At 35.0% G+C, this 46,235-nt stretch carries 31 protein-coding genes and 1 riboswitch; of the genes, 14 read left to right on the top strand and 17 right to left on the bottom strand.

The window, feature by feature from the left end; genetic code table 11:
- Positions 1–2,741: TonB-dependent receptor (locus FPG59_RS01555; protein ID WP_086452858.1), on the bottom strand; the 2,741-nt coding region annotated here is incomplete at its 3' end.
- Between the two features lie 176 nt (positions 2,742–2,917).
- Between FPG59_RS01555 and FPG59_RS01560 the strand changes: the two genes are divergently transcribed.
- Together FPG59_RS01560 and FPG59_RS01565 are read left to right on the top strand one after the other, a co-directional pair.
- Entirely contained in the window at positions 2,918–3,601 is a 684-nt protein-coding gene (locus FPG59_RS01560; protein ID WP_086452859.1) for a response regulator transcription factor, read from the top strand.
- Positions 3,602–4,651 (top strand): cell wall metabolism sensor histidine kinase WalK, encoded by a 1,050-nt coding sequence (locus tag FPG59_RS01565; protein WP_086452860.1) that lies wholly within the window; start codon positions 3,602–3,604, stop codon positions 4,649–4,651. It abuts the gene before it with no gap.
- A 65-nt stretch (positions 4,652–4,716) separates the two neighbouring features.
- Here FPG59_RS01565 and FPG59_RS01570 read toward each other — a convergent pair whose 3' ends face one another.
- The 5 genes from FPG59_RS01570 to FPG59_RS01590 all read right to left on the bottom strand — a co-directional run bounded on the left by FPG59_RS01570 (position 4,717) and on the right by FPG59_RS01590 (position 12,218).
- On the bottom strand, positions 4,717–5,784 hold the full coding sequence (locus tag FPG59_RS01570; protein WP_086452861.1) for a glycosyltransferase: 1,068 nt from the start codon (positions 5,782–5,784) through the stop codon (positions 4,717–4,719).
- Between the two features lie 226 nt (positions 5,785–6,010).
- A complete protein-coding gene (locus FPG59_RS01575) occupies positions 6,011–6,694 on the bottom strand; it encodes a hypothetical protein (RefSeq protein ID WP_086452862.1) in 684 nt (227 codons plus the stop codon).
- A gap of 85 nt (positions 6,695–6,779) precedes the next feature.
- A complete protein-coding gene (locus FPG59_RS01580; protein ID WP_086452863.1) occupies positions 6,780–10,211 on the bottom strand; it encodes a hypothetical protein in 3,432 nt (1,143 codons plus the stop codon).
- A 144-nt stretch (positions 10,212–10,355) separates the two neighbouring features.
- Complete coding sequence (locus tag FPG59_RS01585) at positions 10,356–11,612, bottom strand: aspartate kinase (RefSeq protein ID WP_086452864.1); 1,257 nt, start codon at positions 11,610–11,612, stop codon at positions 10,356–10,358.
- A 99-nt stretch (positions 11,613–11,711) separates the two neighbouring features.
- Entirely contained in the window at positions 11,712–12,218 is a 507-nt protein-coding gene (locus FPG59_RS01590) for a GNAT family N-acetyltransferase (RefSeq protein WP_086452865.1), read from the bottom strand.
- Positions 12,219–12,474: 256 nt separating this feature from the next.
- Between FPG59_RS01590 and fbp the strand changes: the two genes are divergently transcribed.
- Positions 12,475–13,494, top strand: a complete 1,020-nt coding sequence (fbp, locus tag FPG59_RS01595) for a class 1 fructose-bisphosphatase (protein WP_086452866.1) — start codon at positions 12,475–12,477, stop codon at positions 13,492–13,494.
- A 56-nt stretch (positions 13,495–13,550) separates the two neighbouring features.
- On the opposite strand, the gene FPG59_RS01600 is transcribed toward fbp, so the two are convergent.
- From FPG59_RS01600 to FPG59_RS01610, 3 genes are all read right to left on the bottom strand, one after another.
- The gene (locus FPG59_RS01600; protein WP_086452867.1) at positions 13,551–13,982 is read right to left on the bottom strand and encodes a TerB family tellurite resistance protein; all 432 of its coding nucleotides are present in this window, start codon (positions 13,980–13,982) and stop codon (positions 13,551–13,553) included.
- Between the two features lie 139 nt (positions 13,983–14,121).
- The gene (locus FPG59_RS01605) at positions 14,122–15,894 is read right to left on the bottom strand and encodes a cytochrome-c peroxidase (protein ID WP_086452868.1); all 1,773 of its coding nucleotides are present in this window, start codon (positions 15,892–15,894) and stop codon (positions 14,122–14,124) included.
- Positions 15,895–15,964: 70 nt separating this feature from the next.
- Positions 15,965–17,443 carry a hypothetical protein gene (locus tag FPG59_RS01610; RefSeq protein WP_086452869.1) on the bottom strand — a complete coding sequence of 493 codons (1,479 nt, stop codon included), beginning with the start codon at positions 17,441–17,443 and terminating at the stop codon, positions 15,965–15,967.
- 456 nt (positions 17,444–17,899) lie between these two features.
- Between FPG59_RS01610 and FPG59_RS01615 the strand changes: the two genes are divergently transcribed.
- The 3 genes from FPG59_RS01615 to FPG59_RS01625 are packed head-to-tail and all read left to right on the top strand — an operon-like array spanning position 17,900 to position 20,501.
- Positions 17,900–18,493, top strand: coding sequence for a HupE/UreJ family protein (locus tag FPG59_RS01615; RefSeq protein ID WP_086452870.1), 594 nt, complete (start codon positions 17,900–17,902; stop codon positions 18,491–18,493).
- Position 18,494: 1 nt separating this feature from the next.
- Positions 18,495–18,926, top strand: a complete 432-nt coding sequence (locus tag FPG59_RS01620; RefSeq protein ID WP_086452871.1) for a dCMP deaminase family protein — start codon at positions 18,495–18,497, stop codon at positions 18,924–18,926.
- Positions 18,927–20,501 carry a S41 family peptidase gene (locus tag FPG59_RS01625; RefSeq protein WP_086452872.1) on the top strand — a complete coding sequence of 525 codons (1,575 nt, stop codon included), beginning with the start codon at positions 18,927–18,929 and terminating at the stop codon, positions 20,499–20,501.
- 174 nt (positions 20,502–20,675) lie between these two features.
- Here FPG59_RS01625 and FPG59_RS01630 read toward each other — a convergent pair whose 3' ends face one another.
- Both FPG59_RS01630 and FPG59_RS01635 read right to left on the bottom strand, forming a co-directional pair.
- Positions 20,676–20,879: a hypothetical protein gene (locus FPG59_RS01630; RefSeq protein ID WP_086452873.1), complete on the bottom strand. Its 204-nt coding sequence runs from the start codon at positions 20,877–20,879 to the stop codon at positions 20,676–20,678.
- Between the two features lie 98 nt (positions 20,880–20,977).
- Entirely contained in the window at positions 20,978–21,556 is a 579-nt protein-coding gene (locus FPG59_RS01635) for a MarC family protein (protein WP_086452874.1), read from the bottom strand.
- Positions 21,557–21,739: 183 nt separating this feature from the next.
- On the opposite strand from FPG59_RS01635, the gene FPG59_RS01640 reads away from it, so the two are divergent.
- The 4 genes from FPG59_RS01640 (at position 21,740) to FPG59_RS01655 (ending at position 27,105) form a co-directional block, all read left to right on the top strand.
- Positions 21,740–22,315 (top strand): DUF3109 family protein, encoded by a 576-nt coding sequence (locus tag FPG59_RS01640; RefSeq protein ID WP_086452875.1) that lies wholly within the window; start codon positions 21,740–21,742, stop codon positions 22,313–22,315.
- Positions 22,316–22,569: 254 nt separating this feature from the next.
- On the top strand, positions 22,570–23,547 hold the full coding sequence (locus tag FPG59_RS01645; protein WP_086452876.1) for a ribonucleotide-diphosphate reductase subunit beta: 978 nt from the start codon (positions 22,570–22,572) through the stop codon (positions 23,545–23,547).
- Positions 23,548–23,806: 259 nt separating this feature from the next.
- Positions 23,807–26,221: a ribonucleoside-diphosphate reductase subunit alpha gene (locus tag FPG59_RS01650; RefSeq protein WP_086452877.1), complete on the top strand. Its 2,415-nt coding sequence runs from the start codon at positions 23,807–23,809 to the stop codon at positions 26,219–26,221.
- A gap of 389 nt (positions 26,222–26,610) precedes the next feature.
- A complete protein-coding gene (locus tag FPG59_RS01655; protein ID WP_086452878.1) occupies positions 26,611–27,105 on the top strand; it encodes an RDD family protein in 495 nt (164 codons plus the stop codon).
- 63 nt (positions 27,106–27,168) lie between these two features.
- On the opposite strand, the gene metE is transcribed toward FPG59_RS01655, so the two are convergent.
- The gene (metE, locus tag FPG59_RS01660; RefSeq protein WP_086452879.1) at positions 27,169–29,493 is read right to left on the bottom strand and encodes a 5-methyltetrahydropteroyltriglutamate--homocysteine S-methyltransferase; all 2,325 of its coding nucleotides are present in this window, start codon (positions 29,491–29,493) and stop codon (positions 27,169–27,171) included.
- Positions 29,494–29,678: 185 nt separating this feature from the next.
- Positions 29,679–29,873, bottom strand: a riboswitch (cobalamin riboswitch).
- Between the two features lie 210 nt (positions 29,874–30,083).
- Here metE and FPG59_RS01665 point away from each other — a divergent pair.
- Positions 30,084–31,430, top strand: coding sequence for a deoxyguanosinetriphosphate triphosphohydrolase (locus FPG59_RS01665; RefSeq protein WP_086452880.1), 1,347 nt, complete (start codon positions 30,084–30,086; stop codon positions 31,428–31,430).
- A gap of 3 nt (positions 31,431–31,433) precedes the next feature.
- Here the strand turns inward: FPG59_RS01665 and FPG59_RS01670 are convergent, their stop codons facing one another.
- The 3 genes from FPG59_RS01670 to FPG59_RS01680 are packed head-to-tail and all read right to left on the bottom strand — an operon-like array spanning position 31,434 to position 35,277.
- A complete protein-coding gene (locus FPG59_RS01670; protein WP_086452888.1) occupies positions 31,434–32,465 on the bottom strand; it encodes a DUF3078 domain-containing protein in 1,032 nt (343 codons plus the stop codon).
- Positions 32,466–32,487: 22 nt separating this feature from the next.
- Entirely contained in the window at positions 32,488–34,269 is a 1,782-nt protein-coding gene (locus FPG59_RS01675) for a 1-deoxy-D-xylulose-5-phosphate synthase (RefSeq protein WP_086452881.1), read from the bottom strand.
- A gap of 33 nt (positions 34,270–34,302) precedes the next feature.
- Positions 34,303–35,277 carry an energy transducer TonB gene (locus tag FPG59_RS01680; protein WP_086452882.1) on the bottom strand — a complete coding sequence of 325 codons (975 nt, stop codon included), beginning with the start codon at positions 35,275–35,277 and terminating at the stop codon, positions 34,303–34,305.
- 59 nt (positions 35,278–35,336) lie between these two features.
- Between FPG59_RS01680 and FPG59_RS01685 the strand changes: the two genes are divergently transcribed.
- The 3 genes from FPG59_RS01685 (at position 35,337) to pbpC (ending at position 44,497) form a co-directional block, all read left to right on the top strand.
- Entirely contained in the window at positions 35,337–35,780 is a 444-nt protein-coding gene (locus FPG59_RS01685; RefSeq protein ID WP_086452883.1) for a nucleoside deaminase, read from the top strand.
- A 273-nt stretch (positions 35,781–36,053) separates the two neighbouring features.
- Positions 36,054–41,714, top strand: a complete 5,661-nt coding sequence (locus tag FPG59_RS01690) for an alpha-2-macroglobulin (protein ID WP_086452884.1) — start codon at positions 36,054–36,056, stop codon at positions 41,712–41,714.
- A gap of 407 nt (positions 41,715–42,121) precedes the next feature.
- The gene (gene pbpC / locus FPG59_RS01700; RefSeq protein WP_086452886.1) at positions 42,122–44,497 is read left to right on the top strand and encodes a penicillin-binding protein 1C; all 2,376 of its coding nucleotides are present in this window, start codon (positions 42,122–42,124) and stop codon (positions 44,495–44,497) included.
- Positions 44,498–44,506: 9 nt separating this feature from the next.
- Here the strand turns inward: pbpC and FPG59_RS01705 are convergent, their stop codons facing one another.
- Complete coding sequence (locus FPG59_RS01705; RefSeq protein WP_086452887.1) at positions 44,507–46,042, bottom strand: glycosyltransferase family 39 protein; 1,536 nt, start codon at positions 46,040–46,042, stop codon at positions 44,507–44,509.
- Positions 46,039–46,235: GtrA family protein (locus tag FPG59_RS17025; protein WP_176330673.1), on the bottom strand; the 197-nt coding region annotated here is incomplete at its 5' end. The genes FPG59_RS17025 and FPG59_RS01705, both read right to left, overlap by 4 nt.

Genomic DNA, 46,235 nt, shown 5'->3' on the forward strand with positions numbered 1-46,235 from the left:
CTTTTAAAGCTCTCTAACAACAATGAATTTTCGTTGATAGTAAATCGGTTTTCTTTACCCAATTCCATTTTATACAATGGATTTAGTAAATTATCTACAGCAAATTTAGCATCAATATTTTTAGTTATTTTACTAGTCCAAACAAAATCTAATTTATGAAATGGCTTTTCGTAAATGTTATCCATTCCTGCAGAACCTACTGCAAAAATTCGTGGGCCATACACTCCATAAACTAAAGACATTGAGTTTTTCATAATTTCATTGAATTCAAAGTCATATTTTAAATCCGAATTGATAATCCACTCAGAAGCTCCTTGCAATTTACGGCTTGGATTGTTCTCTAATGATGTGTTACCAAAGTTAACTTTTACATCGGTCTTCATTAATGATGTATTCAATCCAAATGAAAAATTAGCTAGTGTTGGAGACAATCTGTTTAATTGTAATAGCATTTCAATTTCTGCTCCATATAATAAAGCTTCTTTAGAGTTTTGGTAAGTCATTAATTGACCACTACCTCCTGCTCCAGCAATGAATATTCTTTCTATTGGGTTTTGAATTTGTTTCGCAAATAAACCAACAGCAAACAATTCAGTACTTTTTGGGAACAATTCATATTTTGCATCAAAATTGTAATTGTCGCTATTTTTTAAATTTGGATTACCTAAAAGAGATTTTCCATCTGGACTTATATATTGAAGTGGCAATAACTCCATTGTAACTGGTCTAGTGATGGTTTTAGAACCATTAAAACGCAAATTACTATTTTCAGTAAGCTCATATTTAGCATTAACAACAGGTAAGAAATCCAATTTTTGATCATTAATGTTTTTGTATGGACCATTTATTATTTGACCTATAGATCTGAATTTGATTGTTCTATCTGAATTTTCTAAACGAACACCTGCATTAATTTCTAATTTTTCACCAAAATTATGTAAGTAATTAATATACCCAGCATTTACAATTTGGTTTAATTTTACTTTGTAATCTGCATTTGATTCCTCACGAACTGAAATAATACCGTTATTAATATCATCAACTATGAAAGAGTTAATGCTATTAACAGGAGCGGTGTAGTTTTTGTTTACAGAGCGTAATCCTGAGAAAATACGATATGTTGATCTCAAGTCATTTTCGAAAACATTATACCCTACTGTTAAACGATTTGATTTCCCGTTTTCTTTCTCATCAAATTTAAGATTGTATTCTGCCAAACCAGAGAAATAGTAATTTCCTTTGATGTCTAAGTATTGTCTGTTCAAATGATTTCCACCATAAGAGGTGTTTATTTCAGTTGGAGATACTTTCTCACCAATGATAAATTTACGATCAGGTTGTTCATAACCAGTTCTAACAAATGACCCGCCTAATTTCAAAGTGTGTTTTTCGTCAGAAGTAAGTTTTACATTTCCTAATAATTGAGTGTTAATGTAATCAGATTGGTCAAATTGGTTTGTACGAATCAAAATGTTTGGGTTGCTCGCTTGATTGTTAGTGTATCCTAATTGATCGATTATTCTGCTATCTGTTGAACGCAAGTAGAAAGAGTTTAAACCAATGTCAAAACGTTTTGCTTTATAGTTGATCGCTGCCAAAGCAGATGCGTTAGTTTGATAACTATAACTTTCTTTTTGTAAATTATTGTCATAATCACCTGCACCAAGAATAAAAGTACGGTCAACCCCTTTACGTATTACATATTTATTATCTCCATTGATAGAGAAGGTGTAATTAATTTTGTTGCCATTATCTAAATTGAATTTTTCAGAATGGATAAACCCGAAACTTGTATTCAGAGGACTAGAAGTTTCATCAACGTTCCAAGTATTTTTTTTGTAAGTTGCATTATACTCATCTGGAGTAAGTTTTTTACCTGATGGTACACTTCCAAATGCTGAACTCAATTGACGATCTTTTCCATTTAATCCAAAATAACCTTGAGAGTTGTTTGCTTCACTGTGAATCAAAAAGTCAGAACCGTTGTTTTCAGTAGTAAATCCAGCGCCTATAGAAACTTTAGTAATACTTTTAGCCTGAACGGTTTCTATATTTACAGTTGCGCCAGCAAAATCTCCAGAAATGTTTGGATTAAATGTTTTGTAAACATTCAAAACCCCTACGATATCTGTTGGGAATAAATCTAATGGGATGATTTTAGTAAAAGGGCTGTTAGACGGAGCTTGTAATTCGTTAATCAATAAATTATTGTAACGATCTTCCAAACCTCTTACGAATAAACCTCTAGATTCTACTTTTGTAATTCCGGTGATTTTAGTTAAACCTTCTTCTACGTCACTTACTCCCTTACGGGCCATTTCCTGCGCTCCTATACTTTGTTTGAATACAATAGCTTTTTTTTGATCTAAAAGTATTGCTGTTTCTTTTTCTCTGTTTACGGTAGATTTTACAATAACATCTTCAAGTTTATAACTTCCAGAACCTAGGGCTTTATTGATTGTTACTGTTTGATCTGCAACTACTGTTACAGGAACTTCTATGGTTTCATAACCCACAAAACTTAGTTGTAAGGTGTAGCTTCCAGGTTGGATTTTTATGGTATATTTACCATCTACGTCGGTATTGGTTCCTATTGCTGTTCCTTTGATGAGAACATTAGCAAATGGTAACGATTGATTATTAGCATCTTTGTCTGTTAACGTTCCAGTAATGGTACCTTTACTTTGTGAGTAAGAGATTGCTGTAAGTAATAACGTGAGAAATAATAACTTGAATTTCATTTTGTTTAAATTTTTTGCAAAGTAACGGTCATAACATAAAACTTGAGTTACTCATTTGTTAACCTTATGTTGTGTTTATGTTTGTAAAATTCATCTAATATTAAATTATAGTTAACAGCTTTCGTATGCTGGTTTTATGTTTACATTTACATCTCAAAAATAATTTTTGAACCCTTATGAAGAAAAAAAACACCAAGATTCTACTGGTTGATGACGAACCAGATATTATCGAGATTGTAGGATACAACCTCTCACAAGAGGGGTATCAAATTGTTACAGCTACAAATGGTAAAGAAGCAATTGCTGTGGCCAAAAAAGAAATTCCAGATTTAATTATCATGGATGTGATGATGCCAGAAATGGATGGAATGGAAGCTTGCGAAAACATTAGAAAAATACCTGAATTAAATAATGTATTAATTACTTTCTTGACTGCGCGTAGCGAAGATTACTCTCAAGTTGCTGGTTTTGATGCAGGAGCTGATGACTATATTAACAAACCGATTAAGCCAAAGTTGCTTGTAAGTAAGGTAAAGGCATTGTTAAGAAGGTTAAAAGAACAAGAAGTTAATAGCGAAACGCTAAACGTGGGCGGTATTGAAATTAACAGAGAGGAATACAAAATTGTAAAGGATAATATTGAAATTGCTTTGCCAAGAAAAGAATTTGAATTGTTTTACCTTCTTGCCTCAAAACCGGGCAAGGTTTTTAAAAGAGATGAAATTCTTGATAAAGTATGGGGTAACGAGGTAGTAGTAGGGGGAAGAACTATAGATGTTCATATTAGAAAACTACGCGAAAAAATAGGTGAAGATTTGTTTAAAACCATTAAAGGTGTTGGATATAAGTTTGAGGTGTAAATGACAATCAATTTTAAAAAAACATACCGTTTTGCTGTAAAATCAGCGCTGTACATTACTTTATTTTCTACTATTTTAGTTAGTTTTTTGACTTATCTTTTCTTTAGATTTTCGGTACAATTCATATTGCTTTTTGCTTTTTCAATTGCTACTTTTTCTTTTTTGGTTATACAATATAGAGTAGAACGTTTTATTTACAAGAAAGTAAAGAAAATATATGATGATGTTTCTTTATTAGAGTCTAGTACTTTTAGAAACCAGCCTATAACTACAGACATGGCTACGCTCACGCGTGAGGTTAAAAAGTTTGCAACAGATAAAAAATTAGAAATAGAAACTTTGAAAGTTCGTGAAGAGTATCGAAGAGAATTTTTAGGGAACGTTTCTCATGAGTTAAAAACTCCTTTATTTACTGTACAAGGGTACTTATCTACCTTGTTAGATGGTGCCATGAATGATAAAACAATTAGAAAGAAATATCTAGAGCGTGCCGAGAAAGGGGTAGAAAGATTAATCTATATCGTACAGGATCTTGACATGATTTCAAAACTAGAAATAGGAGATTTGAATCTTGAAATGGGAGAATTTGACATTGTAAAACTGGTTCAAAATGTTTTTGATTTGCTGGAAATGAAAGCATCCAAAAAAGATATTTTACTTATGTTTGATATGCGCTATAATAGACCCATAATGGTTTATGGTGATCAAGACAAAATTCAGCAAGTTGTCATGAATCTTGTGGTGAATTCTATAAAATACGGTAAAATAAAGGGTTCAACTGAAGTAAGTATTGAAGATTTAACGGATGAAAAAGTGATTGTAAGGGTCACAGATAACGGTGAAGGAATCGAGAAGAAAAATATCCCGAGACTTTTTGAACGTTTTTATAGAGTGGATAAAAGTGGTGCAAGAACCGAAGGTGGATCTGGCCTAGGTTTATCTATAGTGAAACACATTATAGAGGCACATGAAGAGAAAATTTATGTTGATAGTACCTATGGTGTGGGATCTGAATTTTCATTTACAATTGAAAAGGCTAAAGCTAAATAGATAAATGATGTTCAATAGATAAGGAAAACCGACACTTGTGTCGGTTTTTTTGGTTAACGTATAAATTACGGGTTAAAAATTTCAAATAAAGTTGCCCATTCTATTCTAGATTCAGACCTAGGTAATCCTTTGTAATCATGAACCATTTCTAAATCACTAATTTTAAAATTATCCTGAGTTGCATAAGGGACAAGTCCTTCTTTCATTAATTTTTTTGCTAAATATTCTTGCTCATATTGACCGGGTGTAGGAATAAAAAAAGCTTTTTTACGAAGCACCGCTAAGTCCATTATGGTAGTGTAACCAGATCTGCAAAGTACTATTTCACTTTCGTTAAAAACGTTTTCAAGTTCTACAGAATTCATGAAATTAAAGTAGGTAACATTATCTTTTATAACTTTAGTTTGTTGTGGGGCAATATTTCCTTCAATAAAAATGGCTTTACCTTGATAATTTAAAATTTCTTTTTTCAAATAGTTTTCTAATAATCCTCGTTGCGGTTCTGGACCTGAGAGAATAATTAATAAATCATATTTTTTGGGAACCAGTTTTTTTTGTAAGCGGCTTATGGGGCCTATGTATTTTATTTTTGGATTAAGAACCTCAAGATGACCTAAATTTCCCGTAAGGTTTATTGTTCCTTCATAATCTGGTACCCAGCATTGCTTATATTTATTAAAGATGTATTGGTGAATTTTACTGGTTATCCAAGTCGTATTTCCAGTTAAAACATTTAATTGATGTGTGATATAAACAGATGGTACTTTTTTATCAAAAACTCCCAGACGATTATCGGATATTATACCATCAATTTGATATTGTTCAATCCAGCCCCGAACAATTTTTCTTTCGGTACGGATTGCTTTTAATGTCTTGAAACTATTTTGAATTAACTTCCACTTGAAATTCTTCCCTTTTTTTGCATATTCAATTTCGTACGATGGCAGCTCTAACGTTTTCAAATCCGGAAATTCTTTTCTAAGTAATGCTAGAGCAACTCCATCGGATGCTATTATGGGAGTAAAATTGTTTTCTAGTAATGCCTTTATGATCGGAATACATCTAGTGGCGTGTCCTAAACCCCAATTAAGCGGTGCAATTAAGATAGTTTTAGTGCTGTTATTGTTATTCATTTCAAAATTGTATCAAATGTTTTTGTAAGTGTAAGATACATTGAAACACTTCTTTTTTGTATTTGTAAAACATTACCAAACTATTAAATTAAGGTATTACGCCATATTTAGCTTTAAAACGCATCATAAAAAACCTTTTCAAAATGTAGATTAGCAAATTTAAAAAGTTTACTAAAAGCAAAAGCTATCCCAAGAGATAGCTTTTTTTATATAGTTTTACTATTACTTATTCTTGTATATAAGTTTTATTTCCGTTAGAATTGATGTAGTATTTACCACCTCTAGGACCAGTATATACTTTTTTACCATTGTATTCGCCAGTTACTTTGTCAGCTACTTTTGGTGCTTTTTCAGTGGTTTCTTTTACTTTTTTAGCAGTAGCAACTTTTTCTTTAGTAGCATCAGCTTTGGCTTTAGCCTTTGTAACTTTTTCTTTTACTGCTTCTGTTTTTTCTTTGGTAACGTCAGCTTTGGCTTTAGTCTTTGTAACTTTCTCTTTTACCGCTTCTGTTTTTTCTTTAGTGGCATCAGCTTTGGTTTTAGCCTTTGTAGCTTTCTCTTTTACTGCTTCCGTTTTTTCTTTAGCAGCATCAGCTTTGGCTTTAGCCTTTGTAGCTTTCTCTTTTACCGCTTCTGTTTTTTCTTTGCTTGCAGCGGCTTTTTCTTTAGCCTTTGCAGTTTTCTCTTTTACTGCTTCTGTTTTTTCTTTGCTTGCAGCGGCTTTTTCTTTAGCTTTAGTAGCTTTTTCCTTAGCAGCTTCCTTTTTTTCTTTGGCTGCTTCTGCTTTAGCTTTCGCTTTACTTGCTTTTTCTGTAGCTGCTTTTGTTGCTTTTTTCTCAGTTGCTGTTTCTTGTGCGTAAGTACTTAAAGAGAAAATAAAAGCCATACACAACATTAATAACTTTTTCATAGGGGTTTTGTTTTTTGTTTAATAATATAAAAATAGCGAAAAAAATGTTTTAAAATCAATTCGTAATTCAATATCGTATAATTGCTTAAAAATAGGCTCTTAGTTGAACGTTTCCAGTGTGTATGGCATTGCTTTTTTCACTTTTTCGGCCTTGATAATTGATGTTTATATCTAAAAACTGAGTGATATTTTTTTGCAAAAGTAATCTCCATGTTAAGTTTTGTCCCGTTTGTAGTCCTTCAAGCATTTGAAATCCTACTGCAGAAAGTTCGTTTCCTATAAATTTATTTTGATATAAAGATAATTCGCCATTCATTGTTATTTTTTTTGCTCCAGCAAATGAAAAGGATGTCCCAAATCTACTTTGAGTGAGCGTTTCCTGCTCGCCGATGGTATTTTCTTTTTTTTGCAATTCATAAAATAAGTCCCAACTGGTATTTTTTGAAAACAGATAACTAATTTTTGGTGTCCATTGGTAACCCGAAAGGTTAAAGTTTTTTTCTGGGAAATTTTCAGATTTTAAAGCAGATTGTATTGTTTTTGTAAAAACACCAAAAAGCCAATTTTTTTGGTACAAATGATTGTATTGCAACTGATGTGAATAATTTGAAACTTCCTGTGAGCCAATGGATGATAGGTTTGTAGTTTTACTTTCTAGATAGGAATAGGTAACGGAATGTTTTTGTTTACCTCTGTTGTAAAACAAACTATTTCTAAAATTATAGTTTAAACCTAAAACATTTTTGGTAGCATTAGAAAACGGATTTAACTCAAAATTTGCACCATCGTTTTTCACTTTTCGATCTAATAAAAAGGTAGTTTGGTTGTAAAAATTAGAGAGAAACTTTCTAAATCCTTTATTGTTTTGCCAAATTGTAGGGTTCAACGTCAGAGATTGAGAAAATTTATTTTGATGGGTTTTTATAAAAATACGGTTAGGTAAAAACACTCTTATAAACTTTGCTTGGTCAACAAAAGGCGCCACTTCAAATTCCTGTAGCTCTTGAATACCATTGTTATTGTAATCGTTCCAGGTGTAAACTCCTTGTCCTGCCGCAACCTCTAAGTAGGTGAATTCTTGTTGCGGAATCGTACCAGAATTAGTCTCAAATACAGTGTTGCTCACCAGTAATTGTTTCAAAAATCGATCGGTGTAAATAATCCTTGAGTTGAGGGTAGATTCTTTTTTTTGTGTATTTGCTTCAAAGTCTAACACTCTATATTGGGATACAATTGACAAGTCACTTTTTGTGTTTTGAATTAGTTTTGTTTTAAGTGCAAAGGTTTGAGAGGTATTTACTCTTTGAATCAAGTTATTTTGTAAACTGTCATTGCTACGCTTCAAATAGCCTAGCTCTACAAATACTTTGGTACTATCACCGCGACCGGCAAAAAATCCGTATTCTTTAAATTTTTGGCTCAAGGCCGAAAATTGAAGCGTATTAATGTCTTTTTCCTTATTGTCTTCTGTACGAAGGGTTGTTCCTATCCAGTTTTTTTTGTGATCATAACGCATTTGGAATTGATTTCTAAAAAATTCAGATTGCGATTTGTTCGACTGACTGCTTAAATAGCTTCCCCTATTTTTAAAACTCCATTTTTTTAGTTGGAACGCACCATTTACAACATGTTTTCCTCCTGAAAAACTGTCTGAAAAATCTAGTTTCTCGTATTGGTATACAAAAAAACCTTTTTTTGAAGTCTCTTTTTTGGTGTTGAGATTCAGTTTAAAACCGCTTATAAGTAAACTTTGATTTCCAGTTCCATTAGTTCCAATATTCCAGTCTCTATCAAATTCAATATTGTAAATACGTTCCACAGATTTAAAATTGCGCTGTATAAATTGATAGTTTGCAAAAACATCCATTTGCCATTTTTTTGAAAAAAGCCGTTGTTGTCCATTTAATTTTCCTGCAATTCCTTTGTTGTCATTGTCTTGTAGAGAAGAGAATAAATTTTTATCGGTATTACTTACCCCCATTTCTACTGTGATCATTGTTTTATCACTAGGGTTGTATTCACTTATAAATGTGGCTACTTGCGTTTTTGTGGGAGCAACAAGTTGAATAGTAGCTTCGTAATTACCTTGTGGGATTCCGTTTATTGGGGCTACATATTCAAACACACGGGTGATGGTGGCGGTATTTGCAACTATATAATTTCCGTTGTTTGGGCCAACTTGTGTAAAACGGACATTAAATAATTCTTGCTGATCCTCATTTGAATATTCAAAGAAAGTGACTCCATTTGCTAGTACTTTTTTATAGAGTACTTTATTTTCATCAAAGGTATCAACATACTCAGATGGTGCTATCATCAATTGAGGATTGTCACCCGCCTGAGTCAAAATTTGTGCTTGTTCTCGGGTAAGGTTTTGTTGTAAGGGTTGGTTTTTTAAATCATTCTCAGAGTACAAATAGCCTTTTAAACGCCATTTTTTATTCTCGTGTGTTGCCCCTGCATAGGTTACGAATCGGGTGTAGTTTTGATCAGAGTATTGATATTCAACTGCAATTCTCATTTCAGAGGTTATGGTAAACAAGGGTGTAAATACAATCTCTCCCGCATTATAATCAATGGTGTACTCATTATTCTCACCTCGTTTTAATAAAGTACCATTTACATATACGCGCTCCGATCCAGAAACTACTAGTACATATAACTCTCCGTTTTGTCCTTTTAATTTATAAGGACCTTGGTTGCCTTCTTGTCCTACGATGTCACTTTTTGCATATTGTCCTCTTACTAATGCTGCTGATGCAAAGAGATCGGTTTTGTGATTTTTATTTCCAAACTGGATTTTTGTAGAAAGTCCTTGCACTTTTTTATTAAAGTTTAGGAATTGGGTGTTTTTGTTTTCTAAGAAAATATCACCTGCTCTAATGTTCCAATCTTTGCTATACAGTTCCATGAAAACATTATCAAACTGATCTAATTTTTGAGAATACCCACCGTCTTGAAGCGGAATATTACTATCTTGAATGGAGGCTCTCAAGCTCACTTTATCGGATATTTTGCCTGTTATTTGTAAGTCAAGGTTTGATCCAAATACTGCATTTTGATTGTTTCCGATGGTAATTCCTCGGGTGATACTTCCAGAGGTATTTAGTCCATCAAAAGGAACTGTCTTGTTATTGTTTTTTTTATCTATGGTGTATAAGGTTCCCTGTAACGCCGTATTGCTCACAATTTTATTCGAATCAAATACTTGGTATACCTTAGTGAGTATCTCGGGAAATTTTAAATACTGCACGGTCAAGGAATCCCGCTCTATTAGCAAAGGGGATTTCAATAGTAAAATTCCTTTTGTGAAATTAATTTCAAAAAAAGTGCTGTCTATTTTTTTACCATTGGCGTCAAGCAGTTTAAAAAAGTGCGGATTAAGACTTTCTTTTTCAATATAAAGAGTATCCTGAGTTCTAGCTATTTTTTTTGTTTTGTACAAGGAGTTGATTTCCTGCGCCTGTAGACCAGAAAAGAAAATCAAAAGAAAAAAAAACAAGATTTTTTTTAGCATAAATACTATAACTCAAAGGAATCAAAAGTAGTATTTATAATTTGATAATAAGTATTCAAAAAACGGGTAGTATGGCATGGTATTATCCTGCTACTCCTAAATAAAAAGGGAAGTAACTGCATGTTATTTCCCTTTTTTCTATTCTTAAACTTCTTTTGTAACCACTTGCATGGTCTCGCGGCTTACTTGTTTGAGTAAAACAATTTTGTTTTCTTCAACTGTTTTTGCAGCATTGTCATTAAAATGTCTGATGGTGTACAAGGTTACATTTTGCTCGTAATCTACTTTGAATTTTTTTGATAAAATGGCATTGAGCGCATTAAAATTATCAAATTTATCTTCAACACATACAGAGAAACTGATGGCCGAGTTTTGGATTAAATTTACTTTTATTTTGAATTGATGGAACAACGCAAAAATCTCACTGATGTTTTCTTCCATTATAAAAGAGAAATCTATAGACGAAAGCGAAATTAATAATTGGTTTCTTTTTACAATAAAACAAGGTAAATAGGGCTCCAGATCCACTCCTTTTGAAACACTAGTCCCTTGTAGTAATGGGTTTATAAATGATTTTACAAATAAAGGAATTTCCTTTTTCTGTAAAGGTTGTAACGTTTTTGGGTGAATGACAGTAGCGCCATAAAACGCAAGTTCAATAGCTTCTCGATATGAAATTTGGTTTAATAAACTAGCATTCTCAAAATATCTTGGATCAGCATTCATAACCCCAGGTACGTCTTTCCAGATGGTTACGCTTTCAGCATTTAGGCAATAGGCAAAAATGGCAGCAGTATAATCAGATCCTTCACGACCTAATGTTGTTGTAAAATTATTTGGGTCAGACCCCAAGAAACCTTGTGTAATATTCAGGATTTGTCGTTTTACATTTTTGGCAATATTAGCTTGTGTCAAGTCCCAATCTACCTCGGCATCGCGATACGTAGCATCAGTTTTTACAAAATTACGAACATCTAGCCATTGTGTTTGAATGCCCATAAAATTCATGAAATGACTCAGAATAGTGGTCGATATCAATTCGCCAAAGCTTACAATTTGGTCGTAAACAAAATTGTAATTAGGGGATTTATTGTGTGCCAAAAAGTATTCTAAATCACTAAATTGTGCATTAACGGCTGCAAATACTTCGTTTTTTTCATCTTCAAACAAATCGATTAAGATTTGATTGTGGTATTTTTTTACTTCTTGAACAGATGAATTTAATTCAGTTGATTTGTCAAAATAATTTTTTATAACAAGTTCTAATGCATTAGTAGTTTTGCCCATTGCAGACACGACTAATAATACATCCTCATAACCCACTGTTTGTAAAACGCTATACACGTTTTTGATTCCTGCCGCATCTTTTACTGATGCACCTCCAAATTTGAATACTCTCATATTTTCTTAAATCACAATTTTTAAATTCTAAATTTAAATCAGAATTCTATTTATCTTTAATTTTTTAATTTCCTATTTATGTCTCTGAATTTGGATATTTTATTTCAATTTGTCAGATACAAATTGATGTATTCCTAATTCATCCATTTGTACTACATGCCAATCGCGCAATACTTTGGCTCCTGATTTTTCGTAGAAATCAATTGCTGGCGTATTCCAGTCCAGAACATTCCATTCTACTCTTCGTACCTGGTCTTTCTTACCTTGCTTTAAAATTTCAGAATATAAGGCATAACCTAATCCTGTTCCTCGCATGCTTTCTTTTACTACTAAATCCTCTAAGTGAATGGTTTTGCCTTTCCAAGTTGAATACCGGTAGTACCAAAGGGCGATACCTACAATTTCCTTTTCTGAAGTACTTTCTGGTGAGTCTGAATCAATCTCTGCAACAAAAACATGAAACAGCGGCACAGCTCCAAAACCATCTCGTATTAAATCTTCAACGGTAATAAGAACTGCATCTGGTTCTTTTTCAAACAATGCTAGTTCTTTGATTAAACCTAAAACCGAAGGCATATCTGCCGGAGTACCTTTTCTTATTATCATGGCGTAGTTGTATCTATTAATGATTGGATTATCTAACGGATATGTATCTATTTCTTGTTTTTAAAATCTTACAAAGATTCTATTGTGTTATTTTAATTAAATTGCTTGAAATCACAATTAAATTAGCTTTAAAACTAAAAAAATTATAGTTTATTTAGCAAATATACAATAGTGGTAAACTAAGTTCATATTATTGAAATCATTTTCACAAAAAAAACGATATTTGTGACTTCAAAATAACTACAACGATTTCGAAATGGAAGAACGCAACAAGACTTTAGGAGAATTTATTATAGAGAATCAAAATGCTTTTCAATATTCGTCTGGTGAATTATCCCGAATTATTAACTCGATTAGGCTTGCCGCCAAAGTAGTAAACTATAAGGTAAACAAAGCCGGATTAGTTGATATTGTGGGTGCTGCAGGGGAGCAAAATATACAAGGAGAAGACCAGCAAAAACTGGATGTTTATGCCAATGAAGTTTTTATTCAAACCTTAATTAACCGTGAAATTGTATGCGGTATTGCCTCTGAAGAGAACGATGAATTCATCACTGTTGAAGGTAGTGATAACAGCCACAACAATAAATATGTGGTATTGATGGATCCTCTTGATGGATCTTCTAATATTGATGTAAACGTATCTGTGGGTACTATATTCTCAGTGTACAGAAGAATTACACCGATAGGAACTCCAGTTACAATGGAGGATTTCTTGCAGCCAGGAATCAATCAAGTAGCTGCAGGGTATGTTATTTATGGAACATCAACCATGTTAGTGTACACAACTGGTCATGGTGTAAATGGGTTTACATTGAATCCTGCAATTGGGACTTTCTATTTATCACACCCTAATATGAAGTTTGCAAAAGACGGTCATATTTACTCTATCAACGAAGGGAACTACATTCATTTTCCACAAGGGGTTAAAGATTATATCAAATATTGCCAGACCGAAGAAGAGGACAGACCGTATACTTCCAGATATATCGGTAGCTTAGTTTCGGATATTCATAGAAATATTATCAAAGGCGGAATTTATATCTACCCAACTAGTTCTAAGGCACCTAATGGTAAATTACGTTTATTATATGAATGTAATCCTATGGCGTTTATTGTGGAGCAAGCTGGAGGTAAAGCTTCGGATGGTTTTGGAAGCATCATGGAAATTACTCCAACCGAATTGCATCAGCGTGTTCCTTTCTTTTGTGGAAGTTATAACATGGTTGAAAAAGCCGAAGAGTTCATGCATAAAGCAAAATTGAGCAAATACTAAAAAGCAAAAAGCTTCCAGGATTACTGGAAGCTTTTTTATTTAAATGCAAGTGCAATCTATTTGTGCATATTTTGCATTTCCTCAAGGAAAGTGTCAGAGTCTACCTCTTTGTCAACAAGTTTTAAGGCTTTGTCAATGATGTAATTTACATTATCAGTATTGAACCCTAATGCTACACCTATTTTTCTCAACAAAACTTCTTGTTGATCTCCTAAATGATGATCAACGTGAACGATTCTGGCTAAATCATACAAACGCTCTAATCTTTGCTCGTGTAAATACGGTGGATTGATAGGGTAATTCAAAGGATTTTCTAAAATTTCCTCATACTCTACTGCTGATATTTCTAGGCGAAGTGCTAGTTTGTCTAAAAATGCTTTTTCTTCTGGTGAAAATTTCCCATCAGTAAGCGCTACGCGAACAATTGACGCAAAATGACCTTTGTTTCTTTGCTTAAATTCGCTATCAAATAAATCTGAAAATGACATAGTTGTTGTTTTTTATACTACAAAGATATATCTATTTTTAAATTATTAATTTTAATTTTTGTTTAATTTTTTTCAGATGCAAGAGTCAATTGCGCTTGTTTTTAGCTGAAAATGTAATCTAAAAATGCGTTTATATAGCTTATTTAGTATCTGAAAGTGTTTTCATAAAGGCAACTAACGCTTTTTGCTCTGCCAAAGTCAAGTTAAGTTTGTCTGACGGTAAGGTTTGATTTTCTACAGTAATACCATTTCCTGCGCCACCACCTTCATTATAGAAAACAACAACTTCTTCTAACGATTTAAAAACACCATTATGCATGTACGGACCTGTTTGTGCAATGTTTCTTAGTGTAGGTGTTTTAAAGGCGTTTTTCAGTTGTGCCATTTTGTATTGTGTAAATCGACCTAAGTCTTGATCTATGATTTTTCCGTTTTTAGTTTGAGGTGTTCCTATCACTTCTTGCTCTGTTTTTTTGTAAATAGGAGGTACTGTACCGTTAAACAACGGGATGAAATGACAAGTCGCACATTTTCCTTTTCCTGCAAAGAGATTAAATCCTAGTTTTTCCTCATCCGAAAAAGAAGTAGAAGCGCCCGAAAAGTAATTATCAAACCTGGAGTTGAATTTATTTAAAGAACGAACATAACTTGCTATTGCGTTTTGCAATTGCCATTCTTCTAGTTTAATAGCATTAGGAAAAGCTTTTTTGATCAATTTTTTATATCCTGTATTGCTTTGAATTCGAGTTAAATTGTCTTTTAAATTCCCATGCATTTCATCTTTGTTTTGAATGACATCTAAACTTTGTTTCTCTAAATCCGTTTGACGCATATCCCAAAATTGCGCATTTTGAAGTCCGGCGTAGGTTAATGTAGGTGTGTTTCTCAGTAGTTGACTTCCGTTTAATGACAAGTTGGTTTTTAGTCCGTCAGTAAAAGCCAATTCCGGATTGTGACATGTGGCGCAATTACGTTTTCCGTCTTTGGAAAGGGACGAGTCGTAAAATAATTTTTTGCCAAGATCAGCTTTTGCTTTAGAATACGCATATTTTTTTGACGGAATAAAAGCGTTGACATTAAAGGTGTTTTTTTCAAAAAGCGATTTTGCATCTGGATTAATGGCATTTGTCTTTGCAACGTTTTTAATACTATTGTCTTGTTGAAATTGAACTAGCTTTTGAGATATTGGATTTAGATATTTTTTAATAAAGGTAGCGCGATCAAAGGTGTTGAAATTGGTGTTTGCATTGCAAAAGGTGTTGGCTTGGTCTATCAAATCAAAAAGTAAGACTTTTGTTTTTGAATTATTGGTATTCAATTTTTCAAGTACAACTTTTAAGGAAGATAAACTCGCTTTAGCTTCAGGGATCGATTGATTGGCAATTGGCGAATCGAAGCCGGTGATGCCAAGAGTTAAAATTCGGTACACTTCCATTTTGCTGGCATCAATAACATAATCAGGGCTGATGGTGATTACGGATAAATGCTCTTTGACTTGTGCAATTAAACCTTTTAAAACGGCAATTTCTCTTTTTAAAGTACTGGAATTATTGGTAGAATATTGTGGGTAAATTAGTTCTTCAATGACTTGAAAACCACTTGGTGATAAGAATTTGTTTTCTTCAACTTCTAATTCATCAAGTGCCGGCCCGTTGATAAATCGTGCTGGGTCTGGCGTAAAATATTCGACAGCCCATTCTATTTTTTTATATGCAATGCGGCTGGATTCAAATGATTTTTGTAGTTTTTTTTGATTTGGGTTTTCGGCAGCTACTTTTTCAAAAGCAAGTAATTCTTGATTGAGTTCCTCTAAATTCGATAACAGTTCTTCTTGAATGGTCAAACTAGTGTATTGTTTTTGACAAGAAAAAAATAGGAGTAATAAAGGCAGCAGTTTTAATAGCGGTTTCATGTTGTGGATTGTCTTAAATACAAAAACAACCCAAAATTTTGGGTTGTTTTCATATCAATAGTTGAGGTAATTATCTTTGTACGTTTCGGATGATGATGGTTTGACCACCTTCTTTATTGGTGTTAAATCCACTACCATCAGCATTTGAAAAAGCATCTTTTTGCCATGTATGTGGATGTATGTTTACGATGAATGTATTTGGAACACCAATTACATCTGAAATGTCTTCCATTGCACCATATTCCCAACTTCCAAAACGCATTTCATTAGTTTGGTTATAGGCTGTATTCCATGCAGCATCAGTTCTCTTGTGATTCATTGTCAACCAAGGTTTGTTTACCTTAGATGCAATGTTGTATTGCCAGATATAAGAATCATGTTTTGCGGCAGTGTAATATGAATCTCCATCCTCTTGTGTGTATACATAATTCTCAGTCACGGTAATGTTATCTGGATTGATAATTCCTGTTCCAGGAGTTGAGTCACCTTCCATTACCAATTCTAATTTTCCTTTTAATGGATTAGCATCGTCTAAAATAAGCTTGTATACACGTCCCCACATGGTGTAACCCGCTACTGGAGCGTTTGCGCTAGCTTGTCCGGTAGCTGTAAAATACAATTCACGGTTGTTTTTTGCAGACCCTTTTCTGTAATCTACATCTTCAACTCTAGAAAAACGAATGGCTCCCAAGTTGTTTACAGTAGTGTTGATTACCGCACCCGTTAAGTTTTTAGCATTTGGAATTTCTACAAAAGATACATCAAATGAGGTTCCTACATTCATGCTAGTCTCTACTTGGTTACCATCATTTCTTTTTAAGGCGTATAATTTTCCGTTGTTTAAATCTCCAACTGTTTCGCTCATATACATAATAACTTGTCCTGCACTGGCGTGAGAGGTAGAGTAAGATTGATCTTCACCAATTACAATAACCGTTTTTCCAGGATAGGCTTGCTTGGTCAATGGTACTGCATTTTCCATACTCGCTTTTCCTAAAGCTGGTAAAACGCGATCCGTTCTCTTTTTCATACTTGTAAGGCCTAATGGATCAATACCATGAACCATACTTTCTTCACCACTTTCTCCAGCAGTCAAAAACAAAGGGCCAAACCCGTGAATTGCTGGTACGGCAAGTGTAGCCGAGCACAAACGAGTCATCCCGCCCACTGCATCAACAATATAATCTCCTTTTACTGGCTTAAGAGTTTTGTCAAAATATACTCTGGATACAGATTTTAATATTTCGTGGTTAGTAATCATAATGTAACCGTCTCCAGCAGGATCTTTCATAAATCCAGCTCCGTCAGGTTGTGCTCCATAAATAAAGCCTGGTGATTGTGCTAATACATCAGGGCTACTCAATAATGAAGTGATTTGTAAGTTTTCAAATCCTTCTTTGGCTACAGCCAATGCAGGAACTGAAGAAACATTTGAAAAATTAATAGCTTTGTTTTCGCTAGGGGTTTCATTTTTGTCGTCTTGACACCCTACCGCTGCAGCTAACAAAAGCGATGATAATGCTATTTTTTTTAAATAATTCTGATTCATGATAATTGTGTTTAGTTCGTTTGAATGCAAAACTATCGCAAGAAACTGAATCTTAGTTTAGGTCAATATTGTTGATTTATCATTAAAATGTTACTCCAAGATTAACACATTGTAAACCTGTTAATTTAAAGTAAAGTTAAGATTATTTACATAATTTGTAAGATTTATATATTCTAATAGCTGTCTTTTAAAATTGCGTTTTAAAGCATTGAGGATTTTATGCTTTTCTTTTTTTGTTACCAAGTTATATTATAATGTAAGTAAATGTTGTTGATCGTGCATCAGTTATGAATGTTACTTTTTGAGCGTGTGCCAAATGACTTTATTCGAGTTGCCATATTCGTTGTTCAAGATATTGAACGTATTGTTTTCATTGAATTTATTAGATATTCTAAGGAAGGATTTTCAAAATTTATTGTAAGTTTACAACCCTTTTAGCAACTTAAATTAGTAGTAATGCAAGAATTTTGGATTTACTTTCAAATAGGTTTAAAACATGTTTTAGATATACATGCCTATGATCACGTTTTGTTTTTAATAGCCCTAACTATTCCTTATTCTTTCAAGGATTGGAAACGTGTAGCGCTATTAGTAACTTTATTTACAATTGGTCACACTATGGCGTTAATGTTATCTGTTTTTGGTATTGTAGCTATTAAAGTAAATGTTGTAGAGTTTATGATTCCAGTAACCATATTAATAACGGCTTTGTTTAATCTTTTTACAGCAGGTAAATCTGGTAAAAAAGAAAGTATCAACCTTGTGTTTTTTACAACTTTGTTTTTTGGGATTATCCACGGTTTAGGTTTTTCAAATTATTTTAAATCTATCTTGGGTGGAGATGCTGCTTCAAAAGTTTTACCTCTTGCTGAGTTTGCCTTGGGCATCGAAGCTGCTCAAATTATAGTTGTTTTTGTACTTCTAATTATTTCTTATTTGGTACAAACCGTTTTTAGATTTTCTAAAAGAGATTGGACCTTAGTCATGTCGGCTTTTGTCATAGGGGTTGTGATTCCGTTATTAGTTGAAAGTGAACTTTGGATACGATAAAATGAGCGAAAAAAAATTAAATAAATACGACAAAGCCTACTTACGAATTGCAAAAGAGTGGAGTTTATTATCTTATTGCAAGCGCAAACAAGTAGGAGCCATTATAGTTAGGGATCGAATGATTATTTCTGATGGGTACAATGGTACGCCAAGCGGTTTTGACAATTGCTGCGAAGATGAGGAAGGACTTACGCGCTGGGATGTATTGCACGCTGAGGCCAATGCGATTCTTAAAGTTGCACGTTCTACGCAATCATGTGAGGGTGCTACGTTATACATTACCCTTTCCCCATGTAAAGAATGCAGTAAGCTAATTCACCAGTCGGGTATAAAAAGAGTAGTATATCACGCTGGATATAGAGATGATTCTGGGATACAATTTTTGATGAAAGCAGGTGTAGAGGTGGAGCACATACCTATAATGGAAGAATAAATGAAATTCAACACAAAATATTTGCCTCTTATTTTATTTGCCACACTAGCTCTTGGTGTGCTGCTGGGCGGATTATTGAATTTCCCCAATGCCTCCCGTTTTATGGGCGATAATAACGCTAAAAATAAACTAAATAAACTCATAGATTTTATTGACAAAGAATATGTAGATGAAGTGAATACAGACTCTATTGTCAACCTTACTGTAGATAATATTCTCGCGCAGCTTGATCCACATTCTGTATACATTTCACCAAGTGACCAGCAAGAAGTAGTTGAAAGTATGCAAGGAAATTTTGTGGGTATTGGCGTTAATTTTTACATGTATAAAGATTCTGTTGCGGTTATAAAACCTGTTGAAAATGGACCTTCGGCAAAAGCTGGAATTCAAGCAGGAGACAGAATTTTATACGCCGGAAAGACAAAGCTTTATGGCAGAAAACTCCCTTCTGATAGCTTGTTTTCTCAACTCAAAGGAACAGTTGGCTCTCAAGTAGAGCTTACTGTGTACAGAAAGACCACCAAGCAAAAACTAAAATTTAAAATAAAAAGAGATGTTATCCCGTTAAACAGTATTGATGTGGCTATGCTCATCAATGCCACTACAGGTTATATCAAAATAAATAGATTTTCAGAGACTACTTATGATGAGTTTATGAGAGGTTTGGGAAAACTAAAAAAACAAGGTGCAAAATCCTTAGTAATTGACGTGAGAGAAAATGGAGGTGGTTATATGGAGGAAGCCATCGCTATCATAGATGAGTTACTGCCAGATAAGCAACTCATTGTTTTTACCAAAAACAAAAACGGAAAAGTGACTAAAACCTTTGCAACAGCAAACGGGCAATTCGAAACAGGAAAACTAACTATTCTTATCAACGAAAATAGCGCATCGGCCAGTGAAATTCTTGCTGGAGCCATTCAAGACAACGATAGAGGTCTTATTGTAGGCCGACGTTCTTTTGGTAAAGGATTGGTTCAACGAGAAATGCCTTTTGCTGACGGATCATCAGTGCGTCTTACCATAGCGCGCTACTACACACCTACAGGACGATCCATTCAAAAACCGTATGCTAAAGGCAAAGAAGCCTATTTTAAAGAGTCGGAAACCCGATTTGAAAATGGAGAGCTGTATGAAAAAGACAGTATTAAAGTTGCGGATACTCTAAAATATAAAACCAAGAAAGGACGAATAGTCTATGGCGGTGGTGGAATAGTTCCTGATGTTTTTGTTCCTATTGAGTTAGAGCACAGCAGCCAAAGTGCGGGTTATATATTGCAATCTGGTATTATGGGGAATTATGTTTTTGAGGATTTAGATTCTCATAACAAGGAGTTCAAAGGAATTGCATATGCGGCGTTACAAGAAAAAATTAATACGTCTGATAATTATTTTAATAAATTTCAAAGATTCATTCTTGATAACGGTCTCGACATTCAGTTTTCTAAAAGTAAGTCGCTTGTAAAAAGATTTCTAACTGCAGAGTACGCAAGACAATTGTTTGGTGAGAACAAGTATTATGAAATTATTCTTAAAGAAGATTCTATGCTTAAAGTAGCATTGAAATTGAAATGATTCAAAAATCAATAAGTTTTTGATCGTATTACTCTAATTTTCTATCGAATGATACTTTTCCTTTTAAAGTATGCTTTAAGAAGTTTATTACTGAATTAATTTTTTCTAATAAAAAAAGGATGCGCTAAAAGTCTAGCGCATCCTTAAATATATTTCAAAATTAACTATACTTTATTATGTTTTTGGATTTGATTTTTCTTCAATCTTTTTGGAAACTCTAAAAATAAGAAGAATCAATACAGCACATAATGAGGCTGCAATACCAATAAACGCAACAATGCTTTCTCCTTGAAAGGGGTTTTTAAAATCTAGTAATGTAACATTAAAGACGATTAAAGCTAGTGCCAAAAATACCAATATGTTAGTGAAAATTTTCATAAATGAGTTTGTTGTTTAAATCTTAGTGTACTGAAAAAGATAGAAGTAAATTCTATGTAACCAATTAAAATTAGGGTGTAAAATTATTAAATTTTATATTAAAGAAACAAACCTTTAACATTAGCAGCAAATAATTTAACAGCAATTGCTAATAATACTACTCCAAAAGTCTTTCGGATCACTCCAAGTCCGTTTTCTCCTAACATCTTTTCAATTTTAGAAGAAGATTTTAAAACGATGTATACTAAAATGATATTCAAGAATATGGCTATTACAATATTGATCGTAAAAAATTGAGAACGTAAGGAAAGTAAGGTAGTCATGGTTCCTGCACCAGCAATAAGTGGAAAGGCTAGTGGAACAATAGATGCTGAACTCGCTTCTTCGTCACGATAAATACGAATGCCTAAAATCATTTCTAAGGCTAGGAAAAAAAGAACAAATGAACCTGCAACTGCAAATGAATTGACATCGATTCCAATTAACTTTAAAAGTTCTTCTCCCGCAAAAAGGAAAACAATCATAATGACTCCTGCTACGATGGAGGCTTTCTCAGATTCGATGTGGCCGTGTTTAGTTCGGAGATCTACAATAATAGGGATAGATCCCACAATGTCAATTACGGCAAAAAGAACCATGCTAACGGTAATTATTTCTCTGATGTCTAACTGCATAATGTTGGTTTTAATGATGCAAAAGTATTCATTTTTGATGTTTAGCGGGTTTAATCTTGTATTATTTTAAGGTCAAGTTAAAAATAAATTGCATTTTCAGGAGTAGTGAAGCCTTCCGTTTTTGCCAAATTCTTTTTTTTGATTTTCAGTGCTTCATTTTTAAATTTCTTTGAATACCTTTGCACCATGTTTCAACTAGGAAAAACCATCGTCTCAGAAGACTTACTCGAAAAAGATTTTGTTTGTAATCTAACTGCCTGCAAGGGAGCTTGTTGTGTAGATGGTGACGCTGGTGCGCCATTAAGTGAGGAAGAAACAAAAATCCTAGAATCTATTTATCCAAAAGTAAAACCTTTTTTGCGCAAGCAAGGTATTGAGGCTATTGAAGCCCAGGGAACTTGGGTAACAGGAACAGATGGTGAACTGGAAACACCACTTATTGACAATAAAGATTGTGCTTATGTTATCTTTGACGGCAAAACTGCTTTATGCGGTATTGAGCAAGCCTACAATCAAGGAATAATCGACTGGAAAAAACCCGTTTCTTGTCATTTATATCCAGTTCGGGTAAAAGATTTTACAGAGTTTGCAGCTGTAAATTATGATAAATGGGACATTTGTGATGCTGCCTGTTCACTAGGACAAGAGTTAGAGGTTCCAGTTTATAAGTTTGTCAAAGAAGCTTTGGTACGCAAGTTTGGTGAAGACTGGTATGCAGAACTAGAGACTGTTGCTCAAGAGCACTTAAACAATTCAAAATAGCACAAAACTACCCCACAATTTCAATTTCTTAAATCCTATATTTTACAGTGGCTAACGCCATTTTGTAAAATATAAACTATTGATTTTCAAATTTTTACAATTAAAGCTATAAACGAGAATTTTTCTTTTCGTTGTTAAAAACTAGGGCCGATTGTGAATAAGTTTGGCTTTTAAATCCAGCAATATTTCACAACCTTTGTACTCCCCAGATCGAATAGAATTTCGTTAAAATCACAACAAAATAAAACAATACAATGACACAAGTGGAACCTATTTTACAAGAAAACAAAAATCGCTTCGTAATTTTTCCTATCAAGCACCATGATATTTGGGAATGGTACAAGAAAATGGAAGCTAGTTTTTGGACTGCTGAAGAAATTGATTTATCGCAGGATTTAAATGACTGGAACAACAAACTTTCTGATGATGAGCGGTACTTCGTAAAACACATTTTAGCATTTTTTGCTGCTTCGGATGGAATTGTAAATGAAAACTTGGCAGAGAATTTTGTGAATGAAGTACAATATGCTGAGGCGAAGTTTTTCTATGGTTTTCAAATCATGATGGAAAACATTCACAGCGAAACCTATTCGTTATTGATTGATACTTACGTGAAAGACGAAGCGGAGAAAGACGAGTTGTTCAATGCACTTGAAGTTTTTCCTGCTATTAAGAAAAAAGCAGACTGGGCTTTGAAATGGATTGAATCAGATTCGTTTGCGGAGCGTTTGATTGCTTTTGCAGCTGTTGAAGGTATCTTTTTCTCAGGTGCATTTTGTTCTATTTACTGGTTGAAAAAGCGTGGTTTAATGCCAGGACTTACCTTTTCGAACGAGTTGATTTCTCGTGACGAAGGAGTTCACTGTGATTTTGCGGTTCACTTACACAATCACCATTTAATCAATAAAGTACCTACAGAAAGAATTAGAGAAATTATTGTGGATGCTTTGAATATTGAAAGAGAGTTTATCACTGAGTCGTTACCAGTATCTTTAATTGGAATGAATGCAGGCTTGATGACACAGTACTTGGAGTTTGTTGCAGATCGTTTGTTAGTAGAACTAGGTTGTGACAGAGAATACAATACAGCTAATCCTTTTGACTTTATGGATATGATTTCATTACAAGGAAAAACCAACTTCTTCGAGAAAAAAGTGGCTGAATACCAAAAAGCAGGTGTGATGAACACCGATGAAGAAGCACAAAAAATTACCTTCGACGCTGATTTTTAATCGGTTTTGAATATACCTACTACCTTCCTAGCCCCGATGGAAGGGAAAATCCTTTTTAGTCCTGATTTTTCTCAGGACTAAAAAGATTGGAATGACAGCGGGATAAGCTCCCAAAATAAAGAAACTGAACTTTATTCTAAATCAGTAACCACCAAATAGTAGATACTGCCACAAGAGTTGTGGTGGTTATGCTGCGAAATAATAAACAAATAACTTAAAACAGAGAAGGGATTTTCTGTTTTTTAAAACCACTTTGCGTATGTATGTAGTAAAAAGAGACGGGCACAAAGAGCCTGTAATGTTTGACAAAATCACGGATAGAATAAAAAAACTATGCTATGGTTTGAATGATTTAGTAGACGCTGTAAAAGTGGCGATGCGTGTTATTGAAGGACTTTATGATGGGGTTACTACCTCAGAATTGGATAATCTTGCGGCTGAAACAGCTGCCTCAATGACCATTGCACACCCGGATTATGCACAATTGGCTGCCCGTATTGCAATTTCGAATTTGCATAAGAACACCAAAAAATCGTTCTCAGAAACGATGAATGATATGTTCAATTACGTGAACCCTAGAAACGGTCAATACGCTCCTTTGTTATCTGAGGAAGTGCACAAAGTAATTATGGATAATGCGGAGTATTTAGACTCGCATATTATATACAATAGAGATTTCAACTACGATTATTTTGGTTTTAAAACGCTAGAAAGATCGTATTTGCTTAAAATAAACGGTAAAATTGTAGAGCGTCCGCAGCACATGTTGATGCGTGTATCTGTGGGGATTCACTTAGGTGATTTGAAATCGGTTATTGAAACGTACGATTTAATGTCGAAAAAATTCTTTACCCATGCTACGCCTACCTTATTTAATGCCGGTACTCCAAAACCTCAGATGTCGAGCTGTTTCCTATTGGCGATGCAAGATGACAGTATTGATGGTATTTATGATACGTTGAAACAAACGGCTAAAATTTCGCAATCAGCGGGAGGAATCGGACTTTCAATTCACAACGTGAGAGCTACAGGATCGTATATTCGTGGAACAAACGGAACTTCAAACGGAATTGTTCCGATGTTGCGTGTATTTAATGATACGGCTCGTTACGTAGATCAAGGTGGTGGAAAGCGTAAAGGAAGTTTTGCAATTTATATAGAAACTTGGCATGCTGATATCTTTGATTTCCTTGACTTGAAAAAGAATACCGGAAAAGAAGAAATGCGTGCAAGAGATTTGTTTTTTGCGATGTGGACTTCGGATTTATTCATGAAACGTGTGCAAGAAGATGGGTTGTGGACTTTAATGTGTCCTAACGAATGCCCGGGCTTGTATGATGTGCATGGAGAAGAGTTTGAAAAAATGTACACTGATTATGAAAAAGCAGGTAAAGGTAGAAAAACCATCAAAGCGCATGAATTGTGGGAGAAAATCCTAGAGTCTCAAATTGAAACGGGAACGCCTTACATGTTGTACAAAGATGCAGCCAATCGCAAATCAAACCAAAAAAATCTAGGTACTATTCGCTCGTCGAATTTATGTACAGAGATTATGGAATTTACTTCAAAAGATGAAATTGCTGTATGTAACTTGGCTTCGTTGTCATTGCCAATGTTTGTTGAAAACGGAGCGTTCAATCACGATTTGTTTTATACGGTAACTAAGCGTGTAACGCGCAACCTAAATAAAGTAATTGATAGAAATTATTATCCGGTTAAAGAAGGAGAAAACTCTAATAAACGCCACCGTCCAATTGGTTTAGGTGTGCAAGGACTTGCAGATGCATTCATTATGTTGCGTTTGCCGTTCACAAGTGACGAAGCTAAAAAACTGAATCAAGAAATTTTTGAAACCATGTACTTTGCGGCCGTAACAGCATCGATGGAAATGGCTAAAGAAGAAGGACCGTATTCAAGTTTTGCGGGATCGCCTATTTCACAAGGGGAATTCCAATACAATTTATGGGGATTAACCGATGGTGATTTATCAGGTCGTTGGGACTGGGCTTCGCTTCGTAAAGAAGTTATGGAGCACGGTGTTCGCAACTCTTTATTGGTAGCGCCAATGCCAACCGCATCTACTTCTCAAATTTTGGGTAACAACGAAGCATTCGAACCGTACACTTCAAATATTTATACCAGACGTGTACTTTCGGGAGAGTTTATTGTGGTAAACAAACACTTACTTCACGATTTGGTAGAGCGTGGCTTGTGGAACGAAAACTTGAAGCAAGAGTTAATGCGTAATAACGGATCGGTACAAGCGCTTGATATCCCTCAGGATTTGAAAGATCTTTACAAAACTGTTTGGGAAATGTCTATGAAGGATATCATTGACATGTCTCGCCAGCGCGGGTATTTTGTAGATCAGTCGCAATCATTGAACTTGTTCATGCAAAATGCTAATTATGCTAAATTAACCTCCATGCACTTTTATGCATGGCAATCAGGACTTAAAACCGGAATGTATTATTTGAGAACAAAAGCTGCCGTTGATGCAATTAAATTTACATTAAACAACGATAAAAAAGCAGAACCTGTTGTTATTAAAGAACAACCCATTGCTATTCCTGTTGTAGCTGAACCTGTAGAAATGACTGCAGCTGAATACCGAGCCATGATCGAACTAGCCAAAAATGCTGGTCCAGAAGATTGTGAGATGTGTGGATCGTAGATAAATATTAAAAAACAGTCAAATAAACAGCTATCATTTTTGGTAGCTGTTTTTTTTAGGAGCTATTTCCTGCTATTCGTTGCAATCTTTTTAAGGCTTCTAGCCTTTATCAGGCTAGAAGCCTTAAAAAGGATTTCCACTGCTATCAGGGCTAGGAATTGAGTATTTTGAAAAGGCTTCTGTTTGTCAAAGTGATTACTGTATTGAGCTGTAGTTACGCCAGAGGGTTAGTTTTAAAACCTTAAAGTGCGAATTTCGAAACACTCTCCTTAAATAGTGTAACTCCACTAGTCCTTTGTGGGTGTACTTTTGTTCATATGCTACATGTATAATTGTGAAGACGGCCAAGTTACTTTACGATGTAGCAAACCACCCTAAAGAAAACAACTATGGAAACTATAGCATTAACTATTTCGGCGGATTTATTAGCTTCTAAAACCAAGCGATTTTTAAACGTGCTCATTGATCTGTTTATTGTTTACTTGTTCACCATAGGAATTGGAGCACTCATAAACGAGATAGGAGTTGTAACAGGCAATTATCATTTGGCAGATTGGATTATCACTTTGTCACCCACAGAAAACGCCTTGTTTGGAATGATAGTGATGTTTTTTTACTATTTCATTATGGAGTTCTATTTGTCTAGAACTTTTGGGAAATACTTCACTAAAACACTAGTTGTAAAACCTAATGGCAGCAAACCAAATCTAAAAAGCATACTCATTAGAACCTTAGTGCGATTCATTCCTGTTGAAATATTTTCCTTTGTAAACAACAATTCAAGAGGTTGGCACGATACATTATCGGTAACTTATGTGGTCAATAAGCATGAATTTTTAGCAAAAGCGAGCTGGTTTAATCCATCTGATGAAAGGGCAGTTTGATATTAGTTTCTCATAAAAAGTAAACCCAGTAGATTTAAAATCTACTGGGTTTTTTAAATTCAATTAAACCGTTACAGTGTTATTTACTGTTATTCTCATTTCTTGAGCTGCCGCTACCATTTCGATTAAGGCCTTTTTGGTTTCTTCCCAATGACGGGTTTTTAAACCACAATCTGGGTTTACCCACAGTTGGTCAATAGGGATTACAGCCGAAGCTTTTTCTAATAATTGCACCATTTCGGTACTCGAAGGAACGCGAGGTGAGTGAATATCATATACGCCTGGACCTATTTCGTTTGGATAATTAAAATCAGCAAAAGCATCCAGCAATTCCATTTGCGATCGCGAACATTCTATGGTAATTACATCCGCATCCATGTCGGCTATATTTTGGATGATATCGTTGAATTCGCTGTAGCACATGTGTGTATGAATCTGGGTGTCATCTTTTACACCACTTGCCGAAATTCTAAACGCTTTTACCGCCCAATCCAAATAGGTTGCCCATTCTTCTTTTCGTAAAGGCAATCCCTCTCTAATAGCAGGTTCGTCTATTTGAATAATCTTAATTCCTGCGTTTTCTAAATCGACTACCTCATCTCTAATCGCCAATGCAATTTGAGTACAGGTTTCTGAACGAGGTTGGTCGTTACGGACAAAAGACCATTGTAAAATAGTTACGGGGCCGGTTAGCATTCCTTTTACCCATTTTGGAGTAAGGGATTGTGCAAAAGCGGACCATTTTACAGTCATTGGATTTGGACGCGAAACATCGCCATAGATAACTGGAGGTTTCACACAACGGCTTCCGTAACTTTGTACCCAGCCGTTTTTGGTAAACGTAAATCCATCGAGTTGTTCTCCAAAATATTCTACCATGTCATTGCGTTCAAATTCTCCATGAACCAACACATCAATACCGGTTTCTTCTTGAAAACGAATCGTTTCTTCAGTTTCCTTTTGTAGTAAATCATCGTATTGTTGTTGATTGAACTCACCTTTTTTGAACTTCGCTCTCCAGCTGCGCACTTCGGTAGTTTGTGGGAAAGAACCAATAGTTGTAGTAGGAAATAGAGGAAGATTCAATACGTCTATTTGTTTTTCTCTACGAACTGAAAACGGATTTTGTCTTTGGTCATCACCTTTAGTAATGCTTGCCACACGATTTTTTACTGTATCATTATGGATCAATTTTGATGTTTTTCGGTTTTCATTAGCAATCGTGTTTTGATCAAAACGGACAGAATTACTGATGTCTATTTCATTAGAGGCAAAATATTTAAGCAGTACTATTTCCTCTGTTTTTTGTTTGGCAAAAGCCAGCCATTGTTTAATTTCTGGTGTTAGTGTTGCGTTGTTGGTTTCTAACTCCAAATCGCAAGGACTGTGAATCAAAGAACAAGACGGAGCGATTAATATCCTGTTTTCACCAAGTGCATCTGTGGCTTTTTTGATAAGCGCTAAAGATTTTTTGAAATCATTTTTCCAAATATTTCTTCCGTCTACAATACCAAGTGAAAGATTTACATTGGCTGATAATTGTCCTGACTCCAGAATGTCATCCAACTGGGAGTGACAACGCACCAAGTCTAAATGCAAAGTGTGGACAGGTAATGCGAGAACAGTTTCAAGATTTTCTCCAAAACAATCAAAATAATTAGCAAGAATCAGTTTGATTTTAGGAAAGCGTTTGTTGATTTCGGTATATACATAAGTGATGGTACTTCGTTCTTTATCAGTTAGATTCAAAGCCAAAAATGGTTCGTCAAATTGAATCCATTCCACGTTTTCAGCTTCTAATTTTTTAAGAATTTCAAAATATACGGGTAGCAATTTATCGATTAAATCAATTCTGTGAAAACCTTCTTCTTTTTCTTTTCCAAGAAGTAAATAGGTAACAGGACCTATAAGCACTGGTTTTGTTGTAATTCCTAAAGCAGTAGCTTCTTTGAATTCGTCGATTATTTTTTGGGAGAATAACTTGAATTCTTGATTTTTTGTGAATTCGGGTACGATATAATGGTAATTGGTGTCAAACCATTTAGTCATTTCCATAGCAACTACATCTTGTCCCTCTTTTTGTGAACCTCTGGCCATGGCAAAATACAAATCGGTAATAGAGTTTGTTTTGGCTAATTCTTGATAACGTTTAGGAATAACGCCTAATGTAAGTGATAGATCAAGGACTTGATCGTAAAACGAAAAATCGTTAGAAGGGATTAAATCGATTCCAGCCTCGACTTGTAATTGCCAGTTTTCCTTGCGGATAGTTGCGCCTACAGTCAAAAGCTCGTCTACTGAAATTTTTCCTGCCCAGTAGGATTCGCAGGCTTTTTTTAATTCTCTGTTGCTACCAATTCGCGGGTAGCCAAGATTGTTTGTTAGCATGTTGTTGCTTTTTAAATGATGAATAAATCAGTTAAAAGCTCTTGCTGCATTTCAAAATGTTTGTTAGAAATGAAAAGAAGAAAGGAGAATACGTTACAAAAGAGAAATGCACAATAAGGCATAAATAGTCATGCTTATTGTGTTCAGAACGCACCTACCTGACTATTGCTTCAAATCGCGAAAGCATTGTCAATTCGATATAAGGCAGGTCTCCTGACTTGTAACATTTTTATCATCCTTCCCATTTGCCATTGGCATACAGTGGATTTTTTCTCAGATAAAAACTTTTTGTGTTACTTACAGTTGCGCGACAGTTCGTGATTTACACACGATTCCCTATTAATCTACAGTTAAGTAAAACCCTTATCGGTTGATGAAGAAATAAATTAAGAACTTAAATAGGTCGCTAAAGTAATACTAATCCTTTGATTTTTTTTTCGATAAGTTTATTAATTTGTTATTTTTAGTACATTGTATTACTAGGATTCTATACTTTATATTTTTCAGGTGAATAAGTTATACCTAACCTTATTTCACTTGATAATGTATCTATTTCTGCTATCTTTGGAAATAAATTTTAAAAAGTAATGATGAACTGGGAACAACTTTTATCACTTAAACGTCAAGGCGACAAAGGCAAACGATTGCGTGTAGAACAAGACGATACCCGTTTGGGATTTGAAGTAGATTATGATCGAATCATTTTTTCTTCGGCGTTTAGAAGTTTACAAGATAAAACACAAGTTATTCCATTATCCAAAACTGATTTTGTACATACCAGATTAACACATAGTCTGGAAGTATCAGTTGTTGGGCGTTCTTTGGGGCGTTTGGTGGGAAAAAAAATAATCGAAAAATACCCGCATTTAAAAGAAGTACACGGTTATCACATGAATGATTTTGGGGCAATTGTGGCTGCAGCATCATTGGCGCATGATATTGGGAATCCGCCTTTTGGACATTCGGGTGAAAAAGCCATTGGAGAATATTTTTCGATAGGAAACGGACAAAAATACAAAGATCAACTTACTGCAAAAGAGTGGCAAGATTTAATAGATTTTGAAGGTAATGCTAATGGTTTTTCGGTACTTACAGCAAGCAGACCAGGAATAGAAGGAGGACTTCGGATTTCGTATGCAACTCTTGGTGCTTTTATGAAATATCCCAAAGAGAGTTTGCCTAAAAAACCAACCAAAAATATCGCTGATAAAAAATATGGTTTTTTTCAAACTGACAAAGCTTTTTTTCAAGAAGTAGCACATGACATGGGTTTGATTCCGAATAAATCCGGAGAAGATGTTGGTTTTGAACGCCATCCTTTGGCCTATCTCGTTGAAGCTGCTGATGATATTTGTTATACCATTATCGATTTTGAGGACGGAATGAATCTTGGTTTGGTTTCGGAGGATTTTGCATTGGAATACCTGATAAAATTAGTAAAAGACAGTATTGATACTTCTAAATACAAAACCCTTGAGACCAAAGAAGATCGCATTAGCTATTTGCGCGCTTTGGCAATAGGAAGCTTAATCAACGATGCCGTTAAAGTTTTTGTTGAAAACGAAGAGCTTATTTTACAAGGAAAATTTCCTTATGCCTTAATGGATAAAAGCAAGTACAAAGCTCAGATGGATGATATTATCAAGATCAGTGTCGAGAAAATCTATCAAAGTCGTGAGGTAATTGAAAAAGAAATTGTAGGTTATCAAATCATACAAACCTTATTGGATAAATTTATTACCGCATTTGACAATAATTATAATGGTGTAGCATCTAATTATGATGCCTTAATTTTAAAAATGCTACCCGAAAAGCATCAATTAGAAAAAGAGGATTTGTACGGTCGATTGTTACATATTTGTCATTTTATTTCGTTGTTGACAGATGGTAATGCGCTAGAATTGTTTGAAACGATAAACGGAAAAAAAAGAGATTAAAAATTAAAATGCATATTCAATACCTACTCCTATAGCTTGCCTTAACTGTGTTTTTGGACCCTCTGTAACTTGATTGCCTTCTATTTCTCTTTTTGATTTGATATCGTCATCATAAATGACGTGGGCACCAATATTTGCTTTTACATATTGGTTCACCACGAGTTCCACTTGTAGATCACAATCTATATCGATATTGCCAAAACGATTGATATAATCAGAGTATAGGGTTAATCTGTTTTCTAAATTAATGTTCTTAAATATCTCTTTTTTGTATTTATTGGTTACTAGAAAACCCAATTCAACTTTAGCTTTTTCTCCTTCGGTAATTAAATTCCCATCTAGGTCATAGGTAGCTTTTACAACCCCAAAAGCACCTTGGTTTGCTAATCTTTGATCGAGAACAAGGGTGGTTTTAAAAGTAAATGGAGAGATGTAAAGAGTTCTCTTTTTTTCTTTATCAATATTTTCTGCTCCTATTCCCATAAAAATATATGCTGGTGCAAATGGTTTTGATATGGCATTTTCAGTATTTGGATAAGCAAAACCATTAGTAAATTGAGTATTGAAATTAAATTTTGCAGAATGAAACCAATTAGAGAGTGTGTCTCTACGATATCCAAAGGTAGAATTCAGCTGAATAGCGTCTTCTGTTTTTCGAATGGCCACTCCATCTTGTTTGTTTAAGCCATATTTTATAATGAGCTCATTAGACCAGTTGTAGTTATCACGCGCATAATTTCTATGAAATTTACCTTTAAGTAATCCAGATATCGAGCTTGTTCCCCCAGCAGACCAGTTTACAAAGGCTACTTCGGAAATGTCAAAACCCAAACTATTTTTTTTACTCCAGTACGAAAAAGGCAATAAATGTGTTTTAGTTCTGATTTTAAGCGGTATGCGTTCTATTTTGTCTGTTTTTGTTAATACAGTTACAGGAGCTAAGGAATACATTTTATTATTTTGAATGGTATCTTGTGAAAAACACAATTGTGATATTGCAAACGAAAAGATTATAAGGTATCGTAATAAGTTCATTTGAAGCATAGGTTTTTGGAAATTAATAATTCAAAAAAAGTTTTTCTAGACTAGAAACGTCAATTTTGCAATATTGTTGTAACTCGTTTACAGTTCCGTGTTCTATAAATTCATCTGGAATTCCTAGAACAGTAATTTGTGATTGGTATTTATAAGTGACTGCAAACTCTGTGATGGCACTACCAAATCCTCCTTTTACGGTACCGTCCTCAAGGGTAATGATAGAGTCAAATTGACTGAAAATTTGGTGTAAACTTTTTTCGTCTAATGGTTTTACAAAAGGGAAATCATAGTGGGCAATGGTATTGGTTTTTTTTATTTTGGCTAGAGCCAAAGTAACATTATTTCCAATAGTACCATTCGATAAAACAGCCACTTTTGAGCCGGCTACCAAGCACGAGCTAGCTCCGATTGTAATTTTTTGATATTTTCCTCTATAGTTTTCTTGCCAGTTGTTGATGACGCCGCGACCTCTCGGATAACGTATGGCAATTGGGTTTGCAAGTCCTAATTGCGCTGTATATAAAATATTTTGAAGTTCAATTTCATTTCTTGGAGCATAAATAATTAGGTTAGGAATGCAACGCAGGTAAGCCAAGTCAAAAACACCGTGATGCGTAGCGCCATCTTCGCCTACTAAACCTGCTCTGTCCAGGCAAAAAATTACCGGAAGATTTTGCAATGCTACATCATGAATTATTTGGTCATAAGCCCTTTGCAAAAATGTTGAGTAAATATTGCAACAAACAATCATGCCTTGTGTTGCCATTCCGGCGGCCAAAGTCACTGCATGCTGTTCAGCAATTCCTACATCAAAAGCACGTTTTGGGAACGTATCCATCATGAATTTTAAGGAACTACCAGAGGGCATCGCAGGGGTGATTCCTATAATCTTTTCGTTTTTTCGAGCCAAGTCTAAAACGGTCAAGCCAAAAACATCTTGGTATTTTGGAGGTAAATTTTCTTCTTGTTTTGTAATGATTTCGCCAGTTGCTGCATCAAATTTTCCTGGCGCGTGGTACTTTACTTGATCCTCTTCGGCTTGTTGCAGGCCTTTTCCTTTGGTGGTAATTAAATGTAAAAATTTAGGGCCTTTTATTTTTTGCAAACGCCTTAATTCTTTGATTACAGCAAAAATGTCATGACCGTCAATAGGTCCCGAATAATCAAAATTCAAGGACTTGATCATGTTGTTTTGCCTTGGGTTTTTCCCCTCTTTTACAGCAGTGAGGTATTGTTTCAAGGCACCCACGCTAGGATCAATCCCAATAGCGTTATCGTTAAGAATTACGAGTAAATTGGCATCAGTAACTCCAGCGTGATTCAATCCTTCAAAAGCCATTCCTGAAGCGATAGATGCGTCACCAATAATAGCTATGTGTTGTTTGTTGAAATCGCCTTTCAAATTTGAAGCAATTGCCATTCCGAGTGCTGCTGAAATAGAAGTAGAAGAATGGCCTACGCCAAAGGTGTCATAGTTGCTTTCACTTCTTTTTGGGAAACCAGAAATACCACCGAGTTGACGATTGGTATGAAAATTTTCTCTTCGGCCGGTCAGGATTTTATGTCCATAGGCTTGATGACCCACATCCCAAATTAATAAATCATTTGGGGTGTCAAAAACATAATGCAAGGCAATTGTTAATTCAATAACACCAAGGCTTGCGCCAAGATGGCCTTCTTTTACAGCCACAATATCGATAATAAAATCGCGTAATTCTTGAGCAACTTGGGGAAGTTGCGCTTCATCAAGCAAGCGTAAATCGGTTGGGTTATTGATGTTTGAAAGTAAACTATTTTTCATTGTTTTATAAAAAGCAAATTTACGTTTTTAATGTTACAACTTATCGCTTTCAAACTTGGTAATTCGTTTAATGAGCAAAGTGTCAATCTTCGTTATAACTTTAGTTCTAAAAAAAGACTTTTTAATGGTGTCTGGCACAAGTATCAGTGATAACTGAAAATCACAATTTATTGGTTTACCATACTCTACGCCAGGGTACCATTTTGGAGATAACTTTAAAACTCTAGATAATTCCTCATTACTTGTAACATCTAGTCCTTTTACTATTTTAACGTCTTTCAAATTTCCATCTTTTTCAATACTAAAAGAAGCAATAATTTCACCTCGTAAATTTTTATCATTTTTAGGGACTTTGAAACTATCTTTAATAAAGGAATAAAACATAGAAATACCGCCTTTAAAATCTGGATATACACTAATTCCCATGCTGCCATACACGGTATGATCTTCATATATAACGTTTGTTTCATTTTTAGTTTCTTGTTCTTTTTTTGATGCTACTTCCCCACATTTAATTGCTTTAGGCTTTTTAAATTTTATTTGATTTACATTTGATGTGGGTTGTATTACATTTTTCAACGAATCTTTATATGGTTGGGGTACTGATTTATTAATACTAATACTTTTACTCTTACTTTGTTTTTCAACGACCTCAACAGCATCAATTTTTTGTTTGTTTCCGTTTTTATCGGCACAACTAAACAAAGTGCTTCCCATTGTGATGAACAGTGCTAACAAGAACATTTTGTGATACTGAGTTTGCTTATAAAGTAAATGACTAGGGATTTGAATGGTAATCGAATCTAATTGCGATTTTCTCATTCTACCACAGATATTCTGGTTTTGATTTTGGATGAAAAAATGTTGCACTTCTTTGGGTAGCATTTCAGTAAAATCAACAACGGTTTTAGCGCAACTCATACAAAAACGACCTTGGTCATTTGGAGTCATTTTGTTCCAATCTTCTTGACAAGGTTCTGAAATTGTGATTTTATACTTCCTTTCCATATGCTACGTTTCTGATTATAAAATTAACGAAAATTATTTCAAATCCGTACTTTTGCTGTATGATAAACCCATTCACCGACGAATATTTCATGAAAAAAGCTTTGCAGGAAGCTGAAATGGCTTTTGAAAAAGGCGAAATTCCTGTTGGAGCCCTAATTGTTATTGATAATAAAGTCATTGCACGAAGTCATAATTTAACCGAATTACTTCATGATGTGACAGCACATGCCGAAATGCAATCTATCACTGCTGCTGCAAATTATCTAGGTGGAAAATATTTAACAGGTTGCACGCTTTATGTAACACTCGAGCCTTGCCAGATGTGTGCTGGTGCTTTGTATTGGAGCCAAATTTCTAAAATTGTTTTTGGAGCTCGTGATGAACAACGCGGTTTTATCACTCTTGGAACAAAATTGCATCCTAAAACTTCTGTAGTGCAAGGAATCATGGCCAATGAAGCCGCTGATTTGATGAAACGATTTTTTGCTGAGAGAAGGAAGTAGACTATTCAAGATACTCCCTAGCCCAGATAGCAGTGGAAATCCTTATGTGCCAATCCCGAAACTTCGGGACGGCATATAAGATTGTAACGAATAGCTGGATTAGCTTCTAAAAAATACCTTTAAAAAAATAATTTCCTCTCAAAGAATTTTCTTCTTAAAATAATAAATTAATTATTCTACATTTACTACAATATTACGGTAACTATATAGTTATTGTGTTACTTGTGAGATGTTGCAATAATTTAATTTATAACCCATTAACTCTAGCTAAAAGTGAAAACAAAAGGATTAATTTACGTGTTTTGTGTGTTTTTTTTGTTTCAAGCGTGTGGTAGAAAATCTGCCGCCGATTTTAATTCAGATTTTTCACTATTCAAAGAGTTTATCGTCAGTTTTACGGGAGGAATTGTCTCTTCAGAATCGGATATTAGGGTAGTTTTGGCTTTTGATAAAAAAGAATGGAAAGTCAACGAGGTTTTAGATAACGATTTGTTCACCATTTCTCCAAGTGTAGACGGTAAAGTAATTGCGCTTTCAACCAATACGATTGCTTTTATTCCTGAAAAAAAGCTGGAATCAGGCACGGAATATCAAGTGACTTTGCATTTGGATCAACTGAATCCAAAGGTTGCTGAAAAAGATAAAACATTATCCAATTTTAACTTTACGGTAAAAACGATTAAGCAAGATTTTGTGGTCAATACGCTGGATTTGCAGTCCTACAGCCCAGAATACCAATACTTGAATGCGGTACTTAAAACAGCAGACAATATTGATTTGGAAACCGCTAAAAAATTGATTGAAGCCGAGCATAACGGAGATGATTTGAAAATAGTTTTCGAAAAAACCACTGCAGTTGGAAAAGAATTCAAGTTCAGAATTGACAGCATTCAACGATTGGAATCTAAAAGCAATTTGGAGATAAAATACGACGGAAGTGATTTTGATATCGATCAAAAAGGGACTATCGATTTCCCGATCACGGCATTGAAAGAGTTTAAAGTGGTTAAGACCGAAATTCAAGAAGGAGATAATCAAACCTTGTCTATTAATTTTTCGGAACCCTTAGAAAAAGGACAAGATTTTAAAGGATTGGTTGCTATTCAAAACACCAATAATTTAAAGTTTTCTGCACAAGGAAATGTGTTGAAAGTTTATTTTAGTAATGACGTACCCGTTCAAAAACCTGTTGAAGTGGCTCCAGAGCCAGTGGAAGCAGTTGTAACTGTTGATACTTCAGTCGTAGTTGTTGATAGTGCAGTGGTTGAGGAACCTGTAGAAGTTGCTATTGTTGAGCCTGAGCCAGTTGTGGATTTGCAAAAATTGACAGGAGAACTATTGTTAGAAGTTTTTCAGGGAATAGAAAGTGAATACGGTAGAAAGTTAAATGAGAATTACACCGAGAAAATATCCTTTGATGAAATAAAGCCAAGTGTTCGGTTTATCAAAAACGGAACCATTTTGCCAAGTTCTAATAACTTAAAACTCAATTTTGAAGCGGTAAACCTAAGTGCTGTTGATGTAAAAGTGTACAAAATTTACAAAAACAACATCATGCAATTTTTGCAATACAACGAGCTCAATGGTAGCCAAAACCTAAAAAGAGTGGCGCAACCTATTGCCAAATCAACTCTGAATTTAAAAGAAAATACATTACTAAATCTAAGTAAGTGGAACACTTTTGCTTTGGATTTATCTAAAATTATTACTCCTGAACCAGGTGCAATTTATAGGGTAGAGTTTGTTTACAAGAAAAAATATTCTTTGTACAAATGCGAAACCGCCGATGTGGATACAACCGAAGAGGAAGAAGAGATTGATGAAAATGATGTTAATTACAGCGGAAACTCTTATGATGATTATTACTACGATGATTACGAATGGCGGGAAAGTCAGGATCCTTGCTCGAGTTCGTATTTTTATAATGCCAAAATAGCAACTAATATTTTGGCTACTGATTTGGGTGTAATTGCTAAAAGAGGCGAAAACAAATCGTATTTGTTTGCCGTAAATAATATTGTCACCACGGAGCCAGTTACAAATGCAACAGTAGATTTGTATACTTTTCAGCAGCAAAAAATAACTACAGGAACCACCAATAGCGATGGAATTGCGACTTTTCAGTTGGATAAATTTGCCTATTTTGCTATTGTAACGCAAGGTTCGGAGTCTACTTATGTTAAATTAGACGACGGGAATTCATTGTCAGTGAGTAATTTTAATGTGTCTGGCGAGACTTTACAGAAAGGACTTAAAGGGTTCATTTATGGAGAACGAGGCGTTTGGCGACCTGGGGATAACTTGTATTTGTCCTTCATTTTGAATGATGCTTCGAATAAAATTCCACTAGGACATCCTATAAAATTCAGACTATCCGATCCAAATGGAAAAGTAACGTATCAAACGGTTCAAAAATCGAATGAATGGAATCATTATGCGTTTACAGTTCCAACAGCAAATGACGCGCCTACTGGAAATTGGGAAGCAATGGTTAGTGTGGGTGGTGCGAAGTTTTACAAAAGCATCAAGATTGAAACGATTAAACCCAATCGTTTAAAAATCAAAAATACTTTCAAACGAGCTATACTTTCTTCGGCTTATCCCAATACGAGCAATCTTGAAGTAGCTTGGCTTCATGGCGCTGTAGCCAAAAATTTGAACGTTGAAATGCAGGCCAAATTTTCACAACAAATAACGACTTTCAAAAATTATGACAAGTATATTTTTGATGATTTGGTTCGAAAATTCAGCACCGAAGAAGTTACCGTTTTCTCTGGGAAATTAGATGCCACTGGAAAAGCGAATGCTACGATAGATCCAAAAATACAAGGAGAAGCTCCTGGAATGTTGAAAGCCTCGTTCATTACCAAAGTGTATGAAGAAGGCGGCGATTTTAGTACTGATGTCATTGCGACGACCTATTCTCCGTACCCTACTTATGTGGGGATAAAGTCACCTGAGCCTAACAAATACGGAATGCTAGAAACCCGTACCATGAACCAATTTGATGTGGTTACGGTCGATGAAAACGGAAGACCAAAGTCGGTTAAAAACCTGGAAGTAAAAGTGTATAAAGTAGAATGGCGCTGGTGGTGGGATGCATCTAGTGATAATTTATCGAATTATAACGCTGATAATGCAACGACTTCGTATAAAACTTTTATAATTAATACTGATGCGAGCGGAAGAGGAAATGTTCGTTTTGCCTTGACTGATGAAGAGTGGGGACGTTATATGATTCGGGTTTCTGATGCTGTTGGCGGACACGCAACGGCTTTGACGGTAAATATCGATTGGCCAACATGGTCTGGAAAAACTAGAAATACTGATGCTTCTACTGCCAATATGTTAGTGTTTTCGACTGATAAGGAGAAGTATGCTGTGGGTGAAAATGCTCAAATTTCGTTCCCATCAAGTGCAGGAGGACGCGCTTTTATTTCTATCGAAAATGGTTCGAAAGTAGTACAAACGCTTTGGGCGAAGACCCAAAAAGGAGAAACCAAAGTTACCATTCCGATTACAGCTGCTATGGCTCCAAATGTGTATTTTAATATTACGTTGTTACAACCGCATGCTTCAACCAAAAATGATTTGCCAATCCGAATGTATGGAATTGTGCCCATTGAAGTGGTTGATAAAAACACCATTTTAACTCCCAAATTAGTAATGCCTGATGTGTTGCGTCCGGAGCAATCATTCGCTATAAAAGTGAGTGAACAATCTGGAAAAGCAATGACCTACACCATTGCTATTGTTGATGAAGGATTATTGGATTTAACCCGTTTCAAAGCGCCAAATGCCTGGGACAGCTTTTATGTTCGAGAAGCTTTGGGTGTAAAAACATGGGACATTTACGACGATGTGATTGGAGCGTATGGCGGAAAAGTAAATCAGATTTTCAGTATTGGTGGTGACCAAGATTTGGGTGGTGGAAAAGCCAAAAAAGCCAATCGTTTCAAACCGGTTGTAATTTATATGGGACCTTTTAAATTAGAAAAAGGACAAACGAAAACCCATCAAGTAAAATTACCGAAATACATTGGTTCTGTAAAAACAATGATCGTGGCTGGCGATGTAACTACAAGTGCGTATGGAAGCGCCGAAAAAGCAACTCCGGTTCGCAGTCCGCTGATGGTTTTAGCTTCGTTGCCAAGAAAAATTTCTCCATCCGAAAAAGTGACGATTCCAGTGACCATTTTTGCCATGGAAAAAAACATCAAGAACGTTACGGTTCAGATTAAAACGAACAACGGATTAAAAGTTATTGGAAGTGCCACTCAAAAATTGTCATTTGCTCAGCCTGACGAAAAAATGGCTTATTTTAATTTGGCCGTGGGTTCTGTTACCGGAATAGGGAAAGTGCAAATTGTAGCGAATTCTGGAAAGGAAAAATCAGTGTATGATGTAGAGATTGATATGACCAATCCGAATCCAGTCACCAATACATTTACGGATGTGATTTTGGAACCAAATAGTACTAAAACTATTTCGTGGAAAACATTTGGTGTTTCGGGAAGTAATAAGGCAAAACTGGAGGTTTCCTCGATGCCAACCGTCAATTTAAACGGGCGACTACAATATTTGATTCAATATCCTCATGGTTGTGTAGAGCAAACCACTTCGTCGGTTTTTCCACAATTGTACCTAAATGATATTATGGATTTGGATGCTACGCGCCAGCAATTAATTCAAAAAAATGTGACTGCAGGAATTACTCGTTTAGGAGGTTTTCAATTATCGAATGGTGGAATGGCATACTGGCAAGGAGGAACCGTTGCCGATGATTGGAGCACTTCGTATGCGGGACATTTTATGATTGAAGCAGAGAAGAAAGGGTATTTCTTGCCGATTAATTTCAAAACCAAATGGATTTCGTATCAGCAAAAAGAAGCCAAGCAGTGGCGATTTGAACCGAGTTATGGAAATGATTTGGCGCAATCGTATCGTTTATACACATTAGCGTTGGCGGGAGTACCCGATTTGTCTTCGATGAATAGATTGCGTGAAACCAAAGGAATTTCGAACGAAAGTAAATTGCGTTTGGCTTCGGCTTATGTATTGGCGGGGCAAAAATCGGCAGGTTTATCGTTGTTGCTGAATACTTCAATTGATGATAATTCCAACTATAATTATTACTATTACGGATCTGCTGATAGGAATCGTGCCATGGCTTTAGAAACTTTGTTATTGCTTGGGCAAAAGCAAAAAGCATTTACAATGGCAACAAAATTAGCCAAAGATATGTCTAGCGACCAATGGATGAGTACGCAAACTACAGCGTATGGATTGTATGCAATGGCTAAATTTTCTGTGAGTAATGGTCCAAAAGGAATCGATGTTCAGTTTACCAAAGATGGAAAAGCACAATCAATAAAAACAACAAAAACCATCGCAGACCGAAGTTTAGTTGTCAAAACGGGTTCGAATAGTGTGACTCTAAAAAATAACAGAAAGAATAGATTGTATGTTCGTGTGCTGAATACAGGAATTCTTCCAATTGGACAAGAAAAAGCGATTCAAAGCAATGTTTCGGCTTCGATTGTTTTCAAAAACAGAAAAGGAAGTGTTGTTAATGTGTTTAAAATCAATCAAGGAACTGAATTTATTGCTGAGGTTACGGTTAAAAACCTAAAAAATGAGCGTGTAGAAAATGTAGCGTTATCTCAAATTCTACCTTCTGGTTTCGAAATTGTAAATACCCGTTTCACGGATTATGGAGACGCCACCAATAACGTAGCTGATTATATTGATATTCGCGATGATAGAACCAATTTCTATTTTGGATTGAAAGCTGGAGAAGTTAAAACGTTCAGAATATTGCTGAATGCCTCTTATTTAGGAACGTATTATTTGCCTGGATTGCAATGCGAAGCGATGTATGACAATACATTTTTGGCCAGAACGAAAGGGTTTTGGGTACAAGTGGTGAAGTAATACTAAATGGAACGCAGATAATACGGATGCAACGGATTTTAAACAGATTGGAATAAGGTCTTTGGCTCAAAAAAATCTGCGTAAATCTGCAAAATCTGCGATAAAATCTGTCATGTAAATAACGCGGATGCAACGGATTTTACACGGATTGGAATAAGTTTTTTGGTTCAAAAAAAATCTGCGTAAATCTGCGTGAAAATCTATTACGCAAATAACGCGGATGCGACGGATTTTACGCGAATTGCAATGGGCTTTTGGCCCAAAAACAAATCTGCGTAAATCTGCAAAATCTGCGTGAAAATATAGCACGCAGATTTTGCACATTCACGCAGATAAAACAGTAACTAAATGATGTTTTTAAAATTATTACAATATTTTGCGTCCCTTACGGTTAAATAAAAATCACTTTGAAAAACAAACTAATAGCGTTCCTGCAACGCATCATCAATGGGATAAAAACAAATAAAATTAAATCATCAATTGCCTTTTTGCTGTTGGTGGTTTATTATTTTTCGTTGCCACGAACTTTGTTTCAAGAACCTTATTCAACAGTGATTGAAAGCAAGGAAGGAGAATTGCTTGGCGCCAAAATTGCTCTCGATGGGCAATGGCGGTTTCCTGCGCAAGACAGCGTTCCCGATAAATTTAAAAAATGTATCGTTTATTTTGAAGACGAATATTTCTATAAACACCCCGGATTCAATCCTGTGGCGATGGTCAATGCGGTTCAGCAAAACAGAAAAGCAGGCAAAGTCGTTCGCGGCGGAAGCACGATGACACAACAAGTTATTCGCTTGTCCAGAAACGGAAAAGGCCGAACCTATTTCGAGAAAATAATCGAACTCATTCTTGCCACCCGATTAGAAATGGGTTATTCTAAAAACGAAATTTTAGAATTGTATGCTGCTCATGCTCCTTTTGGCGGAAATGTGGTGGGTCTTGAAATGGCTTCTTGGCGGTATTTTGGTGTACAGTCGCATCAATTGTCTTGGGCAGAAAGCGCAACATTGGCGGTTTTACCTAATGCGCCTAGTTTGATTTATCCCGGGAAAAACCAAATCAAATTATTGAGCAAGCGCAACCGACTTTTATTGAAGTTAAACCACGAAGGAGTAATTGATCAACAGACTTACGAACTTTCGATAGAAGAACCTTTGCCGCAAAAACCGTATGATTTACCACAAATTGCACCTCATTTATTGCAACGTGTCGCGAAGAATCAAGTAGGAACTCGGGTGAAAACGACAGTAGAAATTGGGTTGCAAAACAGAGTTAATCAAATTGCAAAGTATTATTACAATCAGTACAAGCAAAATGAAGTGCATAATTTGGCTATTTTGGTAATTGACGTCTCGAATAGAAAAGTGATGAGTTATGTTGGAAATTCACCTACGGACGGTAATCATCAAAAAGATGTTGATATTATTGATGCACCAAGAAGTACAGGAAGTATTCTGAAACCGCTTCTATATGCCGGTATGCTGGATGATGGGGAGCTGTTGCCGAATACCTTAGTAGCAGATATACCAACGCAGATTGCGGGTTATACGCCTCAGAATTTCAACCTGACATTTGATGGAGCCGTTCCAGCGCATCGGGCATTAGCACGATCCTTGAACATCCCTTCTGTATTGATGCTACAGGATTTTGGAGTGAATAAGTTTTATGAAGAATTGCAGCGATTTAAATTACGGGATATTTCAAAACCGCCTGATCATTATGGCTTGTCACTTATTTTGGGTGGTGCCGAAAGTAATTTGTGGGATTTGTGTAGAACGTACGCCGGTTTATCTTCGACTTTAAATTATTTCAATAAAAATCAAGGAAACTACAGATCAAATGAATTTGCAGAGCTGAATTACGATGATGATTTTCAAGTTGATTTTGGTGATGAAACCAAGCAAAAGAACATCTTGGGTGCAGGATCAATTTGGCTAACTTATAACGCAATGGAACAAGTCAATCGTCCCGAAGGTGATGAGGCTTGGAAATTTTATGATAGTTCACTAAAAATAGCTTGGAAAACGGGAACAAGTTTTGGGAATCGGGATGCGTGGGCGATAGGTACTAATTCAAGATATGTGGTAGGCGTGTGGGTAGGTAATGCAACAGGCGAGGGTAGACCAACCTTGACGGGAGTTACTAGCGCAGCGCCCATTTTGTTTGATGTCTTTAATTTGTTACCTAGACAACGATGGTTTGATACACCAATTAAAGATTTAGCAGAAGTTGAGGTGTGTAGTTTAAGCGGTCATTTGGCTAAGGATGGTTGTCCGAAGATAAAACAACTCGTTTCGAAGAAAGGAAAAAATACTTCGATTTGTCCGTATCATAAAACCGTACATTTGGATAAATCATTGCAATTTCAAGTGAACAGCAGTTGCGAAAACATTGAAAATATAGTGACTAAGAACTGGTTCATTTTGCCGCCTGTAATGGCTTGGTATTACAAAAGTCAGCATATTGAGTATTCGCCATTGCCACCGTTTAGGAGTGATTGTATGGGAACACAAACCGCAACAATGGATTTTATTTATCCGAAAACAAATAGCAAAATCTATCTTACCAAGAATTTTAATAGTGAAGTTCAGCCCGTGATTTTAAAAGTAGCGCATTCGCAAAGAGATAGTAAACTTTTTTGGTACGTTGACCAAGTGTTTAAAGGCAGTACGAAAACCTTTCATGAAATGCCAATCTCGGCAACAACAGGGTTTCATTACATTACTGTGGTGGATGAATTTGGTAACGAAATTCGGAGGAAGATTGAGATTGTAAAAGAGTAGTTTTTTAAATTATTCTCCGGTGTAATCCTGAAGTAAATAAACCAGCATATTTCGTGTTGGTTTTTTATTTCTAAATTGTTTGATAACAATAGGAGCATTGATCTTTTTAAAACTCTTTTGATAAAGCTCTTTTGGGTCGCTAAAACTATTTGAAACGGTTACGAAATAAGCATCATCTCCAGTTTTAAGCTGTTCTCTATAGGAATTTAACCAAGCGTACGTGTGAATGTCTTCCAGTTTTCCTAAAGCAATAAAATCTAAACCTAGAGGTTGTGCAATATAATTGTCAATGTGCGCTCCTGGAAACCATTTGTTATTTAGGATGAAAGTAGTTTTTGTTAAACCTGATTGTAGATCTTTATCGCGAACTTTTTTAAATTCAGTTTTAAAGAAGTTCCAATCATACATATCCAGTGTAAAGTCCTTTTTTCCTAAGGATATTTCATCTTTGCTGCCAATTGTTCCTGGGTAAAAATCTATGGTTAGAATTCCTGTCACCGTAATTACAGAAATCAATATACAAGAGGAATAAACTGATTTTCTCCAAATTGGGAATGTAATTTTACTTTTTTCTATTTCATCTGAAATGTAACACGAAGCAAGTATCAACAGCGTTACAAAAGCGGGGCCAGACCAATGCGGTAGGGTGTCTCTGAAGAAGGAGAGGATAAGTAATATTATAATTAAAGGCAAACTCAAGAAAAGAAGCAGTCTCTTTACGGGTTTTTCAATATCAATTTTGTTTTTCCAAACGGCAATTAAAGAAATAAGTATCAAAAAATAATTGATAGGATTGTTGTAAAAAAATCCTCCAAAAAATTCTCTAAAAAAGCTCGAAGGGTTAATTCCTCTGCTGATTGTGACTCTTTGACTATGATAGGTATACGTAATAAAATGGTTCTCGACGTTCCAAATTAAGATTGGTGAAATCAGGAGTAAAGTGATTAGAAATGCTAAATAAAGATAACCATTCTTAAGTAAATCTCTTTTATAACTTAAAATATACAATCCAAAACCTCCCCATAAAAAAGTACCGTGAATTTTACTCATAATGCATAATCCACTAAATAAACCGAATAAAATAAGATAATAATTTAGTTTTTTTTGATTGGCTTCCCCTGAAACAATTTGAATTAGAAAGTAAACACTAATCAGCCAAAAAAACAATTGAGGCGAATCCGGAAGAATAAAAACACCAGCAATTATACTAGAATATAAAGAACTAGTATACAGTAAAGAGGCTATTATACCGGCCTTTTTATTTTTGATTCCTTTGCAGATATCATAAATTAGGTAAGTGTTAATAGCTCCGAGAGCGATTGCTCCTAGGCGAACAAATATCTCATTGGTGAAATGGAGATTGAAAGTAGTTAGACGGATCAATAAAGCAACCATCGGTGGATGATCAAAATAGTTCCATTGCAGGTGTTGTGCGTACGTGAGGTAATACACTTCGTCATTGCCTAAACCAATTGACATTGCAATAATACACCTAACAAGTGTCGCAATAGTTATAATTAAAATTAATTGTTGGTTTTCTTTCATTTTAATTTAAATGTATACAGTGAGTTAGCTGTGAAATTCCAAATAAAAACAATAACAATGACTATGACTTTGCAAACGTAAAAATTGATTTTGGTGTTCTTTTGAAGTAAATATAAGAATGAAGTGTTTAATAAAAAACCTATAATGGAAATAATCAAAAAGCTTAGAAATTGATTTGCTAAGTGATTATCAT

This window comes from Flavobacterium sp. FPG59, from assembly GCF_002150205.1.
In the GTDB taxonomy this organism is placed as follows: Bacteria; Bacteroidota; Bacteroidia; order Flavobacteriales; family Flavobacteriaceae; genus Flavobacterium.

What these genes read in the sequence shown, in the direction of transcription:
- FPG59_RS01665 (WP_086452880.1), top strand. Translation starts at nt 30,084, where the DNA reads ATGAACTGGGAACAACTTTTATCACTTAAACGTCAAGGCGACAAAGGC.
- FPG59_RS01590 (WP_086452865.1), bottom strand. Translation starts at nt 12,218, where the DNA reads ATGATAATAAGAAAAGGTACTCCGGCAGATATGCCTTCGGTTTTAGGT.
- FPG59_RS01685 (WP_086452883.1), top strand. Translation starts at nt 35,337, where the DNA reads ATGATAAACCCATTCACCGACGAATATTTCATGAAAAAAGCTTTGCAG.
- FPG59_RS01600 (WP_086452867.1), bottom strand. Translation starts at nt 13,982, where the DNA reads ATGTCATTTTCAGATTTATTTGATAGCGAATTTAAGCAAAGAAACAAA.
- FPG59_RS01560 (WP_086452859.1), top strand. Translation starts at nt 2,918, where the DNA reads ATGAAGAAAAAAAACACCAAGATTCTACTGGTTGATGACGAACCAGAT.
- FPG59_RS01620 (WP_086452871.1), top strand. Translation starts at nt 18,495, where the DNA reads ATGAGCGAAAAAAAATTAAATAAATACGACAAAGCCTACTTACGAATT.
- FPG59_RS01645 (WP_086452876.1), top strand. Translation starts at nt 22,570, where the DNA reads ATGACACAAGTGGAACCTATTTTACAAGAAAACAAAAATCGCTTCGTA.
- FPG59_RS01655 (WP_086452878.1), top strand. Translation starts at nt 26,611, where the DNA reads ATGGAAACTATAGCATTAACTATTTCGGCGGATTTATTAGCTTCTAAA.
- FPG59_RS01630 (WP_086452873.1), bottom strand. Translation starts at nt 20,879, where the DNA reads ATGAAAATTTTCACTAACATATTGGTATTTTTGGCACTAGCTTTAATC.
- FPG59_RS01565 (WP_086452860.1), top strand. Translation starts at nt 3,602, where the DNA reads ATGACAATCAATTTTAAAAAAACATACCGTTTTGCTGTAAAATCAGCG.
- FPG59_RS01575 (WP_086452862.1), bottom strand. Translation starts at nt 6,694, where the DNA reads ATGAAAAAGTTATTAATGTTGTGTATGGCTTTTATTTTCTCTTTAAGT.
- FPG59_RS01625 (WP_086452872.1), top strand. Translation starts at nt 18,927, where the DNA reads ATGAAATTCAACACAAAATATTTGCCTCTTATTTTATTTGCCACACTA.
- FPG59_RS01670 (WP_086452888.1), bottom strand. Translation starts at nt 32,465, where the DNA reads ATGAACTTATTACGATACCTTATAATCTTTTCGTTTGCAATATCACAA.
- FPG59_RS01585 (WP_086452864.1), bottom strand. Translation starts at nt 11,612, where the DNA reads ATGAGAGTATTCAAATTTGGAGGTGCATCAGTAAAAGATGCGGCAGGA.
- fbp (WP_086452866.1), top strand. Translation starts at nt 12,475, where the DNA reads ATGGAAGAACGCAACAAGACTTTAGGAGAATTTATTATAGAGAATCAA.
- FPG59_RS01615 (WP_086452870.1), top strand. Translation starts at nt 17,900, where the DNA reads ATGCAAGAATTTTGGATTTACTTTCAAATAGGTTTAAAACATGTTTTA.
- metE (WP_086452879.1), bottom strand. Translation starts at nt 29,493, where the DNA reads ATGCTAACAAACAATCTTGGCTACCCGCGAATTGGTAGCAACAGAGAA.
- FPG59_RS01675 (WP_086452881.1), bottom strand. Translation starts at nt 34,269, where the DNA reads ATGAAAAATAGTTTACTTTCAAACATCAATAACCCAACCGATTTACGC.
- FPG59_RS01605 (WP_086452868.1), bottom strand. Translation starts at nt 15,894, where the DNA reads ATGAAACCGCTATTAAAACTGCTGCCTTTATTACTCCTATTTTTTTCT.
- FPG59_RS01610 (WP_086452869.1), bottom strand. Translation starts at nt 17,443, where the DNA reads ATGAATCAGAATTATTTAAAAAAAATAGCATTATCATCGCTTTTGTTA.
- FPG59_RS01705 (WP_086452887.1), bottom strand. Translation starts at nt 46,042, where the DNA reads ATGAAAGAAAACCAACAATTAATTTTAATTATAACTATTGCGACACTT.
- FPG59_RS01580 (WP_086452863.1), bottom strand. Translation starts at nt 10,211, where the DNA reads ATGCTAAAAAAAATCTTGTTTTTTTTTCTTTTGATTTTCTTTTCTGGT.
- FPG59_RS01570 (WP_086452861.1), bottom strand. Translation starts at nt 5,784, where the DNA reads ATGAATAACAATAACAGCACTAAAACTATCTTAATTGCACCGCTTAAT.
- FPG59_RS01680 (WP_086452882.1), bottom strand. Translation starts at nt 35,277, where the DNA reads ATGGAAAGGAAGTATAAAATCACAATTTCAGAACCTTGTCAAGAAGAT.
- FPG59_RS01650 (WP_086452877.1), top strand. Translation starts at nt 23,807, where the DNA reads ATGTATGTAGTAAAAAGAGACGGGCACAAAGAGCCTGTAATGTTTGAC.
- FPG59_RS01640 (WP_086452875.1), top strand. Translation starts at nt 21,740, where the DNA reads ATGTTTCAACTAGGAAAAACCATCGTCTCAGAAGACTTACTCGAAAAA.